Origin of the sequence: Candidatus Cryosericum hinesii (assembly GCF_003570985.1) — a bacterium.
GTDB lineage: Bacteria > Caldisericota > Caldisericia > Cryosericales > Cryosericaceae > Cryosericum > Cryosericum hinesii.
On sequence record NZ_QXIW01000002.1, the window covers coordinates 245 to 46999 of the forward strand.

A 46755-nucleotide genomic window follows, 5' to 3' on the forward strand; every position below is an offset into this window, starting at 1 on the left:
GACGGGCGAGTTCTCTGTTCTCCTGCCGCCATTGCATGGAGAACACGGGGGAGTGTCTCGTCGGGTGATCTAGTGGCTCAATCGCTTTCCAGACGGCAACGCGGTACTCTTTCTCGAGCTCGAAGCACTCTCGCGCAGTTTGCTTTCGGTACTCCGGTGCGGCATCTGTCATCATCTCCTCGAAGCGCTGCTCGAGCGGGGCTCGCAACTTCTCGATGGCCTCATGTTTCTTGGCATAGTTGTTCTGCAGGTTTCGTGAGATGTGCTCGTTCTCGAGCCAGTAGTTGAGCGCCTCTTCCTGCTGGTCCTCACCGAACATCCCGGCACCTTCGGCATCCAGTGCGATCGGTTTGAACAGAGCGATGCACGGCGCCGATGCGCCAGTGACCCACGCGACGGGCCCTGACTTGTCAAGGTCGGCCACCATGCTGCCGACAGTCTGATCACCTACGAGACCGCCAAAATGCATGCACACCGAACCGACACTGCCTGCCGAGAGAGCATAGCCCGGGCCGTCATGCCGACGCAGCGCTGCTTTCATCGTTGCTGCAGTGGCCGGCGCGCCTGAACCGAGAGCGCTGAGACTGCTGGCACGACGCGCGCCTGCTCTGGAGAACTTGGTGAACAGAGGGTCCGAGAACGAGGCTGCAAAATCCATCCTGTCCTTGCCACGTCGCAGGTGCTTCTGCTCGGCGAAGGCCTCGGTACCTGGCGACAGCTCATCCCAGTCGGAGCCGATCGTCAGGAGGTTGGAGATCGCCCCGGTTCCGCTGACCTGCTTGCGAGCCCACTGTTTTCCGACCGTCTCCAGGATCCAGGCCTCAGTCGTATCAGCGACCAGGAAGCTGTTGTTGTAGAAGAACTGCTTGGTGAAGCCACAGTTGCCACCCTGGCCATATTGTTCCAGCAGCGTTATGATCATGTCTACAGCTGAGCGAGCACTGTCACAGCGTTCCAGAGCCAGCCTGAGCAAATCCATGCCGGTCAGTCCCGTTTTGCCGTATCCCCCACGGGTGAAGACCGCCTCATTGCCAATGGCGACACCATATTCGTTGACGCCTATCTCGGCACCCCACATCCAGAAAGGTCTGCAGAGCAGGACGGCGTTCGTTTCCCGCACCTGATCGACGTCGATGTAGGTTGTCTTGAGTCTCGGCTCTCGGTGAGTTCTGTGTGGCAAAACCGTCAGGAGTTGGGCCTCGTTCGGTTCGCGGTCGCTGTTTTTTGCCAGCATCGTATGGCCATTCAGTGTCATTGGATCAAGAGCTACAAGCGTATCACACATGTTGTGCCCCCAATGGGCACCAGCATCGGGATCTCGCTGTTCTGGTACCCGTGCCCGATAGAAGGATCAGACGGAACTCAATTCTTGAGAAAGGGATCCATTGCATCCCTGAGACCATCTCCGAGAAAGTTATAGGCGAGAACCGTCAGGAAGATAGCGGCGCCAGGAAAGAATGCCATCCATGGAGCGTTTCCTATGAATCGCTGACCGTCGTTAAGAATGGCTCCCCAACTTGGAGTGGGAGGTTGTACCCCGAGTCCGATGAACGAAAGTGATGCTTCGGTGAGGATGACTCCTGGAATAGACATGGATACGGTGACGATGATGGGGGCAAGACAATTGGGGAGTACATGACGCAGGATAATGCGCTGGTCACTCATACCGATGGCGCGTGCTGCCTCAATGTACTCCTTGGATCGTATGGAAAGCACCTGACCCCGGATCAGTCGAGCATCTCCTGCCCAGTCGACGAGAGCGAGAGCAATAAAGAGACTGAGAATTCCGCGTCCGATGGCGAAGATGATGGCAATAGCGAAGAGAAGGCTTGGAAATGCAAACATGATATCGGCCAGGCGCATGATCAGTAGGTCAATCCAGCCACCGAAGTAACCGGAGATGGCCCCGAGAAGGACACCGATGCCTACGCTCACGATGACGGGAAGAAAGGCAACTGCGATGGAGATACGGCTGCCGTAGATGATGCGGCTGAATAGATCGCGCCCGAACTGATCTGTGCCAAACAGATGATCACGGGAGGGAGACAGCAAGGCTTGGTCAAGGTTCTGGTCCCGATAGCTGTAGGGGGCAATAACGCCGGCAAAGATGGCAGTCAGAATCAGCACGACAATAATGGCAAGTCCTGCCATTGCCAGCCGGTGCTTTTTCAGACGATGCCAGATATCCGTGATCATCGATGTCTGATGGGTTTCTGCCTCGATTTCTGCGGCAAGAAGCTCTTCATCTTTTCCCTGAACCTCAGCGAGTGGCGCACCACCCGTTTCTGACTTGTTCTGTTTTGGGCTAATCATAACGGATCGTCGGATCAAGATACGCATAGAGGACGTCAACGAACAGATTGACGAGAACGAAGACAATGGCCACGAACATCACCCCTCCCTGAATCATCGGGTAGTCGAGATCAAGAGTGCTGTTGATGAGCAATTTTCCAACTCCTGGTATCTGAAAGACCGTTTCTGTTAAAGCAGCTCCGGTAAGCAACCCGCCGAATTGCATTCCGATCATAGTAACGATGGGGATGAGGGCATTCCGGAAGACATGTCGGGAAAAGACTATTCGCTCTGGTGCTCCTTTTGCACGTGCAGTCCGCACATAGTCCATGCGGATTACCTCGAGAATGGAAGAGCGTGTCATGCGCGCGATTGAGGCCGAATAGATAAGCCCCAGTGTGACTGAAGGCAGGACAAGATCACGAAGTCCTTCAAAACCAGAGACGTGAAACCACCCGAGTTTGACGGCGAACAGCAGTTGCAGGAGCATCGCTAGCCAGAAAACAGGCATTGAGACGCCGATAAATGCGAACAACATGCTCAAGGTATCCCAAACGGAATAGCGTCTCACAGCCGAAATAATGCCAGATGAAAGGCCGATCAGAAGCCCTATGATAAGCGCGCCGAACGTCAGTTTGATTGTTGCCGGCATGCGCTCGAGGATAAGTGACATTACCGAAGCCTTGAATTTGTACGAGTTCCCAAGGTTTCCACGCAGTATACCTTTCACGAATTCGAAATACTGGACGACGAGAGGTTTGTCCAGTCCAAGTTGATGTCGGAGTTTTGTAACGAGTACTTCATTTCCTGACAGCTTTCCCAGCAGTACTTTTGCTGGGTCGCCCGGAACAACATGCATCAAGATGAACGTTACCAGAGTTACTCCCCACAGCACCAGGATGAGCAGGAGCAACCGGCGAATGATATAGTTTCTCATGGTTTCTCCGTAGCACCACCCGGCTGGGTAATCCCAGCCGGGTGAATTTTCCTTGTCAGTGTGCCAGATAAACTGGGTAGTAGGCAACGACTCCGGAGGGGTGCAAATAGTAATTGCGCACCTTAGGATTCAAGATGACGGTGGTAATCGTATTCCAGAGCGGGAACTGCACGACGTCCTGGTAGATCAGTTTCTTCTCCAGGTCCTGGTACAGCGGAATGCGGTCGGACATACGCGTCAACTTTGCTGCCTTGTCGATGATTGCGTCATATTCGGGTTTTGCCCACCCCATGTCGGAGTCAGCTCCTGTGCGGAACAAGGGAGCCGTAAAATTGTCGGGATCAGCAAAATCGGCCCACCAGTTCCGATAGGCAATGTCGGTTTGACCGGCGCCCAGGAGCTGCCAGTATGTGGCGCTGTCGACCTTGGTCAGGTTTACCGTAATGCCAATCTGTTTGAGGGCTTCCTGGAATGCTAGATGCTCGTCCTCCATTCTCCCCGACCGCATGACCATCTCGAGTGAGAACCCATTGGCGTAACCAGCGTCTTTCATGAGTTGCTTTGCCTTGGCCAGGTCGTAGCTGAACCCCGGGAGGGTAGCGTTATATGCGGGTAGCCCTGGAGGGAAGATGCCTTTTGCAAGATAACCCTGCCCTTTCAGGATCTTGGCGAGGATCTGTTCGCGGTTGATTGCATAGCCAATCGCCTGACGGACGCGTATGTCCTGAAGCGGGCCCTTCCGTTTGATGTTGAAATCAATGCGGTAATAACTCATATCTGCGGTTTTGTAGACGTTGGTAGCATAGGTCTTGACCAGGTCGTCATATTGTGCAAGGGGTGGGTAAAGAACATCAAGCTCGCCCGTTTTGAATTTGAGGACNNTTGAAGTACTTGAGATTGGCTGCATACAAAATATGGCTGCCGCGCTGCCATTCCTTGACATAGAACGGACCGGATCCGACAGGATGAGCAAAGTAGTTATCTCCCAGCCGCGTCACAGCCTTCTCCGAAAGGATACCGAACGCCGGAATCGCAAGAATCTGGATGAACGGAGCGAAGGGTTGCTCAAGAGTAAAGGAAATCGTGTAATCGTCTAGAACCTTGATTCCAGAAACCGTCGAGGCTTTCCCGTCCGCTTTTGCCTGACCGCCGACAATCTTGACAGGAGTCAGATAGTAGTCGAGAACGCCGCTGGTATAAGCAGGGCCGTTGGGATCAAAACAGCGCTCAAACGTAAACTTGACATCGTTGGCGGTCAGCCTGGTTCCATCGTTGAAATAGATGTCGTTTCGGAGATGGAAGGTGATGGTTTTACCATCTGTTGACGTGTCCCACGATTTGGCCACATCGGGCATGATCGTGAAATCCTTGTATCCCACTGTCACAAGGTTGGAATAGATCTGACGACACGCATTGAACAGGAGCAATGATGTACCGGATTGTGGATCGAAGCCGTCTAGATCTCCGCCGTTGTAGTCATGCAGAATGCCGCCAATGACAACAGCTTCTTTCTTGAACGTGATACTTACCGTGCGGGTCGTTGCATTCCAGCCAACTGTGGCACCGATAGCTTCCGAGATGAAGCGTACCGGAACAACGGTTCGCCCCGTTTTCAGGATAACAGGAGCGGCTTCCAGAGTCTTGCTGACCCCATTGACTGTTGCCGCCGTGGAACCTATTTTCAAGGTGATATTATTCCCTTCAAGAACGTAACTTACAGTCTTATTCGTCGGATCGTAATCGACGAATGCGTCTAGTGCTTCGCCAATAAATCGGAAGGGGACCATCGTGCGTCCATTGATAATGACGGGAGGTTGGTCAAGCGTTTTTGGAACCAAGTTGACATAAGCCTTGGTACTACCGATCGTCATAGAAATAATTGCGTCCTGGTCTGCGGCAACGTTGACGGGAGCAGCCCAGATGCCAAGAACAAGTGCAATTGTGAGCACGAGCGATATTACTCTCTTTGCTTCCATGAATCGTACCTCCTCTCAGATATAAGAATTCTGGATTCCCTTTTCCGCACGATCTCGTTGGGATGGGTGCAACGATCTAAGGCCCTTTGTTCATCATTCCTCCTTCATGTTAAATGGTAGCAGCTTCCAACAGTCTTATCGATGCAGCGCCGGCGTCAAGACGTACGGCACAACCCAGCGGCAATGGAGTCATATCTTTTCCATGGCCACTGGGAAAATCAACAAGAACAGGCTTACCCAGGCCGGACAGATAATCGCGATAGAGTTCGGCGAGATGAAGAGATGGTTTGGATTCGTCAGAATTGTGGACGTTTACCATCTCTCCCATGACAATAGCTGTAGCATCTCGGAGAATTCCTGCAAGGGCTAGGTGGGCGAGCATGCGGTCAATATCATGCCATTCCTCATCTACATCCTCAAGAAACAGGATTCGTCCTGTGCAATCCAGCTGCCACGGCGTTCCGAGAAGCGCCTCGACAAGTGTCATACAGCCGCCGACCAGGACGCCTTCTGCGATGCCGGGTAGCATGGCGCGTACGTTATTGGATGCACGATCGTACATGAGCTCGCCGGCAAATGAAGGCTCCGTCAGCAATTGCCACATTGTTTGCTCAACAAGGGGGCGCATGTGATCATTGATGTCAATGGATACCATGGGTCCATAGAATGTTGCGAGCTGTGCCTCTTTCCAGAATGCAAGATGTAATGACGTAATGTCGCTGTACCCCATGAACGGTTTTGGGTTGGCACGGATGCACTGGTAATCCAGGAGAGGCAGAAGTCTCATTGCTCCGTATCCTCCACGTGAGCAGATGATTGCGTCGATATCGTCTCGGTCAAATATTTCGTTGATATCTGCGGCGCGCGCGATATCGGAGCCTGCCAGATATCCATATGCATCATGCACATGCGTTCCGACGACAGTCCGATACCCCCGACGTTCCAGGTAGGTTATACCGGCTTGAAGCTTCTCCTCATTATCAGGGCCGGCGGGGGCAACAATCCCGATTGTCGCATCGGGCCGGAGGGCACGTGGATGAACTGCCGTCATTTGCCGGCCCAGTGTCTGCTATCAATGTACAAGTCGGTCCAATGCTTGTCAGCAAGCTTGCTTATTTGCACAACTGGGCGTGTATGCGTGGTCGCATGGATGAATTTTCCAGCGCCAATGCATAGGCCGACATGAGTGACGTTCTTCGTAGCTGGATTACCGAAGAAAATGAGATCACCAGGCTGCATTTTTGCTTTCGAGACAAGAGCAAATTCCTTCATGCCTCGTTGAATCCCGGCATCACGCAGAATTGTGATACCATTCAGGCGATATACGAGTTGTGCCAGGCCTGAACAGTCGATCCCAAACGGTGAAACCCCACCCCATCGATAAGGCAACCCAAGCAACTTCTTTGCTGTTGCCCCAAAGCTAGAGCGTTTTCCTCGTGGAAACAGATGAGGGGCATTATCAATGATGACATCTCCCTGCTGAACCCACCCGATTTGCCCATCGGGAAGGCGTACGTGGAGCCATCCATCTTGTGTGACCGTGTCCGGTACCTCGAGTGTTATCCCGATCGTGACTGTTGTCGTAAGTGGTGAGTCCACTGATGGACCCTCATTGATGTTTGCAAAGAGATTGATGGTTGTGGCCACATGACCGTGGGATGCATATGGCTGATCCTGCTTTGTATAGAGTCGTGCCATTTCAGCGGGGATCCAACCCAGATAGGTGTCTGGCAGTTGAATATAGTACCAGCCCTTCTTGTTCAATGTCACAGTACATGTTGTACCGATGACTGCCTGACTGACAACCTCGGATTTGACATTCGCATCATGACACATGTTGGCAATGTTGGCAGTAATAACGCCTTTTCTTTGTAAGGTCATGGGTCCTCCTTAAATAGTGGATTTGTGGCAGCTGCGATACGTGAGTGAAACGTTACACCATCGGTGCCTGGCTGGCTAGCGCCGTCATGGTATAGAAAGCAAACCATGCTTGAAGATAATCAGCAGTGTCGAATGCCAGTGTTGTGCCATCCAGGCGCATGGAGCCGGGCATCATGGACGCTCGGTCAGCCTGTCCAGCCTGAAGATACTGTACTTCCAGCCGGTAGGGGGCTGACGGCAAGTAAGCGCAGGCTTCGGGGATTATCTTAACAGCTTCAGCTGCTGTTTTGCGGATAAGTTCACGTGCGTTTGCAACGGAGAGATGGCGGGCGCAGTAGGCAGATTGACCTTGCTTGACGACGGCCGTCTGGATCCATGGAAGGTACTCACGCGCCTCTTCTGCAACATGCTGATCGCCGCTTATCATGACGACGGGAACGCCAAAACAGCCTGCAATCATTGCATTAAGACCAGTTTCACCGTACACCTTACCATTGATCTTGAACTGCGAAACACAACCACTGAACGTATGCACGATGGTAGAATTCCATGTGCCGGCACGAGAGTGATATCCAATGAAAAAAACACCATCTATTCCAGTATCCACACCCTGCATCATAGACAGGGGCTTCGCTGAACCAGTGATGTACTCGATGCGAGGATCCAGTTTCTCTGGAAGCAGATTCGTCATGTCCCAGTGGGAATCGTTCACAAGAACAGAAGTGGCGCCAGCATCGAATGCGCCTTGCGCAGCCGCATTTACCTCCTCCGTGATCTGTTCTCGGGCAAACGCATAGAACGGGCCGGTGGGGGATGACTGTTTCTCCGTGACGATACCGTCCACTCCTTCCATGTCACACGAAATGTAGATGTTCATTGCAGAGCCTCCTCATTGGCAAAACGATTACGATACTCATCGTTGAGTTCCACTCCCAGACCAGGGCGATCAGAAACCGTCAGCTGGTCTCCTTGTATCTCGATGCCACCGGTTGCTGGCTGGAATGCAAGATCTACGCCTCCATCCAGATCGACATGCGTGACGACCGGTGATCCCAATGCTACGTGTGCTCCCGCCGCAATCCCGACCGGAGTTTCTGTCATGCACCCGATCATACAGGGGATACCTGCAGCTCGTGCGATAGCCAGAACGTCGAGTGCGTGGGAAATACCTCCAACCTTCTGCAGTTTGACGTTCAGCATGGAACACGCGTGAGAACCGACCAACGCCAGCGCATCCTCTGGTGTGTGGACGGCTTCATCGGCTGTTATCGGGATGGGGCTGCGGTCACTTACCCACCGCAGGGACTCTGTGTCTTCAGCAGGAACGGGTTGCTCGGCAAAATCGATTCCTGCTCCGGCCAGTGCTTGCAGCACACGCAGAGCTCCTTCGCGGTCATATCCCTGGTTTGCGTCGACATGCAGCGGGAACGTGGGCCCTACTGCTGCACGAACCGCATGGACGCGTTTGACATCAAGATCGGGATCCAACCCGAGCTTGAGCTTTATCTCGGCATACATGCCGCTTGCTTTGATGCTCATTGCTTCTGCCACTGTTTCAGCAAGATCTTTGATGCCTATTGTCATTTCATTTGGAATAGCTTGTCGATATCCTCCGATGAGATCGCGGATGGGGAGCCCTGCGCTCTTGCCGGCAAGATCCCACAGGGCGATGTCATAGGCAGCCAGTGCGGCCGCGGCAATGTGTCTCCAGGGTTCGAGTTTCTCGAGGATTGCCTCACGTGCGAGTGGGTTGGAACCCCGGACCAGGGGAGCCATAGCTCGGCAAGCTTGAGTTGTGCCCTCCAGTGTCTCATGGCAGACTTCGAAATTGGGAGCTGCTTCTCCCAGCCCGATAAGGCCGGCGTCGGTAACAAGTTGCAACAGAATTCCGTTGTAGACTGTTCGTGTCGCATATGCGACCTTGAGTTCTTTGACCCGGGGAATGCTCACTGAAAGACATTTTATGGCAACGATTCTCATACGTATTTCTCCTTTCCGCTTGTATAGGCAATTGCAGCGACTTTCCCAAGAATAATTGCTCCTTCGCCATTATTGGCCAGTTGTGTCGCCATAAGACAGAGGATGAGGGGATCCCTGGCACCATAGACAAGTCCGACATCGAGGACCGATCCGGGAAGCCCGCCAGTCTTGTGTTCAGCACGTATTCCTTCTGGCAAGAATAACATCATGATGTCCGCAAATTGCTGGTGGCCGAGAATTGTCTTCATTGTGGCGGACGCTTTCGAGCTGACCAATTCGTTGCAGGCAAGTAATTTGAAGAAACGCCCCATATCTGCTGGGGACGTCGTATTATCAATGTCTTGCTGAATTGATTCGGTATCCATCATAAAACGACGTAACCTTGTATTGGTCATCCCGATGTCCACTGCCAGCTGATTGACGGCATCTATTCCTGTGAGGTGGATGAGCACATTTGTAGCCTTATTGTCACTTGAGCAGATCATGAAATGAAGGAGATCCATAAGGTCAGGGCGATAATCGGAACTCAGGAACTCGAGGATGCCGCATCCACCTGTTGGTGCTGTCGGAAGGACAGGATGTTCGGTCAGGGCGTGAGTTCCTGCTTCGACCTGTCGAAGAAGTTCGGCCATGATGAGCACCTTGATGGTACTTGCCGACGGGAATATGCTCGAAGCCTGATACTCGAATAAAGGAACTGTCGGTGTTGCGGCATAGACGCCAAATTTTCCCTGAGCACCGTCGAGCAGCACGCGTACTTGTTCCTGCCAGTCTTGCATGCTTTCTCCTTGCATAACAATCTACCATCTACTACAACATCATTTCATCTCTCTTCCTGCCTATGCTATAGCGCGCTGGGTTTATTTGCAAGAGCTCTGTGCTCAGCTTCAAAAAGCGAACTTTACTTCGATATGCTTTTGAGCAGCACACAGCGAGCATTTACCTGTGCAGATGTCAATTGGTGTACAGCATGCGGAAATGCTGCCCATACTCAAGCACATTCATTACTGCATAACGCGAACACGTACAGACAGGACTCACTGTCTGTACGTGGGTGTTCCTCTGGGAGGCTGCCGGACGCCGAGGTGCGGTTCTTCTACGAGGGGTGACGAATGCTTCAGAGAGTCTGGTTGCGTATCCAGCGGTCGAGATGCTGCAAGAGGCTCTCCTGGTTTTCCATAGGCAGAAACAGCGATGGCGTCGGCAGGACAGTCCGGATACGATCTGCGTAGGCTGAGCTGAAACTCCGGTTGTCCAGCATGAAGACGCTGCGAAGCGTGTGAGGATCCATCTGGTGCAGTGTATATTGCAGCAGGGCAAGGGCATAGGGCAGATCGAACTGCCGGAAGGTATCACCCCGCTTCTCTTTGAGCGCTTGTTTGAGGCGTGTCACCGTTGGAAGGAACGAGTTGGGAAACTGCAACTTGGTGACAAACAGGAACTTTGCCGATATGATGTCGCCGAAGCTCAGGTAATCGAACGGGATGAGCAGAATGGCTTTGTTCTGGCCGGTAAACTGTTCCAGGAGCTGCGTACGTGTGTGCCCATTCTTGGGAAGCAGCAGGCTGTATTCGGCCAGTCCAGGTTCGCGTGCAAGAAACGACTGCATGCGGTGCAATGTCTCGAGAGAGTTCGAGGCGACCATCGCTTTTCCGGGAAAGCGTCTCATCGTTTCGGCAATGAGACGGGCGCCGTTCTTTTCAAATCCGGACTCGTTTGGCTTTGGCAGGTGCAGTGTCACAAACGTGGGGATGCGAGGGCCGTCCGGCTCACGGTCGACGACAACGGCGGGGGCCTCGGAACCTGTGAGGCCGAATGTCTCGGGCAGAAATCGCTCGTCACCGGCAGGACATACGCTCGTCCCGGCGAGGAGGAACTGGACGTGGGCGTTGCACGCTCGGATGCGTGAGGCAAGGACCGTCCTGGTACTCGCCAGCATGATCTCCTGACCCTGACGTTCCATCCATACGGCGTAGGCAGGGTTGTCTGCATTGTTCAGAACAGAAGCAAGGTCACGACACTGCGTCAGGTATGCCATTCGCATCGTAGCGGGCAGTGTCTCCCCTGCGTTCGCGAAGGCCTCCACCATTGCGTCTGCCGTGGATCTGAGCGCTGCGAACTCGCTGGCAGACCAGAGCGTTTCGCCGATTGCGATGCGCCCTCGGACCCCGGCGTTTTCCTGGTGGGTCACATGCACGTAGAGCTCCTCGAGGAGGGTTCCGGCGCGTGTAGCAAGGCTGGCCACAATAGCAAGACCTGGAACTTCGTCTCGTTCGCCTGCAACACCGGCGATAATGCGCAGCATGATCGAGGTGACCTGTACCTCAGGTACGTCGAGTACGTCACTCATGAGTTTCTCAGTTTCAGGTGAAGAGACCAGGACCGGTGTCGACTCGCCAAGTTCATGGAATACATGTGGTGCCTCGGCGAGGTCGGTTACATGGAGGTGGGCGACGCGCGCACGGGCCAGCGATTCCCGGACGGGACACACATCATGAAACGGACAGCTCGACTCGAGCTGGCAGTGAGCTGCGGATATGTGATTGACAAGGCGGGACTTCTTCAGGAACAACGGCATGCCCGGGATAAAGACTGAGCGTGTCTCCCATTCATAGACGATGAGAGCCGAGAGCTCAAAGCCGAATTCGCGACGCATGGTAGCACTGTGGGTCGCTCCATCGAGCAGCATGAGACAGACAAGGTTGTTGGGGCTCTCCTGCGATATCCAGAGCGGTCGCGCGTCTCCAGGTCGCGCGTCCTCCAGGAGTGGTTCGATGGCTGCAGGCGCGCGCAGCAGCACGGCGCCGGGGCGTGCGGATGCCTGGATATCCCCAAGGTATCGGGCTCGAAGTGACTGGGGTTCACATTGCAGGAGGACATCGCGGCCGGAAGTCAGCAACGCCATCTCTGGAGAGGCTGTGTCGCTGGCAACGCCTGGCTTCAGAGCCTTCAGGTGTGGCAGACGGGAAAGATCGAGGTCCGTCAAAACAGCTTCCAGGCCTGTCATCTTAGACGGCTGAACCGTCGCCCTGGTATCGCCAGTGTCCAGCAGCCCCAGGTCTGCCACGACCGGATAGAGAAGCTGGATTCGCTGCACGATGGCATCGGGGAGTGCAGACTGCGCGATCTTGTCCTTCAGTTTTCGGTAGAAACGAAACAACGAGAGACTGTCTCCGAGAGCCCTGTGAGCTTCCTCCTTCTTGATGTCGAGCGAGTCGACCAACGCAACAAGACTATGACTCTGCAGGTCTGGGAAAAAGATGCGTGCGAGCTCCAAGGTGTCAAACACTGGGTTCGCGAGCTGACCGTGCAGTGCTCTGCGCAGGAAACCTTCATCAAAGCTGGAGTTGTGCGCCAGCAATGGACTGCCACCCGCAAACTGCAGGAACTGGTCGACAACCTGATTTACGGGTTCTGCCGGTTCGAGGTCAAGAGGAGTTATCCCCGTGAGGGCAGAGATAAATTCGGGCAGACGCGCCCCTTCCTTCAGGCGACAGAACTGCTCAAATCGTTCAACCTCCTTGCCTCCGCGTACCTTGACGGCACCAATCTCGATGATTTGATCGGAAGCCTGATCGAGGCCTGTTGTTTCCAGATCGAAGAAAACGAGTTCCTGTTCGTTTTTCAAATGGTTCCTTTCTATTTGAAGTAGGCAATTGTCACCCCATCGCCACCCTCTTCGGGGCTCGAAAAGCTGAAGTGATCAATACTTGGCAGGGTCTTGAGGAATTCATGGATCTGCTTTCGCAGAATGCCCGAACCCTTGCCGTGGCAGATGTAGACGAATGAAAGGCCTGAGAGATAAGCCACGTCGATGTACTTGTCGAGTTTCTCGAGCGCCTCGTCGACACGGCTCCCATGCAGGTCGATCTTCATGGGAACGAACGGCAGCGTCGGTTCACGCGCTCCACTGTATTGCATGGCGCGGTTCTGATAGGAGTTGAGTTCGGGTTCGGTCAGCTTGCGCACTTGTGCTTCAGGCACCGTCGTGCGCATGGAACCCGACTGGAGAACAAGCTTGCGCTTCTCCTTCATGACATCGATGACGATGGCCTGTTTGTTGACCGAGGTAATGATGACCAGATCACCTGGCACGATTTCTTCGACGGGCGTGAATGGAGGCTTCTCTTCATACGGCTCCGCTTTCTGGACAAGCTCGTCGCGCGTCACTTCGACCTCCCGCTTGGCATCGCGGGCTGCCTGTGGCTGGTTCTTGAGGCTGTCCTGATATTGTCTCATCAAATCATCCATGCGCTTGCTGACTTCGTCGACGATGCGTTGAGCCTCAGCATGGGCTGCTTTGAGCTCCTGTTTCTCGTTTGCTTCAAGCAAAGCCAGTTTTCCCTCGTAATCGTCCCGCAGCTTCTCCAGTTCCTGCTGATTCACGTTCAGGCTGTCCTTGGTGTGGCTGATCTCCTGAGAATCAGTCACGATACGGCTCATCAACTCGGTGGTCGTTTTGTGCTCGTTGCTCAGCTCATCGTGGGCGAGGACAAGAACAGCTTCAGGGAGTCCGAGTCTCTCACAGATGGTGAACGCATGGCTTTCGCCCGGGGAGCCAAGGATGAGCTCGTAGGTCGGCCGAAGCGTTTCGACGTCGAATCCAACGGACGCGTTTCGTATCTGGTCGTAGCGGTACGCAAGAAGCTTTAGGCTGCTGTAGTGCGTGGTGATGACCGTCGAGACTCGTTTCTGGTACAGGAAGTCTACGATACCGGTTGCGATCGCAGAACCCTCCTCGGGATCCGTGCCAACGCCGAGTTCATCGAGCAGGACAAGTGAGTACCGGGTCGCCTGTCCCAGGATGCGGACGATGTTCGACATGTGCGCCGAGAACGTTGACAAACTCTGCTCGATGCTCTGTTCGTCGCCGATGTCGACAAAAACCTCGTCATAAAGACCAACGGTACATCCCTCGGAAGCGGGGATAAAGAGACCTGCTTTGCTTATGAGGACGGTAAGACCGAGAGTCTTCAGGGCAACGGTCTTGCCTCCCGTGTTTGGGCCGGTGATGACTACCATGAAATAGTCCTTGCCAATGGAGAAGGAGATCGGGACGCAGTCTGTAACGAATGGGTTGCGGACATTGCGCAGGTTGGTTTCCAGATTGGGGCTTACCGACGGCTTGACGCCATTCCACGATCGAGCCAGACGTCCCTTGGCCAGACTGAAGTCGAGGTGGCCCGCCACGTTCAGCGATTTCTCGACATCTGGAGCGGCCTTTGCGATGAGGTCTGTCAGGTAGAGGAGGATGCGCGATATCTCCTTCTTCTCGTCGGACTGCAGAATCTGCAGCCGATTGTTGAGGTCGATCACCCGTGTGGGCTCGACAAACAGGGTCATGCCACTGTCGGACTGGTCGTGGACAACCGACTGAATTGCATCCTTGAACTCTCGTTTCACCGGGATCACGTACCTGTCGTTCCGCATCGTAACGATGCGGTCTTGAACGGCACGGCCATAGGTTTCGCTCCCGAGGATATCCTGGAGCACCTTGTTGATGGTTTTCTGCAGCTCAATTTTCTCACGACGGATGGCGGCGATGTTGATCGATGCGTCGTCGAGGATATCTCCATCCTGGTTGACACATCGCTCTATCTCTTGTGCGAGAGACGAAAACGGCTTGACGTCCTGGGAGATGCTGAACAGCGAGGGATAGAGGTCCTTGATCGTCACGAACGCTTTTCGCACACGTGACAGCTCGTTCAGGACGACGCAAACCTTCCACACTTCGTGCCCAGCGAGCTGTAGACGGACCTTGGCTTTGTCCAGCTCGGCCCTCACGTCAAGGAGGTTGCTGAGGGTCAAATCACCGAACCGCTCCAGATATGAAGACGCTTCATCGGTCTCGGTCTGAGCTGCCCTGATGGCATCAATGCTATCGAGCGGAGCGAGTGCACGTGATTCTTCGGCACCCAGCGCCGACTCGGCCTGAGATGCCAAGGCCTCCTGGATACGGTCGAAACCGACCTTGCCGTATGTGTATGTGCGAATCGCCTGCTGAGTTTCTATACCCGGGTTCTTCGTAGTATGCCCCCTACACGAGTTGCGAGGGCGGCTTCGACGGAACTGACAAGGACATCGACCTCATCGCCCAATAGTGTTCGATCGGGTGAGGCAAACTCCATCGAGAAGCCCACGCTCTTCTTGCCTGTCGGTAGACTGTCCCCCTGGAAACTGTCAAACACCACAATTTTCTTGAGCAGAGGGCCGCCATGTTCAGTGAGGATCGCCTGCACTTGGCCGGCTGTCATGCTACTGTCCACCAGGACAGCGATGTCACGCCGGATTGATGGGAACCTGGAAAACTCCTTGAAACCGATAGCTGGAATGCTCTTTAGCAGGGCATCAACGGAAAACTCGGCGTAGAACGTGTCTCGTTCCAGACCCAGGAGAGCACCGACGTCGTGCCTGAGAATGCCGAGTGTACCCAGTGCCATGGTTTCCGAGGAAACCAGGACGCTTGCACCAGTCTCCAGGATTGCACTATCCGATGACACGACGTTACAGGACACATGCAGATCGCGAAGAACTGACTCGATGATGCCCTTCAGCACAAAGATGCTGGTGCTGGCGGCGGGCGTCGTCCAGTTCGCATCTTGCCACTTGCCTGTAAGAAGAATGCCAAGTCTCGTCTCCTCGTCGAACGACTGGTCGCGAACGCTGAACGTTTTGCCAATCTCGAACGAGGCGAAGCCCTCGCGGCCTCGCGACAGGTTTCGCACCGCGGCTCCTGCAAGGCCGACAGCCATTGTGGGGCGCAGAGCATCCCAGTCTACGGTGAGCGGGTTGAGCAGGAGTGGTGCCGGAGGCAGGCCCATCGCGGTTACCGTGCTCTCCCGCACAAAACTGACAGTGCATGATTCAACGAGCCCAATGCCGACGAGAATCTGACGCAGGCGCTTACAGAGGGCTTTGAGGGGAGACTCTGAACCGCGGCGCAGGACGAGGTTCGGCGTGTGCGAGGGGAACTCGTTATACCCCTCCATTCTGACGATCTCTTCGACATATTCCGGCCAGGATGTCAGGTCGCCACGGAACGATGGTGGTGTCACCGATAGAGTTGTTCCCGTGATCGACGATGTGATTCCTTCATAGCCGAAGAGTCGTTGCATGTCTGCAGCGTCGAGGTTGGAACCCAGGTAGCCATTCACCCGATCCAGATCGAGGCTCAGCGGTGGCTTCGCAGGAACAGGAATTCCAGCAGAAGCAACACACGAGACGTAAGAACCAAGACACTGCTCGCGGACGAGTGCCGATAGAACCGAAGGGACGGCGCTGACAGTGAGCCCTGGATCGGTGCCACGCTCGTAGAGATAAGCTGCATCTGACTTGATGCCGAGGTGCCTGCTTGCGTGTGCGACTGCTCTCGGATCGAAGTGTGCGATCTCGAAGACGATGCGGGTCGTCGCAGCCGTGACGCTGGATGTCAGTCCGCCCATGACGCCGGCGACGGCCACTGGAACGGCAGCATCTGCGATGACGAGCGTTCCTGGTTCGAGGGAGCGCACCACGCCGTCCAGTGTGACAATGGTCTCGCCGGGCAGAGATGTCCGCACAATGATACGATGCTCCTGAAGGCGGTCGTAGTCAAACGCATGAGTCGGCTGTCCGTATTGTTTCAGACAGAGATTGGTCATATCGACAATCCTGCTGACAGGGCGGACGCACAACTGGTAAAGCTGAGTCCGGAAAGCGTGACTCGATGGGCCAGAGGCAACATCCTGTACCAGGACACCGATGTAGGAACTGCACAGGGACTGGTCGTTGATTGTTACAGCCAGGTCTCCGTCGTTCCGGGCGTGTGGGAGGGTTGAGGGCAGCGGCAGTTTGATGTCGCCCATATCGAATGGTTGATCCGCATCTCTTGCCTTGAGCACTTCGATCCACCGGGCCAATCCGAGAACCGATAGGGCATCGCCCCGGTCAGGTGTGACGCTCACCTCGAAGGCGGTGTCTCCTATAGGCCAGGCTTCCTCGAAGAGGCTCCCGACAATCGCTCCCGACCCCAGATGCAGGATACCTTCCTTCTCTTCGGAGGACAGGAGGTCACCGTCGAGCCCCAGTTCCTTCCAGGAGCAGAGCATACCGAACGATTCTACGGTGCCGAACATGCGCGTTGCAATGTCCATGCCGTCGGCAGTCCTGCCACCTGGAATCACCACTGGGATGATGTCGCCCTCGCGGACGTTGGTGGCGGCCGTGCATACACTGGTCGTTCCGCGCGGACCGAGGTCGAGGTCTACGAGCTGAAGCCTGTGGTGTGTCGGGTGGAGTGCAGTATGCATGACCCGTGCAACGAAGACGTCTTTGAACGTGGCAGCGGTGCTCTCCGTCGATTCGATTTCAATGCCGACGTCGCCCAGTTTTGTGACCAGTTCCTCGGGGGTGTAGTCAAAATCAATCGCGGCGTGCAGCGCAGAAAGCTTGACTCTCATCCAGTCACCTCAGAACTGACCCAGGAAATCCAGGTCGTTGTCGTAGAACATGCGAATGTCACGAATGCCATATTTGATCATGGCTATCCGCTCGATACCCCACCCAAACGCAAATCCCTGGTAGATGCTGGTATCGTATCCGACCTCCTGCAGTACGTTCTGGTGGACCATGCCTGAGCCGCCCATCTCGATCCATCCGGAGTTCTTGCAGGTTGGGCAACCCTTGCCACCGCAGATGGGACAGGAGATTGCGGTCTCAGCGCCCGGCTCGACGAACGGGAAGAATGAAGGAAGGAGCTTGACGTTGGTGGATGAGCCGAATACTCCTCTCACGAATTCCTGGAGTACTCCCTTCAGGTCCGCGAATGTGATGCCCTTGTCGACGACGAGACCTTCGACTTGCGTGAACACGGGAGTGTGGCTTGCATCTATCGCGTCGCGGCGATAGCATCTGCCGGTGGCAATCATCCGTATAGGCGGATTTTCGCGTTTCATCGTCCGGACCTGAATAGGCGACGTGTGCGTACGCAGAAGCATGCCGGGCGCCAGGTAGAACGTGTCCTGCATGTCGCGTGCGGGGTGGTCCGCGGGGATGTTGAGCGCCTCAAAATTGTAATATTCCTGCTCGATCTCCGGGCCCTCTTCTATATCGAATCCCATGGAAAGGAAGACAGACTCGACCTCCTCCTCGACTTGCGTGAGGATATGTTTCTTGCCGGCAGGCATGAGCTGCCCCGGCAGAGAAAAGTCGATGTCATACCTGTGTGCCTTGGAAGACAGATCGGACAGTTTCTGCTCGATCGCTTGCGCTGCCCATTGCTTGAGTGCGTTGACTTGCTCACCGAACTGTCTGCGCTGGTCCTCGGCCACACCGGAGATCTGTTTGAGCAACGCCGTGACCGTGCCCTTCTTTCCCAGGTATTCGATCTGTGCATTTCGAACGTCCTGAGCATCGCGAGTGGCAGTCAACCGCGTCTCCAAGGCTGTACGAATTTCGTCTATCGTGCTTGGCATGTGCTGCTCCTCGTTCAGTGTCAATCAAGCAATTATCATACAAATTGTACGTTGATTCGCGCTGTTTACAAGCGTGTGTGCAGTTCACACGAGTCGCTTGGAGACAAGCGCGGGGGCGTTGCATCGGTCCAAGACGGGCTGGCTGGCGCCGCTGTTGCGACTCTCACGGGATTGCTGCTATACTTGCTCTTGGTAGAGGTCTGCGCATATTGCTGCAACGAGGAGATGTCATGGTTACAAAGTCCAGGGCAAGCGAACACATTGGCAAGAACCAGACCAGTATCAAGGCGGAGAATACCTCGAGTATCCTCCGAACCGTTCATGAGACAAACGACATTTCGCGGGCGGATCTGGTCAGACTTACAGGGCTCACCGCTCCGACGGTCTCACGCATCGTCTCCTTTCTTGTCGAGCGTGGTGTCGTCACCGAATCGCCGGGAGCGAGTGTGGGAGTAGGGCGCAAACCGGTCGTACTGCACTTCAACGGGAGGTCGCGCTATATTGTGGCCATCGATTTTTCATGGGCGCATGTCCGAACTGCACTTATGGACTTGGGTGGTGGCATTCTTGACCATACAGAGCGGACCATCGATCCCAAGAGCTCTATCAAGACGGAGTTCGAGAGAGTGCTGGAGACCGTGCAGGAACTGTTGAACCGTCACCGGGGTATCAAGGTTATCGGGGTGGGTTTCTCCGCGCCCGGCCTCATCAACTCTGAGGCGGGCGTCGTCATCAGTGTCCCGAACTTTCCTTCGATCCGCAACCTCCAGGCCCGGCAGCTGCTGCAGACGCGCTTCGGTTTTCCAACATTCGTTATCAATGATGCGAACGCTGAAGCCGTTGCCGAAAAGTTCTTTGGTCAAGGTCGTGATACGTCCGATTTTGTGCTAGTGCACCTTGGCTATGGTATCGGCGCCGGCATCATCGCCGGAGGGCGCTTGTACACGGGCAACTTCGGAGTCTCGGGCGAAATCGGCCATACGTCGGTTGACCGTCGCCACGGGAAATGGTGTGACTGTGGGAACCGCGGGTGTGTCGAATTATATGCCGGACTGCGCGGCATTCTCGAAGACGCTTCCGCTCAGGTGGGTCGGCAGCTGTCGTTTGCGGAGCTTCAGCAACTGGCTGCCGAGGGAGACGCCAAGGTGCTGGGGGTTCTGAAAGAGAAGGGAGAGCTCATTGGATATACCATGGTCAATCTGGTGAACCTCCTTGCTCCTCAGCGTATCATTGTGACGGGCCAGGTGGCGGCTCTGGGTGCCCCGATTCTGGAGCCCATGAAACGCATCATCGCCGAACGTTGCTTCTACCATGTCGCCGATCAGGTCTCTATCACGCTGTCCTCCTTGTCTGAAAACAGCACTCTTCTTGGGGCGATGACGGTCGTGCTGGACGATTTCCTCGAGAGCCCGTATGATTTTCTGACCGTTCGAGAGGAACGCCGTCACTGAGGGTCTTGCTCGACGGCTTGACAGGTCATGCTGTCATCCTACAATAACTTGAATATTAACGTCGCATACGAAATTGATTGAGAGGTTGGCGACATGGGCACATCAAGGGCGACGGTGCGCACCGTAGCAGGTGTGGACATAGGTGGGACCAAGGTTACGTTCATCCTCTGGTCGGGTGATGCCATTGCATACAGGGTGGTATTGCCATATGCTGCCCGGTCCAGTCGGGAGTTCTCAGAGCTCATCCTGCAAGGGATGGGTGACCTCTGTCGGCGGGCGGCAGATACAGGGGTTGCCATCATGGGTACGGGTATCGGGTGTGCCGGCATGGTCGACCAGAAGCATGGCGTGCTCCTGTTTCCTCCCAATATGCCTGGCGTGCGAGATGTGGCGCTTGCTGATATCGTCGGTGGGTTCACCGGTGCCCCGGCGTATCTGGAAAACGATGCCAACTGTGCGCTCTTCGCCGAGTGGGTCAGCGGGGTTGCCGTCGGTCGCCGCAATGTCGTGATGTTCTCTGTCGGGACTGGTGTTGGCGGAGCGTTCATTGTCGACGGGCACCTGTATGTTGGTCGCCACGGCTTTGCAGGCGAGATAGGGCACCTTCCCATGATCGACCGTGGCCTGCTGTGCGGCTGTGGCCGTCATGGCTGCCTCGAGACCACTGCTTCCGGAACCGGTATCGAGCGGTATGTCGAGAGCGCACTGGCTAAGGGGTCGAAGAGTCTCATGACGATGAAAGACGCAGCGTCAGCCCGGACAATCTCCGAGTTTGCTCATCATGGAGATCTACTGGCACAACAAGCCTTCAAGCGGGCGGCCCGCGACCTTGGCCGGGCGGCTGCGGCACTCATCAACACGCTCGACCCGGATATGGTCGTGCTGGGCGGCGGAGTTGCCGAGTCAGGGCTGCTCATGGACGAAATGAAGCGCGTTGCTCAGCGGCGTTCTCTGCCGCTCCTGTTTGAGGGCATCGAATTCTCGATGGCACACTATAGGAACGATGCTGCCGCCGTTGGTGCGGCTCTTCTCGCGGATCAGCTTCTCAAAGGGCAGACTGTCTACTCGACGTAAGCTCGTCTGATGCCTTGGGAGGCGTCTCTCCACGACCGTTTCTGTGGGTGGAGTCTTGCTCGATGCTGGTCAGTTGCCCCTGGCAAGACGTGAGCGAATGTCCGCGGCTTCCACCTCTGTGCCCGGTTTGGCCAGGAGAGCGAACATGTTGTGCTTGTACGCTTCTACGCCAGGCTGGTCGAAGGGGTTGATGCCAAGCATATAGCCTCCTACCGCACAGGCGACCTCGAAGAAGTACACAGCGGCACCGAAGCTACGTTCTGAGACATCGGGCACCGTCAGTTGAAGCACAGGGACGCCGCCATCGTGGTGAGCAAGAAGTGTTCCGATCCTGGCATCGTGGTTCATGGCAGACAGGCTTCGGCCGTTGAGATAGGCAAGCCCGTCTGGCGAGTCCTCATCACAGAGGAACGCGACGTCGGCGGGGGCGGGCACATCGACAACCGTCTCGAAGAGCGAACGAGTTCCTTCCTGGACATATTGCCCAAGTGAGTGAAGATCAGTTGTGAATTCGGCCGACGCAGGGAAGATCCCCTTGCCGTTCTTGCCCTCGCTCTCGCCGAACAGTTGCTTCCACCATTCGCCGACGAAGTGCAGACAAGGCTCGAAACTCGTAAGCAGTTCGATGTTCTTCCCACTCGTGTTCAGAAGACGTCGGGCGACGGCGTAGTGAAGAGCGTCATTGGTTGCAGCAGGCGAACCAAGGCTGTCAGTGCGCTGTTCTGCGGCGCCTTGCAGCATCGCACGGATATTCAGGCCAGCGATCGCAAACGGAAGGAGGCCGACCGGAGTGAGTACCGAATAGCGTCCCCCGACGTCGCGAGGCAGATCGAATGTGACCAGGCCCTCGTCCCTGGCAAGATCGTGCAGGGTTCCATGCTCCGAGTCCGTTATGGCCACGATGCGGGTGCGTGCCTTTTCTGTGCCGAACCGTCGAACCAGCTCTGTTTTCAGGATGTGGAAGGCAACCGCAGTCTCAAGCGTCGTGCCGGATTTCGAGATGACCACGACGGAGAAGCGGTGGCCCGCAAGCCTGTCCAGCAGCTTTCGGAGTTGCCATGAACTGAGGCTGTTGCCAGCGAAGAGGATGTCGGGCAAGCCGTTGGTCGCCGAATGGGACGGCACGCCGGCAAGGAATTCCAGGCCCGCTCGAGCCCCCAGATAGGAACCTCCGATACCACAGACGACGACAGTGTCCGATTGTTCACGGAATCCGGCAGCGACATCCTCGATTCTGGCCAGGAGACTGTCAGGAGCGTCGATGGGTAGAGTAAGCCATCCGCTGTATTCAGAGCCGGCGCCCTTCCTGTCGACGAGGAGCTGAAGTTGTAGTGCTGCCTCTCTCATCCCTCCGTCGATCTCCTCGGCATTGAAGTGATCAAGAGCCCATGTGTCATCCAGTCGCATCAGTCCACTCATCCCGACACCTCCACGTATCCCAAGCATTGTAGGAGTCTGCGAAAGCGCTGCAACAGCACGGAGCTCATGGTGTCTGTGCCGTTCGTCTACGTGTCCAGTGTTCTCAGTAGCAAGATGGCTGTCGACAGATGCCGACAGCCATCTTCAAGAGCCTGGTTGGAGGGGACGTACTACGATTCCTTTCCCCCGCGCAGAGAGCGTCTCGCTCGTTCCCGTTCCTTGAGTCGTTTCCAGGCATACAGGGCAAGGGCGAGCGCTATGACGCCATATGATACGAAGACACGGAAGTACTCTCCGATCATTGCTGATCCCATGAGATTCTTTCCTGCCATCGGAGATACAAGGAACATCAGATGAAAGAGAACAACTCCGATGAACACATTGGGGATGGAGGCGCTGACGACGCTTGCTCCACCAATAAGCAATGCTGCGGCAGCGAAGGTGGCTGTCTGATCGGCACCGTTGTACGTGTTCAACGTTCCGATATTCTGAAGGTAGACGATCTGGCCGTAGCAGGCGAGAACCGTAGAGAGAATGATAGCAAGAATACGAGTGCGTTCCACCTTGATACCCGAATCTTCGGAGACACCCATGTCCTGACCGACTGCTCGCATGTCATGCCCTAGCTTTGTCTTGCCGAACCACCAGATGAATAGGCAAAGCAAACCGATCATCACATATGTCGCAACTGGGATCGAGATGCCGGCGATTTTCAGCGGGATGAGGTTGTCGAGGCTCAATCGCATAGTCAGCAGGCTGAGAGCGTTGCGAATGCCGTATCCTCGCGACAGGACGAGGACAGGATTGTGAATGGGAATGAGCTTGCCCATGAAGTAGAGCACGATGAGCTGGTAGATACCGCTGATGAAGAACCCGAGCATCATCGACGTCACCATCTCGCGCCCTTTGGCCTTGTTGAGAACAACGCCGGAGAACCACCCGAGGAGCACTGCCATGGGTGTTGCAACTGCCATGGCCAAGAATAGCCCGCCTATTCCTGGGACTCCCCAATTGAGAACCAGAATGATTGCGATCTGTCCCGACATGGCCCCGAGGACCATGCCAAAGTTGATTCCCATGCCTGCCATGATTGGCAAGAGCAGGGAAAGAACGAGGAAGGAATCGCGGCCGACCCTTATGAACAGCTCTTGAATAAGGTAGGGGCCGGAGAAGCCTGAGATCGGGATCGCAAATGCTATGAAGATGATGAAGATAATGGGAACGGCATTGTTGATGAAGAAGCGGGATAGGCCATCTTTGAGTCCATATTTCCTTGTCATGGTATCACCTGGATTTCCGGGTCGCTCGAGTGAGTGCGTAGACGATCATTCCATTGGAAACGATGAGTCGCACAACTTCTGCCGCATCTGTGTGAATAGCAGCGTTGATAACAGAAGGGGTCATAGTAAGAATACCTTGAAACAAGATTGTTCCGATGACCACATTGGTAATGTTGGCCTTATTGACGCTGGCACCGCCGATGAGAACGGCGGCGACTGCGGGGAGTGCCATGAAGAAGGGGCCGTTGTACAACGAAATAAACCCATAGCTCTGTTCATACAGGAGAATGCCGATGGCTCCATAAACAGTCGATAAGATAACAGAAGTGGTTCTCATCCTGTCGACACTGATTCCGCTGGCACGGGCATAGTCTGGATTCGAACCGACAGCTGTCATGGCTGTTCCAGTCTTGGTGTGAAAGAATGCCCACATGAGCCATGCCATGAGTGCGAAAAACAAGATCGTGCCAGTCGGAATCATGAAGTTTGGACCGATGCGGATGGCGAGGAAGTTGTCCAATATCTTGCTCCAGAACCCATCGACAGAAATGGTGGTTCTGAGGCCTTGGCCGCTGTAGCCCCAGATCATCGTCGGACTGTGATAGGGCAGGACCATCCACATGATGCTCATGAAGGAGACAGAGGAGAAACCAACGTATGTGGCGATCATCATCTCGTCGCCCTTGACGTGGTTCAGCAGAACGCCATACCCCCAGCCAAACAGACACGCAAGCGGAATGGCCATCCCGATAGCGCCGGCGAAACCCGCAACCCCAGTGAGCCCCAGTTCAATGCTCATAGTGGCTCCCAGCAGTCCGGCTATAATGCCGAGTGGCAAACCAAAGTTGAGTCCGCAGCCTGCTTGCACCATCGGAATCATCGCGAGTACCATCACGCCGTTCATCCCAAAACGAATGATCGTGTCCATCAGCGATGCGTCGATTCGAACACCGACTGAAGGAGCAACCACGAACAGTGAGAGTAGCACCAGGCCTATGATGATCCGAGGCCAACCTGCCCGGTCGATGAATTGCCGCAACCTAAGCATGACTCACCACCTTGTCATCTGCGTTCTTGAGTTTGCCGATCATGAGCATACCAAATTCCTTTGCTGTGGCGGCAGGGGGCAGAATGCCTGCGACGCGACCTTCGTCAACAATTGCGATCCGATCGCATATGGAACGCAACTCCTCGAGCTCAGACGATACCATGACGATGGTTGTCCCATTTTCACTATTGTAGCGTCGCAACGCCTTCAGAACCAGCGCTTTTGCGCCGACGTCAATACCACGTGTCGGTTCTGAGACAAAGAGCAGATTTGGTTCTACAGCAAAAGCCTTGGCAAGACAGACTTTCTGTTGATTGCCGCCAGAGAGTTCTTGAGCAGGCTGTTCAACGCCGGTGCACTTGATCTCCAGGGCCTCGATATATTCCCGGGTGACCTTCCGGATGGCCCGGTCATCTCTCCATTTGATGAGTCCGCCCAGGAGCGGTCGGAGAAACTTGTTCTGCACTTGCATCGCAGTGAACGCGATATTCCAGTCCAGAGGCTCTTCCATAAGCAGGCCAACGCCGCGCCTGTCTTCCGACACGAATGCCATGCCGGCTGCCAGGGCGGCTGCCGGATCGTCCAGGTGGATTGGCTTCCCATGCAGGATGACTGTTCCTCCCGCGGGGCAAAGTCCCATAATGCCATTTGGAATACCAAGTTTTCCTTGCCCAGCGAGTCCTCCGATGCCAAAGATCTCTCCTTTGTGAACCTCAAAACTGACGTCTCGGACTGTCTCTCCAGGCATGTCGACCCACAGATGCTCGACGGCCAGGACCGTTTCTTGTTGTGTGTCATACGTTGCAGTGGTACTTGCCTTCGTATCCACACTACGACCCACCATGAGTTCCGCGACCTGACCGATGTCGGTGTCGTGGGTGGCTATCTCTTTCACGACTTGTCCGTCCCGCAGAATAACGATCCTGTCGCAGATGTCGAGGATCTCCTGAAGGCGGTGTGTTATGAAGATAATGGCAATTCCAGTGGCGGCCAGTCTGCGGAGCGAAGTCAGAAGAACCTCCGCCTCGGACTCCGTCAGGACTGCCGTCGGCTCATCGAGCACGAGCACTTTCATCTCGGGACGATGGATCTCGCGTGCGAGTTCAGTGAACTGCCTGTGACCGACCGGCATCTCGGCGACCAGCGTGTCTGGGCTGATTTCGACGCCCAACAGCTCGATGGACTTTGCCGCGATGGCGCGCATTTCGGGAAGGTCCAATGTCTTCAAGCGGGGCCCAAAAAGCTTCGTCACGATGTTGTCATGCAGGATTTCACCGTTAAGAAGGATATTTTCGGTGGCGGTGAACCCTGGGATCAGCGAGAACTCCTGGTGAACCATGCCAATGCCTGCTTTGAGGGCGTCGAATGGGTTCTGAAAATTGACTTCCTTGCCATCGATGTAGACCTTGCCGGCATAGCCTCCGGTCTGGGTAATGACGCTCATCCCGAACAGGATATTCATCAAGGTCGACTTGCCGGCACCATTCTCTCCGACAAGGCCAAGGACCTCGCCGCGGTTCAAGTCGAGGGAGACATCGGTCAGGACCCGGTTTCCAAAGTATTCTTTGGTGATGCCCTGCATTTTCAGCAAAGGTTGTTGTTGAGTCACGCGACCACCTCCCAGAAATTGAACACTTTCGCATACGGCTCTTCAAGAATACTGGTTAGCACACTGACAGCGAATTGCTGGAGTCCTCGAAAGCGACGTGCCAAACACGCAAGCGCTGATTGCCTACCGGTGTTCGCCTCTTCTTCTCTATGGCACAACATCACACAACCGTGATTCCGATTGTCTCCCGGCATCACGACAGCAGTGTATACGTTGAAGGAAAAGCGCTGGGGCAGAAGCCCCAGCGCTTGAATTTCAGACTCTACTGAGCCTTGTACGTGAGGTATTTCTCGGGAACTACCTGTTTAGCAGAGCCGAGGTACCCTTTGCCAAACACGTATGTGTCCTCGTAGATCAGGAAGTGATTGGTGTCCGTTTTCTTAGTATTGAGATCTGTGTAGTTCGAGGCATTCCATGCTGCGCCAGGAGTGTACTTCTCAAAGGCAGAGAGCATATCCTGCATGTTCGCAACCTTGGCCGTACCCTCGATGCAACGCTTGGCATATTCGCCGAGACCTGCTGTGGTTGTATAGCCGAGAGAGAATGCCCATGTGCCAAAACGGCCAGTCCCGCCGTCGGCGACAATTGTAGACTCGACCTTCTTGAGGATGGCTGGCCAATCACCCTGCTCAGCGCTGAGATCGATGCCGAAGGCTCCTGGATAACCCATGGTGGGCGATGGAAGGTCAGCTTCGACAAACATGCCACCGTATTTCATGACCTGTTTGAGCAACGGCTCTGTCTCAGCGTCATTGGTGCAGAAGAATGCTGTGTCCTTGCCATACTTCTGGACCCACGTCGGAACGTGCTCGAGGATGAACTGCTGAGCGCCAGCTACACCAACATCGCTGGTAGGATCAGGAGCGGTCTCAAAAAAGGTCTTGACCCCGAGATCCTTACCGGCCTGCTGCATGATGGCCCAGCGACGGCTCAGGAGCTCAATGCTCATGTGACGAGCGAATGAAATGTGGACAAAGTTCTTGGCGCCCATCTGTTTGGCTGACCAGATGATAAGATAGCCACGAGCCACGTTGTCGGCGTCAGTGACAACATCGGCCGCTGCGTCGATGACGTTGGGGTCTTCCTGCGGNNTTGACGACAATAGCCTTCATGAGCGGGTCGTCGGAAAGGCCAACAATGTCAGCGATGACCGTTTCCTGCTCAGATGAGAAGTTGTCCGGGTAGGTTATTGCCTGAATCATGCCACCGTCAGCGACAGTGCCATATTCTTTGGCAAGAGCATCGCCGCCACGAAGGTCGTCCTCACCCTGAGAGACGGTGCCTGTGACGATACCAATATGAAACTTGGCTCCAGTAGTGGTACCAGTGCCTGTTGGCGCGGTGGTCTTCTTGCAGCCTGCGAATACAACTGCGACAAGCATGAATGACAGCAAGACTGTTAGCAGTTTTTTCACTCTCTTCCTCCCCTGAAGAATTAGCTATAGTTCAGCCTGACCATATATGTAGCACAGTCGTAGCATTTTTCAAGGTATCTTCACATTGTCCTGAGGAGATTTCCAGTACTTGAGTTGAGGAACCTGTGTCCTGAGCCAAGCAAAAACCCCCGGCCGCAAGGCCAGGGGTTTTGGTGACAGACGACGAGCGAAGCAAAGCTCTAGTAGTCCGTAACAGCGAATTTTTAGGTATAATTCCCAATCTTGGTTAATCCGCTCTTTTCCATTTTGCCATCATTCACAAACAAGCAATATACAGGTGGTACTTTCTATTTGATTACAATTATCTCTTTTGTAAAATGATTGAGTACTTGAGGCCCATCTGTTCCAATCACAACGATATCTTCAATTCTCATACCAAACCTATTTTGCATATAGATACCTGGTTCTACACTAAATGCCATTCCCCTTTCTAGTATCTGTTTGTTTCCGGTCCTTATATAGGGTGCTTCATGAACGCTAATACCGATACCATGACCTGTCCTATTGAGGAAATATTGGCCATAACCTTCGCTCTTAATTATATCTCTCGATGCTTTATCCACATCTTCTGCTTTGACGCCTTGTTTTGCTGTATCTTCTCCTGCTCTATTTGCCCTTAGAACAATATCATAGACCTCCTTCTCTTCATCAGTAATCCCACCTACAAAGACTGTTCTGGAAGTATCAGAGCAATAGCCCTTATATTTACAACCCAAATCTAGAACAACTATATCCTTTTCTTGAATTACTCTTGAATCCTCACAATAATGTGGCATTGAACTATTAGGGCCTGAAGCAATAATGGGTTCAAAGGATACTCCATCAGCTCCTTTTTGCATAAATAGCTCTTCTATCTTTTGCTTAATATCTCTTTCTGTCATGCCAGGGCGAATACAACCAATGGTTTCACCCATAACTTCATCAGCCAATTTTGCAGCTTCTCTCATTTTTTCTATTTCACTTTCATCTTTTATAACTCTGAGCATCTCTAAGGGACCGTGTCCATTGACAAAGTTGGCGTCTATTCTCTCCTGAATATCTATTAAATTTATAGCTGAAATACCATTGTTGACACCAATATTCTTGCCCACCAATTTATAGCGGTTAATTGCAGTCACAACTGCATCAACAAACCCTTCATGATCTCCCCACTTAAAAATATCAACGTCATTATCAAGCCTATCCCTGATTTCTTCATATGTAAGTTCTGGTGAAATATAAAAATATCTTTTATCTGACAAGAAGAATAATGCTTGGAATCTCTCGTCGAGTTGTGGCGAATACTTCATTAAAAACTCTAAATCAACTGAAGGGCCAATCATCATAGCATCAAGGTTATTTGTGACCATTATCTCACAAAGCTTATTGGCATATGTCTTATTCAACATGTGTATTCTCCTTAGACTTATTGTTTATATGTCATAGATTCTAAAAGGAAGGGCGACAAATAGAAGTAGCCCATCAAAGGATCTCCGTGTAAAATGAAGTTACCACAACATCATTACACTCGGAGGAAACAAATATTGATCGGCTATGGCTGGCATTTATCCGTTTCCGGCAGAAAAACCCTCATAACTCCATCCGAACGGTTGCCCCAAACATAATAAGGTATAGCGGTAAAAGGGACGGGCATATAAGAAGGTTTGTCCGAACTATAGAGGGCGTCGGGGTGTTTCGTGCAAGCTGTAAATGCTGTTCCGATAACTGCTACAACATCAGCAGGTAATCCGGCCACCTCCTGCTTTTCCCGCAGAACGGCATGACTGGACAACACAACCGTGCTTAACGGCACGTCATAATCAGCGCTTTCGACGCAGTACACTACCGGACCTCTCTGTAATGTAACGCATCCGACATCCTCCAGCACAAGGGGATCTGCATATACGCGTTTGATTGGCATTTTCATAACGAACGACACAGTATCGCTGTCCTGCCAAACACGCTGAATCAGAAGATAGCCTTTTTCCCTGACACAAGTTTCTTTCTCCGAAATCTCATATTCCGAACACCAGTCCGGCACGCGGATGCGCAGGGTGAATTCAACCGGACGATCTGCGCGTAAGGTAAAAACAACCTTTCCATCCCACGGGTACCGCGTTTCCTGACGGAGAGCAAGCTGTGCGCCGCCATATGCAAAATGCACGGATGAGTCTATGAAAAGGTGCGCCGCGATTCCATCTTCTTCCGCTGTATAAATGTAGCTGCCAAGTGAAGTGTAAAGCCGGCTAAGGTTGGAGGGACAACACGCACAGTCAAACCATGAACTGCGTGTGTAATACTGTTGCTCCGAAACACCGTCTGGATTATAGTATTCCTTTGTTTCCAATGGATTCGCATAAAAAAAGCGCTGTCCATCTAACGACATGCTCGCAGCCACACTATTATATAAGGCGCGTTCCAATACGTCCGCATAGCGCGAATCACATGAAAGTCGTAACATACGTGAAGCAAAAAACACAAGTCCGACCGAGGCACAAGTCTCGCAAAAGGCTTCGTTGTTCGGTAAGTCATACGGGCGCGTGAAACCTTCGTTTTTGCTGCTGGAACCAATGCCACCCGTAACATACAGATACTGTGAGACCAGAATATTCCACAATTTCTCGCAGGCGTCCCGGAGCGATTCATCCCCTTGCACTCGCGCCAGATCTGCCATTGCGCAATACAGGTACATAGCACGCACGGCGTGTCCGACTACATCATTCTGTTCCCGCACTGGCTTATGCGCTTGAAAATATTCCAATTTCTGTATGGCCGTCGCAGATGTGCCGCGTGCTGCCGCTTCCTCTTCAAAATAATAAGGCTTTCTGCCCCGCTGCTCAATAAAATATGAGGATAATTTCAAATATCTATCGTTTCCGGTTGTTTCGTATAATTTTATGAGGGCAAGCTCAATCTCCTCGTGCCCGCAGTATCCCTTACGTTTATACAGCTCAGGCCCGAAAATGGAATCAATTAGATCGGCGTAGCGGCAGGCAATCTGCAAAAGCGAACGATTGCCTGTGGCCTTGAAATAAGCAATGGCTGCTTCCATCAAGTGGCCCGCGCAGTACAGCTCATGGCTCCACTGAACATTTGTAAACCGTTTTTCCGGTTCGACGACGGCCAAGTAGTAAGAATTTAGATAACCATCAGGCTGCTGCTGTTCCTCCAAAAGATGAATTAAATGCTGAATTTGTTGGTCAAGCTCCGCGTCATATTTTTGCCCGACGGCATAGGCGGCAGCTTCAATCCATTTCGCAATATCGCTGTCCCAAAAACGGTGTGGTTTAGGGGCCTCCCCGTCCGGTTTCCATAAAATACGAAGAGCATCGATACGACCCGTTGTCTCCATCTGTTCGTAAATCGTCCGCAAGCCAGCCACGCGGTTTGCATCCAAAATTGGTTTCCAAAATCCGTCCACAATTTCAGCGTCGATAAAGTGCGTACATGTTTTCATTATTCTTGACACCATCCCTTAAAGATATGTAGTTCAGCCTAACCAGATGTGTAACACAGTCGCAGCATTTTTCAAGGTATCTTCACATATTCCGGAGCAATAATCAGCACTTGAGTCGAGGAACATGTGTCCTGAGCCATGCAAAAACCCCGGCCGTAAGGCCGGGGTTCTGTTGACAGATGATGAGCGAAGCAGAGTTTTAGTAATCAGGGTAGGCCGGAGCAGCAGGTGCCGAACTCTCCGCCTTCGGAATGGTTGTGATCATGGCCGCCGTCGAGAGGAGCAGGCTCGCGATGCTTTCTGCATTCAGCAGCGCGAGACGTGTGACCTTCAGCGGGTCAACAATGCCACTCTTGAAGAGGTCCTCAAACTTGTTGTTGAGGGAGTTGAACCCGAGATTGTCGTCGCCCTCGAGAACCTTCTGAACCGCGATGACGCCCTCATAGCCAGAGTTGTCCGCGATGATTTTGAGCGGTTCGCGAAGTGACTTGCGGACGATCTCGGCGCCGGTCTTCTCGTCACCGGTGAGCTTGAGTCCGTCGATTCCCCTGCCTGCTTTCACCAGAGCTGCACCGCCGCCGATGATGATGCCTTCTGCCACGGCTGCCTTGGTAGCATTGACGGCGTCCTCGACTCTATGCTTGAGCTCCTTCATGGCTGTTTCGGTAGGTGCGCCGACCTTGATGATGGCGACGCCACCGGCAAGCTTTGCCAGGCGCTCCTGAAGCTTTTCCTTGTCGTAGTCCGACTTGGTCTCCTCGACCTGCTTGCGGATCTGGCCGATGCGGGACTTGATTTCTTCCTTGGTTCCCTTACCGCCTACGATGGTCGTGTTGTCTTTGTCGACTTTGACTTCGTCAGCAGAGCCAAACATGTCTTCGGTGACCTTCTCGAAGGTCAGGCCAAGGTCCTCGCTCAGGACCTTGCCACCCGTGAGGATGGCAATATCCTCGAGCATGGCCTTCCGGCGATCTCCAAAGCCGGGCGCCTTGACTGCCGCGCACGAGAACGTGCCGCGAACCTTGTTGAGCACGATTGTCGCCAAAGCTTCACCGGTAATGTCATCCGCGACAAGAAGGAATGGACGTCCCTTCACGGACAGCTTCTCGAGGACGGGCAGGAACTCCTGGATCGACGTGACTTTCTTGTCGGTGATGAAGATGAGGGGGTTCTTGAGCACGACTTCCATGCGGTCGGGGTCGGTCACGAGGTACGCAGAGATGTAGCCGCGGTCGAACTGCATACCCTCGACGGTCTCAACTTTCATTTCGAGACCCTGGGACTCTTCTACACTGATGACGCCGTCCTTGCCGACCTTCTCCATGGCGTCCGCAATTGCTTCACCGACGGTGGGCATCTTGGATGAGACAGTGGCAACCTGTGCCTTCTCTTCGCGGGTCTTGACTTGACGAGACAGCTTCTTGAGCTCTTCGAGAACAGCCGTCGTCGCTTTGTCCATGCCAGCTTTGAGTGCGACAGAGTCTGCGCCGGCAGTGACGTTCTTGATGCCTTCCTGAATCATGATCTGAGCAAGGACAGTAGCTGTGGTTGTACCGTCACCAGCCTGATCCTCAGTCTTCTGGGCAATCTCTCTGAGGAGCTGCGCTCCGATATTTTCGTTCGGATCCTGGAGTTCGATTTCTTTGGCAATGCTGACGCCGTCGTCGGACAGAACCGGCGAACCGAACTTCTTCTCGAGTGCGACATGGCGGCCCTTGGGCCCTAGCGTGACTCTGACCGTATTGGCGAGCTTATCGACGCCAGTGCGAATCTTCTCGTATGCTTCCTCATTGAAGATGATCTGTTTAGCATCCATGGTCATTCCCCCTTACTTGACGATAGCGAGGATGTCGTGCTGAGACAGCACAACGTACTCTTCTTCGTCGAGTTTGATTTCGTTGCCGCTATACTTGGAATAGACAACCCTGTCGCCTTCCTTGACCTCAAGGGGAATCCTGGTGCCATTGTCCAGCATGACGCCGGAGCCAACTGCCATGACGGTGCCCTGCTGAGGTTTTTCCTTGGCGCTGTCAGGCAGAACAATGCCACTCTTCATGGTCTCTTTGACTGTCTCCACTTTAATGACGACGTGATCACCGATTGGTACCAGCTTTGCCATATTGTCGTACCTCCTGTACTAGAAGATCTTGATAGATTAGCACTCTCTTTGCATGAGTGCTAAGCAATTATAGGAGGGCATGGTGAGCTGTCAAGTATCGGAGGGGTCTAGCGCGGTACCTCCGAGCCCCTGGACGGGGAGCAAACGGAATATCACATCAGTGTTGTACAAAAGTCGGGTTCCTGCTAAGATGACTACCCGAACATGACCTACGAAACTTGCATAGAGGTACCATTCCTGAGCCGGTGCCACCAGTCTACTGAGGGCATTGGCATCCTGCTTGGGAGCTGTCTACTGGAGACGCTTTCACAGGGGAACCGTGACTCACTGGTTGTTGGACTCATCGGTCCTCTGGGCGTCGGCAAGACGGTTCTCACACGCGCTCTCTCGGTAGCTCTCGGCGTCGATCGGGCAAGCGTCGCCAGCCCTACCTTTGTCCTGGAGCGGAATTATCTGGGCAAAGAGCCGGTGAGGCATTTTGATCTCTATCGCATCGAGGATCCTCGACAGCTGGTCGAAATGGGCTTCGAGGAAGAACTGGACAAGCGTGGCGTGACGGTAATCGAGTGGGCGGAACGGTCCGGAAGACTCCTCGAGATGTACGAGCGTATTGAGGTCCACTTCGAAGTCCTGGGTGAAGAAGCCAGACGTATTGTTCTGCGCGATTTCTACCAGCCTTCCATCATTGCGAGGTGTTTCGGTGTCGAGACAGGCATTTCTTCTCATTAACACTGCCACCGTTTCCGGGGTCGTTGGCCTTGCGCGGGGAGATGAAGTACTGGCACAGGCTTCACTGCAGCTGGCGACTGCATCCAATACCGTCGTGGCTGCGGTCGACCAGGTACTTGTGGAGGCAGGATGCACGCTCGATGAAGTGGGGAGCATTGTGTTGGTTAAGGGACCTGGAACCTTTACAGGGTCGCGGGTCGGCGCAAGCATTGCCAAGGCCATTGCCTATGCGACTCCTTGCTCGCTCCTCTCCGTCACCACACTGGAAGCAGTAGCCTGGGGTGGCTTCCTGACGAGCACAACACAAGTAACTGGCGGTCCCGTGTGGGCGCTTCTGGATGCTCGTCGTCACGAATTTTATGTACAGGAATTTTCCGTCCGTAATGGGGGAATCGTGTGTCAAGCGGACGCAGTGTGTATGGGACCGGGAGCCTTTGATACCGTCCGTGATGTGGGCGGGCTTGCCGCCTGTGCCTTCTCGCCTGCGGCAGTTCCGGAGAACCAGCGCCCACACGAACGAGAGAACGTGGCGTGGTCGTTTGACGTGTATCCAAGCTGCGCCGGCATCCTTGCGGCTTCGGTGGGCGCCCGGAGTGAAGACCCGTTCACGCTCGAGCCGCTATACCTCCGCAGCACGGAGGAATTGTTCGATCACCCGAAGGCGGCGTTGTGACGTCTGCTCCGTCAATCATCGTCCGGGCGGCGAGTGTCCGGGATCTCAAGGCTATCTGGGCGATCGAGGAAGCATCCTATGCAGCGCCCTGGCCCAAAGAGACCTTTTTCGTGGACATTACGTTCAATGCAGATGCGAAGTATTTCGTCGCTACAGTCGATAGACGCATCGTCGGATTCATTGGTGGCTGGTTCAAGGAAGGACAGCTGCACATCGTCAATGTCGCTACGCACCCTTCTTCTCGCGGATCTGGTGTGGCAAAACAGCTCGTTCTGTTTCTCCTCGACCTGGCACGGGATCTCAAGATGAGGAGCGCTTTCCTTGAGGTCCGGAGGTCCAATGTCGCAGCTCAGAAGCTCTATGAGGGGTTGGGTTTTGGAGTGACGGATCTGCGACCGATGTACTATCCTGACAATATGGAAGATGGGCTGGTCATGACAAAGGAGCTATGCAGTGCGCATACTGGGAATTGAGACATCCTGCGACGACACGGCTGCAGCTGTTGTAGATGATACGGGGCTGGTCCTGTCGTCGGTTATCTCGAGTCAGGACGCGTTTCATCGGAAGTATGACGGCATTGTTCCGGAAATTGCTTCTCGCAGGCATACCGCGACGATTATCGCCTCTGTAGATGAAGCTCTGCTCCAAGCAGGCATGCGGATCAGGGATGTAGACGGGATTGCCGTTACCTACGGGCCCGGGTTGATCGGTTCTCTTCTTGTCGGCGTGGAAACGGCAAAGGGTCTTGCATATGCCAGTGGAAAAACTCTGATTCCCGTGAATCATCTGGAGGGCCATGTGATGGCGTCCTTTCTCCGTGATCCGGCAAGCGACCTGCAGCCGCTGACGGGAGACGATTTTCCACTGCTGGCGCTTATTGTGTCCGGCGGGCACACGGAGCTGGTTTATGTCGACCGATGGCACCATTATCGAGTTCTGGGTGCAACGCGCGACGATGCGGCAGGGGAGACGCTGGATAAGTTCGCGAAGTATCTGGGACTTGGTTATCCGGGAGGGCCGGTGGTCCAGAAGATTGGCGCAACCGGGGATCCCTCGTACCACTCTTTTCCGAGAGTGACGTTCAGCCGGGGAGGGTACGAGTTCAGTTTCAGTGGCCTCAAGACTGCCGGCATCAACTATGTGAAGTCGTTGACATCCGAGGATCTCAAAGCTCATCTCCCTGACATCGTGGCAAGTTTTGAGTCTGCGGTCGTCGGCGAGCTCGCAGGCAAATCACTGCGGGCGGCTCGCAACCTCTCTCCTCGCACCCTCACCGTCGTAGGCGGTGTTGCGGCAAACAAGCGGTTGAGAGATATCTTCGCGAGGACTGGGGATGTCCGGGTCTACTTCCCGCCCATGAAGTATTGCACCGACAATGGCGCGATGATCGCCTACGCCGGGGCACGGCGGGCCATGCTGGGTGTCCGGGCAGCCATCGATCTTGATGCATGCTCCTCACTGGGAATAGAGGACAGTTCGCTGAATACCTGACGGAAGACGGCGGCATCCGGGCCGGCGTGGCGCAGTCCACACAATTGCACCAAGATCTGGGTTGCCGATAATGGAATTGGTGTGCATGCCACACGTTCGAAACGGAGGCGGGAAATGGACATTCGCGAAGAAGGGAAACCATTCAGCGCGAAAGGCACGAGCGGCGTTGGTTGTCTTGTCATGCAGGGATTCACGGGGACAGTGGGGAGCATTCGGTACTATGCAGAGCAGCTCGCAGCAAAGGGGCTTTCTGTTGAGGCTCCACGCCTGACCGGTCATGGAACCCAGTGGCAGGACGTCAACAAGGCTCACTACACAGACTGGATTCGTGACGCGGAACAGGCATATCAGTTGCTGGCCAGCCAGTGTGACAAGGTCTTTGTCACTGGACTCTCGATGGGTGGAACGCTCATCCTGTATCTTGCAGAGCACCATCCAGAGATCGCGGGTGTCATTCCTGTCAACGCGCCCGTATTCATGACGGACAAGCGCGTGCCTTTGCTGCCCATCCTCAAGCACTTGGTTGCATCGACGCCGGCGATCGCGTCTGACATCATGGAACCCGGGATCGTCGAACCCGCGTACGACAGGACGCCGACAGCCGGTACTTACGAGATGGTGAAACTGCTCGGGGTCACACGCAAGGACTTGGGACTGATTACCCAGCCCTTGCTTGTCATGCGGTCTGCGCATGATCATGTCGTTCCCCACGCATGTGCTCCGTTTATCATGGAGCATACCGCCTCCACAGACAAGGAGATGGTTCTCTTCGAGAGATCGGCGCATGTCGTGACGATGGACTATGACAAAGATGGCGTAGTTGACAGTGCGTGGAAGTTCATTCAGCGGCTCTCACACTGAACACGGACGCAGGAAGAGATAACCGTAGAAGAATAAAAGCGGATGGCCTGGTAGCCATCCGCTTTGTCATTTTGTCATCTGCATACATGGTAGCGCCGAGGAGAATTGAACTCCTGTTTGGGGATTGAGAGCCCCCCGAACTAACCACTGTTCTACAGCGCCATACTTGGCTGAGGAAGATGGATTCGAACCATCATCGGTAGCTCCAGAGGCTACTGTCCTACCGTTGGACGATTCCCCAACACAACCGAGAGTATACCAAGAACTTGCCCTGAATCAAGATGTCTGGGCGTGAAATTGCCTGGAGGAACTCAGGGATTGGTGTCTGTGGATTCCTGGATCTCGATCCCATCCTGTGTCAGGAGTTCGCGACCTTTCTCCTTGATGTTTTCGGTCTGATCGCTGATTTCCTTACCCAACTCGAAAGCCTTGTCTTTCAACAGCTTGCGTGTTTCTTCGCCACTCTGGGGGGCGAGAACCAATGCTACCAAGGCTCCGACAATGCCACCCATCAGCAGTCCGCCCATGAACGATCCACAGTCATTGCGCTCACTCATGATTTCCTCCTCAGGAAGATGGACTTGAAAATCTTGTACGCCGACACCACACTTATGGCAGTGCCCACCATTCTCGGCAGCAGGCCGCTATCTCGGCCGGAAGCTCCCGCGGGCAATACTCTCACAGCCATATCGGCAGATGCCGTGAGCTTCGTCAGCTGTCTTGTCAACTGGTCGAAGTGTTGCTCTGAAACCTGGGTCGACTGCATCAGTCTGACTGCCTCCGACTTCAGATCGTCAGCCTGTTTCTGCACGTCGACCATCGTGGCAGAAAAGCTCTTTGAGAACTCCCCAAGCTTGCGTCCAAGGACGAGGACGGCTATGGCTGCGGAGATCATACCGAGGACGATAACAATGTCTAGTACCCAGATTGCATTCATGTTCACTGGCATATGGTCACCTCCTGATCGAGTTTGTTTACAACAGTGGCAGTGGGGCTCAACCGCATGGCAACCCTGCGTGAAAGGATAATGCCGGGGATCAGCATGACGAATCCAGCCACGACAGGAAGTGCCATGGACAGGCTTCCGCTCAGTCCAGCCAAGGATGAGAATCCATAACCGCCGAACACCCCTGCCAGAAAGGCAACCAGTGGAACCCCGTACATAATCGCGGAGGCCTTGAGGATAATCGAATCGTCGAGTGACACTTCAACTAGGTCTCCCTGAGCAATTTCGGGGGAAGCAGTCGCCCTGACAGTCGGGCTGCTCTCCTTGCTGCCTATACAGAACTGGGTCAGAGAGCATGACACACATCCGTCCCGTGGCAACAATCGAATTGTGACAGCGTCTCCATGGCGCGCGATCACTAAACCTCGATCAGTCTGCATATGAATCCTGCACTCGCTCACGTATCAAGAGGCCACCCCACAAGGTCGTGCCTTGACGAAGCTTTTGAACCTGCCTAAGCAGGTGGGAGCATAAAGTTCCCTGCTTCAAGAACACTGCGAAGCGCTCGTATCCACAGGGCATCTGCTTCCGAGTGATTTGTGTTGGCTCAAACCCGTCAAGTGGTTCACGGGCATCGCAGGGTGACACAACACTATTATACTTGAAAACACAGGAAAACCAACGCAAGCCCCCGGGCATACCTGAATGCTTTCAGCTCTACTTCTGGACAGCACTGGCAAGGCAAGCGGCCACGTCAGCCAATGCTACCGTCGACTGGGAACCTGACGTCAGGTCTTTCACCGCGCAGGTGCCCGCCGCAATCTCGTCTTCACCGAGGATGAGTGCCATGCGCGCTCCCCTCTTGGATGCTCGTGCCAGTTGCTTTCCAAACCCATCCTGACGCATATCCAGATCCAGGGCCCAGCCCACGCCGGCCAAGGTGCGTCTCAACTCGAAGGCGACAGCCGAGGCTGTTTCCGAGTGAACAATGTATGCCAGGGGGATTGCCAGTGAACCAGTGAGATCGGGATAGCGCGCTGTCAGCACGGAAGTAAGGCGTTCAAGCCCAAGTCCCCAGCCGACGGCAGGAGTAGCCGGTCCTCCCAGGTGACGGATGAGATAGTCGTAGCGGCCTCCTCCCAGGAGGGCATTCTGTGCACCGAGATCCTCAGAGATAACCTCAAATACGGTCTTGGTGTAGTAGTCAAGGCCTCGGACCAGTCTGTGGTTGAGGCGATATGGAATCTTCAGAGCGTCGAGAGTCAACAGCAGGCGGTGAAAATGGTCCTCGCAGTCTGTGCACAGATAGTCCGCGGACTTTGGCAGCGACTCCAGGAGTGACGGGTCTTCGTGCTTGCAGTCGAGCACACGGAGAGGATTGTCGTTCATGCGTCTCTTGCAGTCCTCACACAGCTCGCCCTCATGTGCTGCCAGCGCAGCCCGGAGGGCGTCCTTGTAGGCGGGTCGACAGTTGTCATCGCCGATGCTGTTGATATCAACGGACAGGTGTGCCAGGCCGAGTCTTGACAGCATTGTCATGACCATGTCGATGACCTCTGCATCCTGAACTGGCGATTGCTCGCCGAGAGCCTCGACTCCGAAGCTGTGGAACTCGCGCTTGCGCCCACTCTGAGGCTGCTCATATCGGAAGAACGACCCCATGTAATAGAACTTGGCTGGAGAAGGCTGCAGATTCATCTGGTGTTCTATGTATGCGCGACACGTTGCAGCCGTGCCTTCAGGGCGCAGGACGAGATGGCGCCCCTTCTTGTCCGGAAAGGCATACATTTCCTTCTCGACAATGTCGGTGTTTTGCCCAACCGACGTGGAGAAGAGCTCCTCCATCTCGATGGTCGGAGTACGGATCTCTTCGTAGCCATAAGCTTTGGCAGTGTTAGCCATGGTTTTCTCCACATGCTGCCACAGAAGGATTTCGGGTGATGTTATGTCGCTGGTCCCCTTGACTGACTTGATCATGACGATCCTCCAAACATATATGCTAGTCAGTATAGTTGCTGGGTGCGAAAAGAAAACCGATCTGTTTGTGGGGAGGTAGCCTGGAGTGGTTGCTAACTGCGACATGTGACGAACAGCAGTCGATGCGGGAGGCATTGGGTTGCACGTGGGCGACAAGAGTATAGACTAAAAGACTTGGGCCATTTCTGAATGGTTCTGGCGATTCGAGGCAGTCTTTTCACGGGAGAGTGGATGGCACAAGTTCATGGCAGGGCTGGAGCAGCTACATACCATAAGGGCGATCGGCTCATGTACCGGGCTCTTGTTCCTATGCTGATGATGGGAGTTCTGATTTATCTCCTGTTCCGGTCGGGAGTCCAGTCCACGGGCTTCTTTGGCGCTGGAGCGGCGTGCGTCGTCGTGGCTCTGGGATTCTGGTGTGTGCGCGATGTCTTCAGTTTAGAAGCTGCTGCCGACCAGTACTATGGTGGGGCTGGCGGCGAGTACGATGTCGGCGTTGTTCTCTCACGACTACCACAGGAATTCCACGTGTTCAACGGTCTCGGCTTCTATGCAGGCGATGTCGATCATATCATCGTCGGCCCAACTGGCGTTTTCGTCGTCGAGACGAAGAACCATTCCGGCACCATCAGTCTGAGGGGCGGGTGTCTGTGCAGGAACGGCAAACTTCTGAACCACGATTTCGTGCGCCAGGCCATATCGGAAGCGATGTATGTGAAGGGACGGCTGAAACCACAGGTTCCGTGCCATGTTCGGCCTCTGGTCGTTTTTGTCAGGGCGAAGGTCCGTGTTCAAACAGCAGTCGGGGGTGTGCGGGTTGTTGCTCTTTCTTCTCTCATCGACGCCATCGTGGGTCGGGCGCCATCTTTGTCGCCCGAGGATATTCGACGGTATACAGGGCGCCTTGAGAGTCTCGACATAGCGATCGCTTCCCGACCTGCACAGGAGTCACGGCGAGCACTGAGGTTCAGCCGTAGCGTATTGCTGTCCGGGACTGCCCATCCGGGCTTTGTCCGTATCGCATTGACCAGGCGTTCCCGCTAATCAGGCGACACGGCGAAGACAAGCAGGTCCTTGAACAATGCAAGCTCCTCGCGGACTATTGCTCTTGCTCTCTGTGGGACACTGAGCCAGACAGGTGTCTCGACGGGTGGATTGGTGAATGCCTGCAGGCCGTACAGGCTTGCCAGCACCATGATTCGTGCCATGTGAAAGGGCGATGAGACCATCAGGCAAGAGGTTAGGGCGTTCCCCTGCATGTAGCGCTTGAGGTTTATCAGCGTTTGAGCTGTGGTGACACCTGCGTTATCGAATATCAGGGCGCTGCGAGGGACTCCCTGCTTGATAGCGACAGCGCCCATGACATCCGATTCACTCAGATTCGACCCCGTAGGGCCTCCGGACAGAAACAGCAGCGGAGCGCGTCCTTCACGATACAGCTGAACCGCACACAAGATGCGTGCTTCGAGCTCCGGCGATGGGCTGTTTCCCCAGACCGCAGCTCCGAACAGACAAATCACATCAGCCCGTTCAGATTGTTGTTTGTACCCATACAGGTCGATCCCCGCATAGGTCAGAGCGAGAACGGCACCTACTGCGCATATGAGAATGATGAGTGTTCGGAAGAATCGTTTCACTCCAACAGTATAGGCTGGCATTTTGGCGCCTCAAGAAGTCGTGGTCTGAACTTTTCTTGCAATGATGTGCGCGGGCAATATACTACAAACACTATGGCATCCACTGAGCGCTATGTTTCACTATACCGAAAGTACCGCCCCACCACGTTCGACGGCGTCATTGGTCAGGAGACGGTCGTACGTATTCTGAAAGGGTCGGTCGATACTGGCAGGACCTCCCACGCATACCTGTTTGCTGGTCCCAAGGGTACTGGCAAGACGACGGTAGCTCGCATACTGGCAAAAGCCCTGAACTGTGACAAGGGACCCAGCAGCCATCCCTGTATGGAATGTGAACACTGCAGAGCTATCACGTCAGGGACGGACATCGACGTCATCGAGATCGATGCTGCCAGTAACCGGGGCATCGACGAGATCAGAGACTTGCGTGAGTCCACCAGGTTTGTCCCCGCTCGCAGTCGCAAGAAGGTCTTCATCATCGATGAAGCTCATATGCTCACCGTCCAGGCATTCAACGCACTTTTGAAGACGCTCGAGGAACCGCCCGACTACGTCGTGTTCATCCTCGCAACGACAGAGCCGCAGAAACTGCCCGAGACGATCCTGTCCCGGTGTCAGCGGTTCGATTTCAAGCGGATTTCGGAAATGGCCATGTTCCAGTACCTTCAGGGCCTTCGGAACATTGAGGCTCCAAACATAACCGATGAGGCCCTTCACCAGATAGTTGCGCTCAGCGGGGGTTCGATGAGAGGCGCCATAGGTCTTGTCGACCAATTCTCCGTGTTTGGAACCGAATCAGTGTCTAGCGCGACGGTGCTGGACCTGCTGGGGCTGCCCACCGAAGAAAACATTTCCTTGCTTGTCGAGGCTCTGCTCTCTCGCGATCCGAAGGCAGTCAGCTCTGTCCTGGACCAGTTGGAACGAAGCGGAATAGAGCCTGCTGACCTGCTTGAAAGGACGATTGCCCTTATCAGTGGGTACATTCTTGACAAAGTGACGCTGCGGACTCCTAGTTCGGACAGCATTCCCAACGATCGCCTCAAGGCGTTCCCAGACGCAACTCTGGTAAACCTTGCAGCGGCCTTTGCACTAATCCAACAACAGTCAGTTTACCTGTCGGATCCGTATCCTCTTGTCCAGGCTTTCCTGCTCGCAATAGCCCTCGACCTGCCCATGGGTCTCGATCGCTCGCATGAAGAGTTCTCCCATGAAGTACAGTTCACAAGTAGTCAGCAGGATGTACCCAGGCTTGCGGTCCGGCAGATGGAGACTGTACAGAAGGCTGTTGAGGTATCCCCCGGCAGTCCTGACGAGACAGTTCCAGAAACCAGAAGCATATCCACAGGGGAACCTGCAGACCAGTGGGCGCACTTCAAGGCGCTTGTCTCTGACGCCAGCAAGCCCATCGGGGTGATGCTGCAGGCGCTCGATGTTCGCGAAGTCGGGGTCGACCAGGGCGTCTTGCGGATCGTTCTCGGTCCCAAGACCAAGTTGTTCCGTACAATGCTCGAGCAGAAGCAGGACGAAGTTCTTGTCCCAGCGGCGCGGTCCGCCTATGCAGTGGACCAAGTCAAGCTGGTCGAGGAGGGATCCCAGGAGCCTGCGCGGCAGGAAACCGTGGCAGAGGTTCCGGTGGACGACAAGCTGGAATTGCTCAAGAAGACGTTTGATGCGACGGAGTCGCTGTTCGGCTCCTGAGGTGATAGGGGAGGAGCCATATGTACAACGTCAACAATCTGATGAAGCAAGCCCAGAAGATGCAGGAAGATGCAGCACGCGCCGACCAGGAACTGCTGGATCGCAGGATATCTGCCACTTCAGGTGGAGGCGCTGTCACGGCTGTCGTCAACGGCAAGAAAGACCTCATCGGCATCACCATCCAGGTGGATTTTGATCTGGGCGACGCTGAGATGGCTGCAGATCTTGTCGTTGCTGCTGTGCGCGAAGCCCAGGTCGAAGCAGATCGTCAGGCTGAGGAGATCATGAAGAAGGTCACCGCCGGCATGCCGCACATTCCCGGACTCGGATAAGCGGTGTTCCTGCCCAAGCGTTTCATTGAGGTTTCTGCTAGGCTGGGCAATCTGCCCGGCATTGGACCGAAGGCTGCTGACAGGCTTGTCTTTTATCTACTGGACCAACCCGAGGATGATGTACGTGCCCTTGCCGAATCTTTGATGGCTGCGAAGCGCGAGATCACTTTCTGCAGACGGTGCGGCAATTTTGCTCAAGGTGATCTCTGTGAAGTGTGTCAGGATTCATCGCGAGATGCGAAATTGCTGTGTGTTGTCGAGGAGATACGTGACCTCTCTGCAATTGAGAAAACAGGGGCCTACCGTGGCCTCTACCATGTTCTGCACGGCCGGATCGACCCGATAGCTCATGTGGGACCCGGAGAACTGCAGCTAGGCCACCTTGTCGAACGCATACACCTGGACGATGTGCGCGAGGTTATTGTTGCCACAAATCCCAACTTCAACGGCGACATCACTGCGATGTACATCGCAAAGTTGCTGGCTGCATCGGAAGTGCGTGTTACGCGCATTGCCACGGGTATTCCAAAAGGGAGCGATCTGGAGTTTGCAGACATATTCACGCTGACTCAGGCTCTCGAGAAGAGGACAGACGTCCAAATCTGAAACCTCACGTTGTCGGGAACGTGTGTGGATGCAGGTCTATGGGAAAAATCGAAGTTCCTCAATTTGGTGATATAATAAACCAAGTAGAATCCATCAGAGTATCCAGCGCGCAAGAACCTTCTGCGCACAATATCGACAAAGGAGTGACACGTATGTTATGGACAATTGCTGTTATTCTCGTCGTCTTATGGCTTCTCGGTATGATTACCTCGTTTACTATGGGTGGATTGATCCACATTCTTCTGGTACTCGCGATCATTGCAGTTGTGGTAAACCTGATTAGAGGAAATAGACACGATTAGCGGGGTAGCTACCAGGAGGTAGAACAATGACCCAGCAGATGGAGACACAAGATACCAAAGCCGAAAGCAATACCTCAAAACGAATTGTTGGCGTAATCTTTGCTGTAATTGAAGTCGTTCTAGCCTTTCGCCTGATTTTCAAAGGGTTGGGAGCAAACCCGAACAATGGTTTTGTACGTGGCATCTATGGCGTCACTCAGTTTCTTGTGGGCATCTTCGAAGGTATCTTCTCCCGGGGCACTACCGCCGGCGCAGAGACCACGGCGATCTTTGAGCCTGCAACCCTCATTGTGATGGTGGTTATCGCCCTGATCGCCTGGGCTGTACTAAAACTGATGACGCCGCATACAGGAACTCGCGTGGAGAGGACCGAGACGACTGGGCACGACGTACAGGGAAAGTGAGTATCTAGTCGAGCAGATCACTGATTTGCACGAAATTGATACAGAATAACAGCCAGGCAGGTTGGCACTTTCGCCAATCTGCCTTTTTGTTGTTTATAGGTCAAATGTGTCCCGGTCCTCTAAGACGGAACACCAGACAATATAATCTCACCCCAGCGTGTGGCGCGGGGCATTGTCGAGATCGGAGCGTGTCGAGAAGTACAATCCGCTGTTGGAGATCGAGGGCGATCCTGGCGGAGCAGTCCAGTTTGCCGGCACGACCGTTTCTGCTGGTAAAGCCAACGTCAGCAGGTAGTGACGCGGGCTTGAAGGGTTTGACAAGCACCCATTTTGGCTTTATACTCAGAAACTGATTTTCATTCATCCTTAATTGCGAGGAGTCAACATGGTGGACATGGATAAACACGTTGGAACAGAAACCACAGGTGAAACGGATGGACTCTTTGAAGTGAAGAACCTGCTTGCAGCAGTCGAACAGCCTATTGTTCCAGCTGTTGACGTGGCAGAGGAAAAGACTCCAGAAGAAGCGGCCGCACCAGAGAAGGTCGAAACCGAGACCGAACAGGCCGAGGTTACAGGTGACGAGACCAATACGTCCGAACTCGAGGCGGCCCTTGTCGCAGACTTGTCGCCCAAGGCCGGATACGCGCCACGTCTGTTGCGGCGCGGGGACGTTATTGACGTCTCCGTCGTCAAGCTTGAGCGTGACGGGGTCATGGTCAATGCCGGAGGAAAGGGAGACTATTATATCCCGCTCAACCGCTTGACTATGCGTACCGATGTAGCTGTCGGCGAAATCGCGCACGTTGGCGAAACGATGAAAGTGGCCGTCGTCAAGGAAGAGGATGAACAAGGTACGGCAGTCCTCTCCAAGCTGAAGGCTGATCAGGAAGAGGTCTGGGCCGATGTCGAGAAGTACTTCGAGGAACAGACGATCGTCACTGCCAAAGTCACCAAGGCCATCAAGGGCGGCCTGCTTGTTGACATCGGTGTGCCCTGTTTCCTGCCTCAATCACAGGTTGCCAGCGACTACCGCAACAACCTGCCTTCTCTGGTTGGCCAGGACATTCCCGTCAAGGTCACTGAATTCGACAAGAGACTTCGCCGGATCATCGCCTCTCATCGTGCAGCGATGCAGGTTATCCGCCAGAAGCAGAAGAAGGAATTCTTCACAAAGATCCAGCCTGGAGATATCTATGAGGGTACTGTCAACGGTATCGCTGAGTTCGGTGCATTCGTGGACATCGGGTATGGGGTCGAAGGTCTGGTCCATCTCTCAGAGCTGACTTATGGTCGTCGCCGTCCCGTCGAGGAGATCGTCCAGAAGAAGGACAAGGTCAAGGTGAAGGTTCTCAAGGTCGACCCGGAGACGGGCAAGGTCTCGTTGAGCATCAAGCAGACGAAGCCACATCCTTGGGAAACCATCGAGGAAGACTATCCTGTAGGCATGATCCTCGAGGGGGCAGTGATTCGCATCCTGACCTTCGGAGCAATCATCGAGCTTTCAGAAGGTGTCACCGGCCTCCTGCACATTTCACAGATATCCAACGACAAGATTCGCAAGGTCGAGGATGTGTTGAACGTGGGAGACGTTGTCAAGGTTCGTGTGCTCGAGGTCCTGAAGGAAGAACGCAAGGTCAAGCTGAGCATGAAGGGCGTGGAAGGCAACGAGGGCTTGTTCGGACGTGAGCCCGGGCAGGCGACGCCGC

40 protein-coding genes, 2 tRNA genes, 1 other RNA gene and 2 pseudogenes are annotated in these 46755 nt (G+C 54.3%); 15 read left to right on the forward strand and 30 right to left on the reverse strand.

From position 1 onward, the window contains the following. The 13 genes and pseudogenes from SMC3_RS00150 to pheS form a co-directional block, all read right to left on the reverse strand. Positions 1–1285: C69 family dipeptidase (locus SMC3_RS00150; protein WP_119089691.1), on the reverse strand; the 1285-nt coding region annotated here is incomplete at its 3' end. A 77-nt stretch (positions 1286–1362) separates the two neighbouring features. Continuing rightward, positions 1363–2196, reverse strand: a complete 834-nt coding sequence (locus SMC3_RS00155; protein ID WP_119086739.1) for an ABC transporter permease — start codon at positions 2194–2196, stop codon at positions 1363–1365. A 109-nt stretch (positions 2197–2305) separates the two neighbouring features. After that, on the reverse strand, positions 2306–3229 hold the full coding sequence (locus tag SMC3_RS00160) for an ABC transporter permease (RefSeq protein WP_119086722.1): 924 nt from the start codon (positions 3227–3229) through the stop codon (positions 2306–2308). A gap of 55 nt (positions 3230–3284) precedes the next feature. Then, a pseudogene (locus tag SMC3_RS09660) lies at positions 3285–5205 on the reverse strand (ABC transporter substrate-binding protein). A 109-nt stretch (positions 5206–5314) separates the two neighbouring features. Beyond that, positions 5315–6256, reverse strand: coding sequence for a S66 peptidase family protein (locus SMC3_RS00175; RefSeq protein WP_119086724.1), 942 nt, complete (start codon positions 6254–6256; stop codon positions 5315–5317). Then, positions 6253–7086, reverse strand: a complete 834-nt coding sequence (locus SMC3_RS00180; protein ID WP_119086725.1) for an NlpC/P60 family protein — start codon at positions 7084–7086, stop codon at positions 6253–6255. The genes SMC3_RS00175 and SMC3_RS00180 overlap by 4 nt, the downstream gene beginning before the upstream one ends. A gap of 52 nt (positions 7087–7138) precedes the next feature. Further along, entirely contained in the window at positions 7139–7963 is an 825-nt protein-coding gene (locus SMC3_RS00185; protein ID WP_119086726.1) for a M55 family metallopeptidase, read from the reverse strand. After that, the gene (locus SMC3_RS00190) at positions 7960–9066 is read right to left on the reverse strand and encodes a mandelate racemase/muconate lactonizing enzyme family protein (RefSeq protein ID WP_119086727.1); all 1107 of its coding nucleotides are present in this window, start codon (positions 9064–9066) and stop codon (positions 7960–7962) included. The genes SMC3_RS00185 and SMC3_RS00190 overlap by 4 nt, the downstream gene beginning before the upstream one ends. Further along, a complete protein-coding gene (locus SMC3_RS00195; RefSeq protein WP_119086728.1) occupies positions 9063–9860 on the reverse strand; it encodes a serine hydrolase in 798 nt (265 codons plus the stop codon). The genes SMC3_RS00190 and SMC3_RS00195 overlap by 4 nt, the downstream gene beginning before the upstream one ends. A 323-nt stretch (positions 9861–10183) precedes the next feature. Continuing rightward, a complete protein-coding gene (locus SMC3_RS00200; RefSeq protein WP_119124170.1) occupies positions 10184–12694 on the reverse strand; it encodes an exonuclease domain-containing protein in 2511 nt (836 codons plus the stop codon). 11 nt (positions 12695–12705) lie between these two features. Continuing rightward, positions 12706–15078, reverse strand: a complete 2373-nt coding sequence (locus SMC3_RS00205) for an endonuclease MutS2 (protein WP_119086730.1) — start codon at positions 15076–15078, stop codon at positions 12706–12708. Further along, positions 15075–17504: a phenylalanine--tRNA ligase subunit beta gene (pheT, locus tag SMC3_RS00210; RefSeq protein WP_119089694.1), complete on the reverse strand. Its 2430-nt coding sequence runs from the start codon at positions 17502–17504 to the stop codon at positions 15075–15077. Before pheT ends, SMC3_RS00205 begins: the two co-directional genes overlap by 4 nt. A 9-nt stretch (positions 17505–17513) precedes the next feature. Beyond that, the gene (pheS, locus tag SMC3_RS00215; protein WP_119089695.1) at positions 17514–18518 is read right to left on the reverse strand and encodes a phenylalanine--tRNA ligase subunit alpha; all 1005 of its coding nucleotides are present in this window, start codon (positions 18516–18518) and stop codon (positions 17514–17516) included. A 230-nt stretch (positions 18519–18748) separates the two neighbouring features. Between pheS and SMC3_RS00220 the strand changes: the two genes are divergently transcribed. Both SMC3_RS00220 and SMC3_RS00225 read left to right on the forward strand, forming a co-directional pair. Then, on the forward strand, positions 18749–19969 hold the full coding sequence (locus tag SMC3_RS00220; protein ID WP_119086733.1) for an ROK family transcriptional regulator: 1221 nt from the start codon (positions 18749–18751) through the stop codon (positions 19967–19969). Between the two features lie 93 nt (positions 19970–20062). Continuing rightward, positions 20063–21043: an ROK family protein gene (locus tag SMC3_RS00225; RefSeq protein WP_119089696.1), complete on the forward strand. Its 981-nt coding sequence runs from the start codon at positions 20063–20065 to the stop codon at positions 21041–21043. Positions 21044–21112: 69 nt separating this feature from the next. Here SMC3_RS00225 and SMC3_RS00230 read toward each other — a convergent pair whose 3' ends face one another. The 9 genes and pseudogenes from SMC3_RS00230 to groES all read right to left on the reverse strand — a co-directional run bounded on the left by SMC3_RS00230 (position 21113) and on the right by groES (position 33390). Then, entirely contained in the window at positions 21113–22462 is a 1350-nt protein-coding gene (locus tag SMC3_RS00230) for a glucose-6-phosphate isomerase (protein WP_119089697.1), read from the reverse strand. A 170-nt stretch (positions 22463–22632) separates the two neighbouring features. After that, on the reverse strand, positions 22633–23742 hold the full coding sequence (locus SMC3_RS00235) for an ABC transporter permease subunit (protein ID WP_119086736.1): 1110 nt from the start codon (positions 23740–23742) through the stop codon (positions 22633–22635). A gap of 4 nt (positions 23743–23746) precedes the next feature. Then, the gene (locus SMC3_RS00240) at positions 23747–24790 is read right to left on the reverse strand and encodes an ABC transporter permease subunit (protein WP_119086737.1); all 1044 of its coding nucleotides are present in this window, start codon (positions 24788–24790) and stop codon (positions 23747–23749) included. Further along, positions 24783–26399, reverse strand: coding sequence for a sugar ABC transporter ATP-binding protein (locus SMC3_RS00245; protein ID WP_119086738.1), 1617 nt, complete (start codon positions 26397–26399; stop codon positions 24783–24785). The genes SMC3_RS00240 and SMC3_RS00245 overlap by 8 nt, the downstream gene beginning before the upstream one ends. Before the next feature lie 262 nt (positions 26400–26661). Next, positions 26662–27814: pseudogene (locus SMC3_RS09850) on the reverse strand (DUF3798 domain-containing protein). 308 nt (positions 27815–28122) lie between these two features. After that, positions 28123–29223, reverse strand: coding sequence for a M24 family metallopeptidase (locus SMC3_RS00255; RefSeq protein WP_119089698.1), 1101 nt, complete (start codon positions 29221–29223; stop codon positions 28123–28125). Positions 29224–29366: 143 nt separating this feature from the next. Further along, the gene (locus tag SMC3_RS00260; RefSeq protein ID WP_207799590.1) at positions 29367–31271 is read right to left on the reverse strand and encodes a glycoside hydrolase family 127 protein; all 1905 of its coding nucleotides are present in this window, start codon (positions 31269–31271) and stop codon (positions 29367–29369) included. Between the two features lie 199 nt (positions 31272–31470). Next, complete coding sequence (groL, locus tag SMC3_RS00265) at positions 31471–33087, reverse strand: chaperonin GroEL (protein ID WP_119089700.1); 1617 nt, start codon at positions 33085–33087, stop codon at positions 31471–31473. A 12-nt stretch (positions 33088–33099) separates the two neighbouring features. Then, a complete protein-coding gene (gene groES / locus SMC3_RS00270) occupies positions 33100–33390 on the reverse strand; it encodes a co-chaperone GroES (protein WP_119087579.1) in 291 nt (96 codons plus the stop codon). Between the two features lie 204 nt (positions 33391–33594). Between groES and tsaE the strand changes: the two genes are divergently transcribed. From tsaE to SMC3_RS00295, 5 genes are all read left to right on the forward strand, one after another. Then, a complete protein-coding gene (tsaE, locus tag SMC3_RS00275; RefSeq protein WP_119087578.1) occupies positions 33595–34119 on the forward strand; it encodes a tRNA (adenosine(37)-N6)-threonylcarbamoyltransferase complex ATPase subunit type 1 TsaE in 525 nt (174 codons plus the stop codon). Continuing rightward, positions 34091–34792: a tRNA (adenosine(37)-N6)-threonylcarbamoyltransferase complex dimerization subunit type 1 TsaB gene (gene tsaB, locus SMC3_RS00280; RefSeq protein ID WP_165846468.1), complete on the forward strand. Its 702-nt coding sequence runs from the start codon at positions 34091–34093 to the stop codon at positions 34790–34792. Before tsaE ends, tsaB begins: the two co-directional genes overlap by 29 nt. Then, positions 34789–35265, forward strand: a complete 477-nt coding sequence (gene rimI / locus SMC3_RS00285; protein WP_165846469.1) for a ribosomal protein S18-alanine N-acetyltransferase — start codon at positions 34789–34791, stop codon at positions 35263–35265. The genes tsaB and rimI overlap by 4 nt, the downstream gene beginning before the upstream one ends. Next, positions 35246–36283, forward strand: coding sequence for a tRNA (adenosine(37)-N6)-threonylcarbamoyltransferase complex transferase subunit TsaD (gene tsaD / locus SMC3_RS00290; RefSeq protein ID WP_119087574.1), 1038 nt, complete (start codon positions 35246–35248; stop codon positions 36281–36283). Before rimI ends, tsaD begins: the two co-directional genes overlap by 20 nt. A gap of 114 nt (positions 36284–36397) precedes the next feature. Next, on the forward strand, positions 36398–37144 hold the full coding sequence (locus tag SMC3_RS00295) for an alpha/beta hydrolase (RefSeq protein WP_119087573.1): 747 nt from the start codon (positions 36398–36400) through the stop codon (positions 37142–37144). Between the two features lie 87 nt (positions 37145–37231). On the opposite strand, the gene SMC3_RS00300 is transcribed toward SMC3_RS00295, so the two are convergent. The 7 genes from SMC3_RS00300 to hisS all read right to left on the reverse strand — a co-directional run bounded on the left by SMC3_RS00300 (position 37232) and on the right by hisS (position 40067). Beyond that, positions 37232–37306, reverse strand: a tRNA-Glu gene (locus tag SMC3_RS00300). 5 nt (positions 37307–37311) lie between these two features. Next, positions 37312–37385, reverse strand: a tRNA-Gln gene (locus tag SMC3_RS00305). A gap of 70 nt (positions 37386–37455) precedes the next feature. Further along, positions 37456–37701, reverse strand: coding sequence for a YtxH domain-containing protein (locus SMC3_RS00310; protein ID WP_119087572.1), 246 nt, complete (start codon positions 37699–37701; stop codon positions 37456–37458). Further along, a complete protein-coding gene (locus tag SMC3_RS00315; protein WP_119087571.1) occupies positions 37698–38093 on the reverse strand; it encodes a hypothetical protein in 396 nt (131 codons plus the stop codon). Before SMC3_RS00315 ends, SMC3_RS00310 begins: the two co-directional genes overlap by 4 nt. Then, positions 38084–38530 (reverse strand): SoxR reducing system RseC family protein, encoded by a 447-nt coding sequence (locus SMC3_RS00320; protein WP_119087570.1) that lies wholly within the window; start codon positions 38528–38530, stop codon positions 38084–38086. Before SMC3_RS00320 ends, SMC3_RS00315 begins: the two co-directional genes overlap by 10 nt. A 30-nt stretch (positions 38531–38560) precedes the next feature. Continuing rightward, positions 38561–38736: non-coding RNA, 6S RNA (gene ssrS, locus SMC3_RS00325), on the reverse strand. A 71-nt stretch (positions 38737–38807) separates the two neighbouring features. Then, a complete protein-coding gene (gene hisS / locus SMC3_RS00330) occupies positions 38808–40067 on the reverse strand; it encodes a histidine--tRNA ligase (RefSeq protein WP_165846470.1) in 1260 nt (419 codons plus the stop codon). A gap of 231 nt (positions 40068–40298) precedes the next feature. Between hisS and SMC3_RS00335 the strand changes: the two genes are divergently transcribed. Continuing rightward, positions 40299–41111 carry a nuclease-related domain-containing protein gene (locus SMC3_RS00335; protein WP_165846471.1) on the forward strand — a complete coding sequence of 271 codons (813 nt, stop codon included), beginning with the start codon at positions 40299–40301 and terminating at the stop codon, positions 41109–41111. On the opposite strand, the gene SMC3_RS00340 is transcribed toward SMC3_RS00335, so the two are convergent. Further along, complete coding sequence (locus tag SMC3_RS00340; RefSeq protein ID WP_119087567.1) at positions 41108–41725, reverse strand: YdcF family protein; 618 nt, start codon at positions 41723–41725, stop codon at positions 41108–41110. The genes SMC3_RS00335 and SMC3_RS00340 overlap by 4 nt on opposite strands. 72 nt (positions 41726–41797) lie before the next feature. On the opposite strand from SMC3_RS00340, the gene dnaX reads away from it, so the two are divergent. The 7 genes from dnaX to SMC3_RS00375 all read left to right on the forward strand — a co-directional run. Further along, positions 41798–43402, forward strand: a complete 1605-nt coding sequence (gene dnaX, locus SMC3_RS00345; protein WP_119087566.1) for a DNA polymerase III subunit gamma/tau — start codon at positions 41798–41800, stop codon at positions 43400–43402. A 20-nt stretch (positions 43403–43422) separates the two neighbouring features. Beyond that, positions 43423–43734 (forward strand): YbaB/EbfC family nucleoid-associated protein, encoded by a 312-nt coding sequence (locus SMC3_RS00350; RefSeq protein WP_119087565.1) that lies wholly within the window; start codon positions 43423–43425, stop codon positions 43732–43734. Between the two features lie 3 nt (positions 43735–43737). Further along, complete coding sequence (recR, locus tag SMC3_RS00355) at positions 43738–44340, forward strand: recombination mediator RecR (RefSeq protein WP_119087564.1); 603 nt, start codon at positions 43738–43740, stop codon at positions 44338–44340. Between the two features lie 152 nt (positions 44341–44492). Further along, the gene (locus SMC3_RS09855; RefSeq protein WP_119087582.1) at positions 44493–44642 is read left to right on the forward strand and encodes a lmo0937 family membrane protein; all 150 of its coding nucleotides are present in this window, start codon (positions 44493–44495) and stop codon (positions 44640–44642) included. Positions 44643–44668: 26 nt separating this feature from the next. Further along, on the forward strand, positions 44669–45046 hold the full coding sequence (locus SMC3_RS00365; RefSeq protein WP_207799592.1) for a hypothetical protein: 378 nt from the start codon (positions 44669–44671) through the stop codon (positions 45044–45046). Positions 45047–45218: 172 nt separating this feature from the next. Beyond that, positions 45219–45341, forward strand: a complete 123-nt coding sequence (locus SMC3_RS00370; protein WP_207798906.1) for a hypothetical protein — start codon at positions 45219–45221, stop codon at positions 45339–45341. 99 nt (positions 45342–45440) lie between these two features. After that, positions 45441–46755, forward strand: a 1315-nt coding sequence (locus SMC3_RS00375; protein WP_165846473.1) for a 30S ribosomal protein S1, incomplete at its 3' end; no start/stop codon positions are given.

Coding starts and splice junctions, on each gene's coding strand:
- SMC3_RS00155 (WP_119086739.1), bottom strand. CDS start 2,196: ATGATCACGGATATCTGGCATCGTCTGAAAAAGCACCGGCTGGCAATG.
- SMC3_RS00160 (WP_119086722.1), bottom strand. CDS start 3,229: ATGAGAAACTATATCATTCGCCGGTTGCTCCTGCTCATCCTGGTGCTG.
- SMC3_RS00175 (WP_119086724.1), bottom strand. CDS start 6,256: ATGACGGCAGTTCATCCACGTGCCCTCCGGCCCGATGCGACAATCGGG.
- SMC3_RS00180 (WP_119086725.1), bottom strand. CDS start 7,086: ATGACCTTACAAAGAAAAGGCGTTATTACTGCCAACATTGCCAACATG.
- SMC3_RS00185 (WP_119086726.1), bottom strand. CDS start 7,963: ATGAACATCTACATTTCGTGTGACATGGAAGGAGTGGACGGTATCGTC.
- SMC3_RS00190 (WP_119086727.1), bottom strand. CDS start 9,066: ATGAGAATCGTTGCCATAAAATGTCTTTCAGTGAGCATTCCCCGGGTC.
- SMC3_RS00195 (WP_119086728.1), bottom strand. CDS start 9,860: ATGCAAGGAGAAAGCATGCAAGACTGGCAGGAACAAGTACGCGTGCTG.
- pheT (WP_119089694.1), bottom strand. CDS start 17,504: ATGAGAGTCAAGCTTTCTGCGCTGCACGCCGCGATTGATTTTGACTAC.
- pheS (WP_119089695.1), bottom strand. CDS start 18,518: ATGCCAAGCACGATAGACGAAATTCGTACAGCCTTGGAGACGCGGTTG.
- SMC3_RS00220 (WP_119086733.1), top strand. CDS start 18,749: ATGGTTACAAAGTCCAGGGCAAGCGAACACATTGGCAAGAACCAGACC.
- SMC3_RS00225 (WP_119089696.1), top strand. CDS start 20,063: ATGGGCACATCAAGGGCGACGGTGCGCACCGTAGCAGGTGTGGACATA.
- SMC3_RS00230 (WP_119089697.1), bottom strand. CDS start 22,462: ATGAGTGGACTGATGCGACTGGATGACACATGGGCTCTTGATCACTTC.
- SMC3_RS00235 (WP_119086736.1), bottom strand. CDS start 23,742: ATGACAAGGAAATATGGACTCAAAGATGGCCTATCCCGCTTCTTCATC.
- SMC3_RS00240 (WP_119086737.1), bottom strand. CDS start 24,790: ATGCTTAGGTTGCGGCAATTCATCGACCGGGCAGGTTGGCCTCGGATC.
- SMC3_RS00255 (WP_119089698.1), bottom strand. CDS start 29,223: ATGTTGAATAAGACATATGCCAATAAGCTTTGTGAGATAATGGTCACA.
- SMC3_RS00260 (WP_207799590.1), bottom strand. CDS start 31,271: ATGAAAACATGTACGCACTTTATCGACGCTGAAATTGTGGACGGATTT.
- groL (WP_119089700.1), bottom strand. CDS start 33,087: ATGGATGCTAAACAGATCATCTTCAATGAGGAAGCATACGAGAAGATT.
- groES (WP_119087579.1), bottom strand. CDS start 33,390: ATGGCAAAGCTGGTACCAATCGGTGATCACGTCGTCATTAAAGTGGAG.
- tsaE (WP_119087578.1), top strand. CDS start 33,595: ATGACCTACGAAACTTGCATAGAGGTACCATTCCTGAGCCGGTGCCAC.
- SMC3_RS00295 (WP_119087573.1), top strand. CDS start 36,398: ATGGACATTCGCGAAGAAGGGAAACCATTCAGCGCGAAAGGCACGAGC.
- SMC3_RS00310 (WP_119087572.1), bottom strand. CDS start 37,701: ATGAGTGAGCGCAATGACTGTGGATCGTTCATGGGCGGACTGCTGATG.
- SMC3_RS00315 (WP_119087571.1), bottom strand. CDS start 38,093: ATGCCAGTGAACATGAATGCAATCTGGGTACTAGACATTGTTATCGTC.
- SMC3_RS00320 (WP_119087570.1), bottom strand. CDS start 38,530: ATGCAGACTGATCGAGGTTTAGTGATCGCGCGCCATGGAGACGCTGTC.
- hisS (WP_165846470.1), bottom strand. CDS start 40,067: ATGATCAAGTCAGTCAAGGGGACCAGCGACATAACATCACCCGAAATC.
- SMC3_RS00335 (WP_165846471.1), top strand. CDS start 40,299: ATGGCACAAGTTCATGGCAGGGCTGGAGCAGCTACATACCATAAGGGC.
- SMC3_RS00340 (WP_119087567.1), bottom strand. CDS start 41,725: ATGCCAGCCTATACTGTTGGAGTGAAACGATTCTTCCGAACACTCATC.
- dnaX (WP_119087566.1), top strand. CDS start 41,798: ATGGCATCCACTGAGCGCTATGTTTCACTATACCGAAAGTACCGCCCC.
- SMC3_RS00350 (WP_119087565.1), top strand. CDS start 43,423: ATGTACAACGTCAACAATCTGATGAAGCAAGCCCAGAAGATGCAGGAA.
- SMC3_RS09855 (WP_119087582.1), top strand. CDS start 44,493: ATGTTATGGACAATTGCTGTTATTCTCGTCGTCTTATGGCTTCTCGGT.
- SMC3_RS00365 (WP_207799592.1), top strand. CDS start 44,669: ATGACCCAGCAGATGGAGACACAAGATACCAAAGCCGAAAGCAATACC.